The following is a 57,399-nucleotide window of genomic DNA, read 5'->3' on the forward strand; positions in this document are numbered from 1 at the left end:
TCTCGGGCGAGCGCAATCTGCTGGGCGTGGAAGATCTGTCGTCGAACATGGAGCGGCTGCGCAAGCTGTTCGACGTGTTCGAGTCCAAGACCGGCCTGTTGCAATTGCTCGACGTGTCGAGCCGGGCGTCCGGCGTGCAGATCTTCATCGGCGGCGAGTCGAGCCTCGTGCCCATCGAGGAAATGACGGTCGTCACCGCGCCCTACGAAGTCGACGGTCAGGTCGTGGGTACGCTCGGCGTGATCGGACCGACGCGCATGGCCTATGAACGCGTGATCCCCATCGTCGACATCACCGCCAAGCTGCTCTCGAACGCACTGAGCCAGCACTGATTCGGTTACAACCCCGTAGCATTCCTTTACACGCTGTCACACGCCGTGGGCTTACGCTCAAGGTGTCCCTCGTGGTGCGCCGGTGAGCCGACGGTCCGATGCCCGCCCGAGGATTCGGACAGAACCACACGGTGGCGAACCGACCTGATGACCGGCGATGTGACCGATGTCATGGCGAACGCCACATACGGTGTGCCTATCGAAAAGAGCCCGGAGTGTTTATGAAATCCCTGATTTCCTGGCGAACGATGGTTCGCTCTCTCGGCGTCGGGCTGGCGCTGGGTGTGCTGGGGGCGGCGGGGTTGCCTGCGCTCGCACAGGCGCAGAGCGCCGATCCTCCCGGGCGGGTGGCCCGCCTGAGCGAGTTCGACGGCACCGTCACCTACGCGCCTTATTCGGCTTCCGGCAATAGCGAGTGGCGCTACGCCGACCGCAACCGGCCGCTCACCACGGGCGACGCCGTCTGGGTCGACCGCAACAGTCGTGCGGAGATGCACGTGGGCGGCACGGCGGTGCGCATGGGCGCTTCGACGAGCGTTACGCTCTCGGCGGTGACCGACCAGAATGTGCAACTGAACGTAACGCAGGGCACGGTGGGCGTGCGACTGCGCAACCTCGATCCGAATCAGCCGTACGAGATCGATACGCCGAATCTGGCGTTCGTGCCCTCGCAGGTGGGCGAATACCGCGTCGACGTCGATCCGAATGGCGTGACGACGGTGAGTGTCTGGCGTGGCGCGGGGACTGCGTACGGGCAGGGCGCGTCGGTACCGCTGCAACAAGGGCAGCGTGTGGCATTCGTGGGCCAGAACCTGACGCAGCAACAGACCGGCCCGCTCGTGGCCGACGTCTTCGATCAGTGGATGCGCGATCGCGATGCCCGTGAGGACGCCTCGGTGTCTGCGCGCTACGTGCCGCGTGACATGACCGGCTTCGAGAGCCTCGACGACTACGGCTCGTGGCAGGAGACGGCGAGTTACGGCTCGGTGTGGGTGCCGTCGAACGTGCCGTCTGGCTGGGCGCCGTATCGCACGGGCCATTGGGTCTGGGTCGATCCGTGGGGCTGGACCTGGGTGGACGAGGCGCCGTGGGGCTTCGCGCCGTATCACTACGGGCGCTGGGCTTACGTCGATGCGCGCTGGTGCTGGGTGCCGGGGCCGGTGGCGGTGCGTCCGGTCTATGCGCCGGCGCTGGTCGGCTGGGTCGGCGGCAACAGTGGCGGCAACCCGTGGGGCGTATCGTTTGCGGCCGGTGGTGTCGGGCTCGCATGGTTCGCGCTCGGGCCGCACGACCCGTACCGTCCGGCGTACCACGCTAGTTCGTCGTACGTCACGAACATCAATCGATCGACGATCGTGCGCACGACGAATGTCACCAACAACATCACCAATATCAATAACGTCTACGTGAACCGGAACGTGCGCGGCGCCGTGTCGACCATGCCTGCACAGGCGTTCGTGCAGGGACGCGCCGTCGGCGCCCCTGCGGCGCTGGCGGCCCCGCCGCGCGGCACGCAGACGTGGCGTGTGGGCAATACGCCGGGCGTGGCGCCGGTGCAGCAAAGCGTGTTCGGCAACAGTCGTCCGGCAGCAGGCGCACCGCCGGCGGGCGTGTTCAACCGGCAGGTGCTGGCGACGCGTGCGCCGGTCGTGCGCGGCGCCCCGTCGCGCGAGCTGACGAGCAATCTGCATGCGGTACCGAACGCTGGCGGTGCGCCGCTGGTGTTCGGCCAGAACGGTCAGCAGGTCCGCAATCCCGGTGCGGGACGGCCGAACGGGCCAGCGCCAGTGGCGCCGCGAGTCACGGTTGTCAGTACGCGTGGACCCGTCGGTGCGCCGATCGGGACAAATGGGGCGCTCCCTGCGCAGCCAGCCTTGGGGCCGACCGGCGCGTTGGGCGCGACGCCCGCGCACGGCGCACTTCCGGCGACGGGGGCTGTCCCGCCGATGCATGGCGCGCCGGGCGTACCCGGCCAGCCAGGGGTGCCGGGCGCGCCCGGTCACGCCGGGGTTCCGGGGCAGCCCGGTGTGCCGGGGACGCCGGGAGTTCCGGGAGTTCCGGGAGTTCCGGGGGCACCGAATGAGCCGGGCTATCCCGCCTATCCGGGGCACGGTAATTATCAGAATCATCCGGGACAGCCGACGGTGCAGGCCCAACCGAATGACCGCAATGACCGCAATGACCGCAATGACCGCAATGGGCGGACAGGGCAGGCGGCGCCATCCGGCGTACCTCATCCGCCGGGCGTGAGCGTCCAAGGTCAGCCGGGGACACGTGTCGAAGCGCCGCAGGCCGTTCCTCAACCGGGACACGAGGCCGCGCAGCGCGACATGCAGACCCGCCGCCAGTCGCCGCCACCGGCCGTGGCGCAACCCGAAGCGCGTGGCGCGCAGCCTGCGCCACAGCAGCAGCGCGTGCAGCCTGAAGCCGCCGAGCCGGCGCGCCGTCCCCAGCAGTGGCAGACGCAACCGCGCGCGGAACCGCAGCCGCTTCAGCAGCGTGCACAACCGCAACCGCCGGTCGAGCGCGTGCAGCCGCGTCCCGAGCCGCAACGCGCGCCGCCGCAGGAACGTGCCCAGCCGCGCCCCGAGCCGCAGGTCGAGCGGGCGGCACCGGCGCCGAGGCCCCAGGCGCAACCGGAGCGTCCGCAGGCTCAGCCGCATTCGCAACCGCAGGAGCGTCCGCAACCAACGCCCCGGGAGAACCGGCCGGAGGGCTCGCACGGGGCGGTTCATCATGACGAACACCCCAACGCGGACCATCGTCCCGCCCGTGACGACGCGCCGCGGCATGGCTGATGCATCGCGAATCGCGGTGATTCGCCGCGATCCGCCGCGATCCGCCGCGATCCGCGACATCTGCCTGATATCCGTCATATGGGCCAAGGGCCGGATGTTGGCCGTCCCCTGGCCCATGCTGGCGGTCATTTCGCGTATCTCACCCACCGGATTTGCGCCGTGTTTGCGGTAAAGTACGCTCCATGCGCTTCGATCCCGAACCCATTTCGCATGGCCAGTCCGGCAAGACTGCCGTACTGCTGATTAACCTCGGCACGCCCGACGAGCCGCGTCCTGCGGCCGTGCGCCGATACCTGCGCGAGTTCCTCTCGGACCCGCGTGTCGTAGAAATCCCGCCGTGGGTGTGGCAACCGCTGCTGCGGCTGGTGATTCTGCCGTTCCGTTCGCGTTCGTCTGCCCAGAAGTACGCCACGGTCTGGACCCGCGACGGCTCGCCCCTCAAAGTCAACACCGAACATCAGACGAACGCCCTGCGCGCCTTGCTGCATGCGAACGACTACGACGTCGTGGTCGATTACGCCATGCGTTATGGCAATCCGTCGATTCCCGAGCGCATCCGCGCCCTGCGCCAGAACGGCGTCGAGCGAATTCTCGTCCTGCCGCTCTACCCGCAGTATTCGAGCAGCACGACGGCGACCGCCAGCGACGCCGTATTTCGCGTGCTCGGGCGTTTGCGGAACCAGCCGGACGTGCGCACCGTGCGGGACTATCATGATCACCCGGCGTACATCGAGGCGCTGCGTCAGCAGGTCGAAGGCTACTGGCAGCAACACGGACGGCCGGATTTCGCGGCGGGTGAGCGTCTGCTGCTGAGCTTCCACGGCGTGCCGCGCCGCACGCTCGACCTCGGCGATCCGTATCACGATCAGTGCGTGAAGACGGCGCGTCTGCTCGCGGCGGCGCTCGGTCTGGACGAGACGACCTGCCGCCTCACGTTCCAGTCACGCTTTGGCAAGGCCGAATGGCTTCAGCCTTACACCGCGCCGACGCTCGAAGAACTGGGCCGTGGCGGTACGCCGCGTGTGGACGTCTTCTGCCCGGGCTTCACGTCCGACTGCCTCGAGACGCTCGAAGAAATCAACATGGAAGGCCGCCATGCGTACCTGACGGCGGGCGGCAAGTCGTTCCACTTCATCCCATGTCTGAACGGCGCGAGCGCATGGATCACGGCGCTGGGTGAGATCGCGGCACGCCATCTGCAAGGCTGGCCGGTGCTTTCGCCGCAGGGTGAGGCCGAGGCGTCGGCCGCAGCGGTGGCGTCGACCCGTCAGCGCCAGGTCGCCGCCGTGGCGGCGTTCGAGGAAGCCAGTGCGGCCGCGGCGGCCGCGGCGCAGGAACAGATGCAGAGTCAGGGTGAGCAAGGAGCACGCACGTGACGGTCAAGGTCGACGATTCTCCGCACGCAGCCACGCGGATCGACAAATGGTTGTGGGCGGCGCGCTTCTTCAAGACGCGCTCGCTCGCCACACAGGCCGTCGACCGGGGCCGTGTGCTGTGCAACGAAGCGCGGGTCAAACCGGCGCGTGACGTGCGTCCGGGCGACGTGGTGTCCGTGGACAACGGCAGCACGCGCTGGGAAGTCCGGGTAAAGGCCATCGCGGAGGTTCGCGGCTCGGCGCCGGTGGCGCAGTCGCTGTACGAAGAGACGGAAGCGAGTGTTCAGGCCCGTGCCGACGAGCATGAGCGCCGGCGTCTGTATCAGGAGCCCGCCGCGCAGATGCATGGGCGTCCGACGAAGCGGGACCGGCGGCGTCTCGGCGGCGTGGGCGAGTAGGCCGAAGCACCGTCTCGCGTCGGTCTCACGCCGGTCGTCGTCGCCCTCAACGGGGGGGTGAGCGCCGCAACGATCGCCGAAACGTGCGCCTGAATGAACGCCGCCGCTGGCGAAACGCGCAGCGGCGGGCGGGGGAGGGAGCGAAAATCAGTGGTTCCGCGTTGAGCGGAACCGCCCGGGGAACGGCACCGCGCACGACCGCAAGGGTCATGCCCCCCGGAGGCGATCAACGCGTTGGGATTCCGGAATTCGAACTCGACGAGTGTCCCGGCATGCCCGGCATTTCCACAAAGTGATGCAGCACGGCCCGCACGCCACCGTACTCGGTGTCGCGCCGGGTCACTGCGCCGGACAGGCAGATCGTGATCGTTACCGTCGTCACCAACGCAAGGATGAAGACAACAGCCAGTGGCAGCTTCATGATGCGCTCCTTAAGAACACTTCACCGGACGCGAGGTTGCCCGGTGAGCGGCCGGGCCCGGAGATCGAGTGAGTCAATGGCGTCAACGATGTCATCGACCAGGGCAAGCGACAAATCCAACCAGGGCACTTCCATCAACCGGACCGTTATTCATGTTAGGTCGCAGCAACGGCCGATACAATAGAGGACTCGTAACGCGTGTAACCGGATATTTGCCGGCACGCCGCGCGCACCGACATGGCGCACAGAATGCCCGCCAGCTCTTGAAATCGGTGTGAACGCCCCTACTATCCAAAGGGATTTGAACCGGCGGCGCATCGTCGTGGTGCGCTGCAAGAACCTTTTGACGACTCAAGCTCATGACTGAACAGCAAAACACCCCCGATCAGCCGATTCCGTCCCAGGCCGAAGCGGCCCCGACCGACGCTGCGGGCGCGAACGACGCGCTGCCCTCGGTCGAGGCGCAGCTCCAGGCGGCTCAGGCTGAAGCGGCGGGACTGCGCGACGAAGCGCTGCGCGCCCGCGCCGAGATGGAAAACATCCGCCGCCGTGCGGAAGAGGAAGTGTCCAAGGCCCGTAAATTCGCGGTCGAGAGCTTTGCCGAGAACCTCCTGCCGGTCATCGACAGCCTGGAAGCCGCTGCCGCCGACAAGAGCGGCGACGTGGCCAAGCTGCAGGAGGGCGTCGCCCTGACCCTGCGCCAACTGGTCTCGGCACTGGAGCGCAGCAAGGTCTCGGTCATCGACCCAGCCGGCGCGAAGTTCGATCCGCATCAACATCAGGCCATCTCGATGGTGCCGGCCGATCAGGAGCCGAATACCGTGGTGGCCGTGCTGCAAAAGGGGTATCTGATTGCCGACCGCGTGCTGCGTCCGGCACTCGTGACCGTCGCGGCAGGCAAGTAAGCACGACGCTGTCCGGCCGTCCGGTCCGGCCAATCGGCATCGGACGCCGGGGGTTCATGTCATGACATCATGGCAAGCTTCGGACTCCCGGGAATGGCCGGGAATGACCGGGGCAGGCTGGAACAAGGCGGGACGGCAGGCACGGGCGGCCGGGCTCAACCCCGACGCGGCGGCCGGAGCCGACGGGCAGACGGACATTCGAGACTTACCATCATGGCAGGCGATCTTCCGGGCATGAAAGGTGTGGACGGCACGGCATTCGAGGCGTTTTCGATGCGCGAGCTGACCGCCGGGACGTTCGACGACGGGCTGCGCGAGGCGGGGGATGACCTCGCCGTCGTGTTTTTCTGGGGCGTCGACTGTTTCAACTGCGAGGTCGCCAAGAAGACCATGCTGGCGCAACGCGAAGCCATCGAAGCGCTGGGGCTGCGTTGGTTTCACGCCAACGTGTACGCCGACATGGCCCTCGGACGCCGCTTCGCCCTGCATGGGGTGCCCACGTTTTTCTTCTTCCATGCAGGGAAGAAGCTCGGCCGGGCGACCGGCTGGCAGGGCCTGCCCCAGTTCCGGCTGGCGGTGGCCGCGGCGCGCGACAGGATCGCGGCAGCGGGGGGCAAAACCGGGCTGCAAGAAGGGTCTTGAAATGTTCCTGGCTGCACCCATATCTCGTGCAGATCAATGAATTGAATGGGCAACACGCCCAACGGAAAGACGCAAAGGACGCTAGGAGAAATTAATATGGGCAAAATCATCGGTATCGACTTGGGCACCACGAACTCGTGCGTGGCCGTCATGGAAGGCAATCAGGTCAAGATCATCGAAAACGCGGAAGGTGCTCGCACCACGCCGTCGATCATCGCCTACATGGACGACGGTGAAATCCTCGTCGGTGCACCGGCCAAACGTCAGGCCGTGACCAATCCGAAGAACACGCTGTACGCAGTCAAGCGCCTGATCGGCCGCCGCTTCGAAGAAAAGGAAGTGCAGAAGGACATCTCGCTGATGCCCTACAAGATCGTCAAGGCCGACAACGGCGACGCCTGGGTGGAAGCGCGCGACCAGAAGCTGGCCCCGCCGCAGATTTCCGCTGAAGTGCTGCGCAAGATGAAGAAGACCGCCGAGGACTACCTGGGCGAGCCGGTCACGGAAGCCGTGATCACGGTGCCGGCCTACTTCAACGACAGCCAGCGTCAGGCCACGAAGGACGCCGGCCGTATCGCCGGTCTGGAAGTCAAGCGCATCATCAACGAGCCGACGGCTGCCGCACTGGCATTCGGTCTGGACAAGAAGGAAGGCGGCGACCGCAAGATCGCGGTGTATGACCTGGGTGGCGGCACGTTCGACATCTCGATCATCGAAATCGCGGATGTGGACGGCGAACACCAGTTCGAAGTGCTGTCGACCAACGGCGACACGTTCCTGGGCGGTGAAGACTTCGACCAGCGCATCATCGACTACATCATCGGCGAGTTCAAGAAGGAACAAGGCGTCGATCTGTCGAAGGACGTGCTGGCGCTGCAACGCCTGAAGGAAGCTGCCGAAAAGGCCAAGATCGAACTGTCGTCGAGCCAGCAGACCGAAATCAACCTGCCGTACATCACGGCAGATGCCTCGGGTCCGAAGCACTTGAACCTGAAGATCACGCGCGCCAAGCTCGAAGCGCTGGTCGAAGATCTGATCTCGCGCACGATCGAACCGTGCCGCACCGCCATCAAGGATGCCGGCGTGAAGGTCAGCGACATCGACGACGTGATTCTGGTCGGCGGTATGACCCGTATGCCGAAGGTGCAGGAGAAGGTGAAGGAGTTCTTCGGCAAGGATCCGCGCAAGGACGTGAACCCGGATGAAGCCGTGGCCGCAGGTGCCTCGATTCAGGGCTCGGTCCTCTCGGGCGACCGTAAGGACGTGCTGCTGCTCGACGTGACCCCGCTCTCGCTCGGTATCGAGACGCTGGGCGGCGTGATGACGAAGATGATCACGAAGAACACCACGATCCCGACGAAGCACTCGCAAGTGTTCTCGACGGCGGACGACAACCAGCCGGCCGTGACGATCAAGGTGTATCAGGGTGAGCGCGAGATGGCCGCCGGCAACAAGTCGCTGGGCGAGTTCAACCTCGAGGGCATTCCGCCCGCCCCACGTGGCACGCCGCAGATCGAAGTGACCTTCGACATCGACGCGAACGGCATTCTGCACGTTGGCGCGAAGGACAAGGCAACCGGCAAGGAAAACAAGATCGTCATCAAGGCGAACTCGGGCCTGTCGGACGCTGAAATCGAGCAAATGGTGAAGGACGCCGAGCTGAACGCCGAAGAAGACAAGAAGGCGCGCGAGCTGGCCGATTCCCGCAACCAGGGCGACGCGCTGGTGCACAGCACCCGCAAGGCGCTGACCGAGTACGGCGACAAGATCGAAGCTTCGGAGAAGGAAGCCATCGAATCGGCCATCACGGCACTGGAAGACGCCCTGCGCGGTTCGGACAAGGCGGATATCGACGCCAAGGTCGAAGCGCTGGGCACCGCCAGCCAGAAGCTCGGCGAGAAGATGTATGCCGACATGCAGGCGCAAGCCGGTGCTGCGGGTGCCGCAGGCGCCGAGCAAGGCAAGCCGCATGACGATAACGTCGTCGACGCCGAAGTGAAGGAAGTCAACGACAAGAAGTAAAGCGTGCATGGCGCGCGGGGCCCCGCCGGGGCTTCGCGTGTGGGCCGGGTATCGAGGTTCTCCGCAAGGGGAATGTCGACCCGGCTTTTTGCCTGATGGCGACATGCGCCAACATTGGAAAGAGTTATGGCCAAACGTGATTACTACGAAGTCCTTGGCGTCGCCAAGAACGCCTCGGACGACGAGATCAAGAAGGCGTATCGCAAGCTGGCGATGAAGTATCACCCGGACCGCAATCCGGACAGCAAAGACGCCGAAGACAAGTTCAAAGAGGTCAAAGAGGCCTACGAAATGCTCTCCGAGCCGGAGAAGCGTGCCGCGTACGACCAGTACGGTCATGCGGGCGTGGACCCGAGCATGGGCGGCTTCGGCGGTGCCGGCGGTCAGGGCTTCGGCGGCTTCGCCGATGCGTTCGGCGACATCTTCGGCGACATCTTCGGTCAGGGCGGCCCCGGTGGTCGTGGCGGCCGCGGTGGTCCGCAGGTGTATCGCGGTGCGGATCTGCGTTACAACATGGAGATCACGCTCGAGCAGGCGGCGAACGGCTTCGACACGCAGATTCGCGTGCCGAGCTGGGAAGAGTGCGAAGTCTGTCACGGCAACGGCGCGAAGCCGGGCACCAAGCCCGAGACCTGCCCGACCTGTAACGGTGCGGGTTCGGTGCGCATGTCGCAGGGCTTCTTCAGCGTTCAGCAGACCTGCCCGAAGTGCCACGGCACCGGCTCGTACATTCCTGAGCCCTGCACGAACTGCCACGGCTCGGGCAAGATCAAGAAGACCAAGACGCTGGAGATCAAGATCCCGGCGGGTATCGAAGACGGCATGCGTATCCGTTCGTCCGGCAACGGCGAACCGGGTGTGAACGGCGGTCCGGCGGGCGACCTGTATGTGGAAATCCACATCAAGGCGCACAACGTGTTCGAGCGCGACGGCGACGATCTGCACTGCCAGATGCCGATTTCGTTTGCCACGGCGGCGCTGGGCGGCGATATCGACGCACCGACGCTGCACGGCAAGGCGACCTTCGAAGTGCCGGAAGGCACGCAGACGGGCAAGACGTTCCGCCTGCGCGGCAAGGGCATCAAGGGGCTGCGCGCGAGCTACCCGGGCGATCTGTACGTTCACGTGCAGGTGGAAACGCCGGTCAAGCTCAACGACGCCCAGAAGCAAATGCTGCGTGACTTCGATGCATCCCTGAAGGAAGGCGGTGCGCGTCACAGCCCGCAGTCGAAGGGCTGGTTCGACCGCGTGAAGCAGTTCTTCGAGTAATTCCATGCAAACCGAAGCGCCTATGGCCGCGTTCGCGCTGTTGGACGACAGCGCGGACCCGGCCGGTGGGGCGCGTCTGTATACCGGGCTCGTACGCGAGGTAACTTGCGACGAGCCCGGTGTGCTTTCCGACGCGCTTCGCGAAGTGGAAGACGCCACGCGTCACGGCTTGCATGCCGTGCTGCTGGTCGATTACGAATTCGGTGTGCGCGCGAACGGCGTGCACACGGTGGCGACGCGTCGCGCGCCGGGGCAGTTGCGTGCGCTGTTGTTCGCAGATTTGCAGCGGCTCGACGCGATGCAGACGCAGGCGTGGCTGGCGCGTCACGAAGCGATGCCTGCGGGCGACGATGGCAGTGTGGAATCGCCGTCAGTGACCGGTACGTCGGGAGCGTTGAGCACGGCGAATCCAACGCTCACGCAGAACACGCAGAACACGCAGAACACGCCGAACACATCGAACGTGTCGAGCATGTCGAACACTGCGGCGCTCGCATCACCGGGTGTCGCCGGGATTGGCGCTTTGCGGGCAGACGTCAGCGACGCGGCATTCGACGACGCCATCTCGCGCATCCACGAATGGCTCTCGCAAGGCGAGTGCTATCAGATCAATTACACCTATCGCCTGAACTTCGACACGTTCGGCTCACCCATTGCGTTGTACCGCCGCTTGCGCGCGCGCCAGCCGGTGCCGTATGGCGCGCTGGTGATGTTGCCGGGCGCACGGGGTTTGTCGGGACGCGCGTTCCTCTCGCTGTCGCCCGAGTTGTTCCTCCGTCATTCGCGCGGACAGGTCGAAGCGCGTCCGATGAAGGGGACGGCGCCGGCATGCGGCGACGCCGCCATCGATGCGCAACGCAGCGCCGATCTCGCGGCGGACGACAAGAACCGCGCCGAGAATCTGATGATCGTCGACCTGCTGCGCAACGATCTCGGCCGTCTCGCCGTCTCAGGTTCGGTCAAGGTGCCGAAGCTGTTCGAGGTGACGCGCTTCGCAAGCGTTCTGCAAATGACGTCGACGGTCACGGCTTCACTGCCGAACACCACAACCTTCGCCGACGTGCTGCGCGCGCTCTTCCCCTGCGGTTCGATCACCGGTGCCCCGAAGCATCGCACGATGCAGTTGATCGGCCAGCTCGAAGCGTCGCCGCGCGGCCTTTACACGGGCGCGATCGGCTGGCTAGACGCTCGCACCGACGACCTGCAGGCGCTGGGCGACTTCTGCCTGTCGGTGGCCATTCGCACGCTCGAACTCGACGCACCCGACGTGCGCGGCATGCGTCGCGGTCGTCTGGGTGTGGGCGCGGGCATCGTGCTCGACAGCCAGGCGGCGGAAGAGCGCGAGGAGTGCAAACTCAAGGCGCGTTTCCTGAGTGCGCTCGATCCGGGCTTCGAGATCTTCGAGACGATGCAGGCGATGCAGGCGTCCGGTGTGGCGCATCTCGCGCGGCATCTGGCACGTTTGCAGGCGTCGGCACACTACTTCGGTTTCCGGTTCGACGAGGCTGCGCTGCGTGCGCAACTCGACGCGGTTGTCGCGACGCTGAATGAGGACGAGATGCATCGGGTGCGTCTCGCGTTGTCGCACGATGGCACGGCGTCGATCACGCACGGTGTACTCAACCCGCTTCCGGGCAACGGCGTGGCCGTGTTGCTGGCCGATGCCGCGAGCCCCACACGGGCGGACGATCTGTTCCTGCGCCACAAGACCACGGTGCGCGCACGGTACGACGCCGCATGGAGAGCTGCCGAAGCACAAGGCGCGTTCGACGTGCTGTTCTTCAACGACCGGGGCGAGTTGACCGAAGGCGGACGCAGCTCCGTCTTCGTCAAGCGTCAGGGCATCTGGACGACGCCACCGTTGTCATCGGGTGTGCTGCCCGGCGTGATGCGCAGCGTCATGCTGCACGATCCGGCGTGGGCTGCGGTGGAAGCCGTGATCACGCGCGAGGATCTGCTCTCGGCGCAGGCCATTGTCGTCTGCAATGCCCTGCGCGGTGCCTTGCCCGCCACCCTCTCGGGGACGGTTGCGGCTTGACGACATCGGGGTCGGTGGCGGCGTCCCGACACCCTCGGGAGACCGCTTATCCGCCTCAGCCAGCTTCTCAGCCGACCTCAGTCGTCAACCAGCCCCAGCCAGCCCCAACCAACGCCACCAGCCTAAACGCGCCTCAGCTCCCCTGACGCGCCGCCATTTGCGGCACGAACAGGTCGCTCCATTTCGTCGGGCGCGTCTTGATCGTACCCGCGCGTCCCATGAACTCCACGTACTGCATCAGGCCGTTCGGCGTGGTCGTGAATTGCAGTCCCGGGTCGGCCAGCATCTGCTCGATCTCGGCTTGCGGCAGGTTCATCTTCGACACGCGCAGGAATGTTTGCGCAGCGCCCACGTGATCCTTCGCGATGTAAGCCGCAGCTTCCTCTTGAGCGGCCAGAATCGCCTGCACCAGCTTCGGATTCTGCACCGTGAACTGCTTCGGCGCGAACACGACGTCGATCGTGATGTTGCCGAGCACGTCCGTTGAATTCAGCACACGCTTGATGCGCGGGTCCTTCACCTCCTGATACGAGAACGGCGGCGAGGTGAAGTGCGCGGTGATCTCCGTCTTGCCCGAGAGCAGTGCGCTCACCGCTTCGGGGTGACTCAGGCTGACCGTCTGCGGATCGAGCTTCGCGTAGTTCTCGATGCCGAAGGTCTTCGCCACGGCCATTTGCAGCAGCACGGCGGAGAGCGACGTCTTGATGCCCGGAATCGCGATCTTGTCCTTCGGCGTGAAGTCCTTGAGCGACTTGATGTTCGGATTGTTCGTGTTGAGCCAGAGCGGTCCGGTCGACAGGGCCGACAAGCCGATCACCTCCGAGCGCGGAATGCCGTGCGCCTTCGACCACAGCGTGACGAAGCCCGGCGCACCGGTGCCCGCGACATCGAGGTTGCCGGCGAGCATCGCGTCGTTGATGACATTTCCACCATCGAGAATCGTCCAGGTGGTCTTCACGTCGCCGAGCCCCAGCGCCTTGGCGTGTTTCTCGACGAGATGCTGGTCGCGCATGACCATCAGCGGCAGATAAAGGATGCCGTAGCCGTGCGACAGGCGCACGGTGCTGGCTTCGGCATGCGCGACGTTGCCGAGCGTGGAGAGTGCGGTCGTGGCGGCGAGCGTGAGGGCGCTGGCCCAACGGGCGAAGTTGCGTCGATTCATGGTGAGGGTGTCTCCGGTCTTCTTTGACTCAGGTTGGAATTATTCATCAAGCGGCTAAGGGGGCGTCAATCGGACGAAGCCGAAAAATCGGCCTCATCCGGGTGTCAGTGCTGCATCCCCCAGCGATGCAACGTGCGTTTTTCGATGCGTGCGAACAGCAGGTTCTCGACCGCGAGTCCGATCAGAATCACGAAGAACAGTCCGGCGAAGACGTTGGCCGTCTCCAGCGAGTTACGGTTCTCGAAGATGTACCAGCCCAGACCGCCGGAGCCCGACGACACGCCGAACACGAGTTCGGCCGCGATGAGCGTGCGCCACGCGAAGGCCCAGCCCACTTTCAGGCCGGTGAGAATGCTCGGGAACGCGGCCGGAATCAGCACGTGCTGCACGAGCGCAAAGCGCTTGAGTCCGTAGTTCTGCCCGACCATGTGCAATGTCTTCGACACGCCACGGAAGCCGCTGTGCGTGTTGAGCGCGACCGCCCACAGCACCGAGTGCACCAACACGAAGATCACGCTGCCGTTGCCCAGGCCGAACCAGATGAGCGCGAGCGGCAGCAGCGCAATCGCGGGCAACGGGTTGAACATCGCGGTAAGCGTCTCCAGCAGGTCGTTGCCGATCTTCGAGCTGATGGCGACCGTCGTGAGCACCGCGGCGAGCGCAATCCCGATGCCGTACCCGATGAGCAACGTCTTGAGCGAGACCGCCGCGCGCAGCAGCAGCACGCCGCTCGTCAGCCCGCTCGCGAAGGCGGCAACGGTGTCGGTGAAGCTCGGGAAGAGCAAGGCGTTATCGAGCCAGCGGCCGTAGATTTCCCAGATGATGGCGAGCACGCAGAGAATGACCGTCTTGCGCAGCCAGCTCAGGCGGTAGAGCGTCTCGAACGTGGAGAGCGGGCGTTGAATCGACGACAGTTCGGCCTGCACCGGCTCCAGCACGAACTCCGGGCGGTAGACCGGCTCGATGCGGGCATTCGACGCCGTGGGGGCGCTGGCGGCGTTGGACGACGACGCGTGTTGCGAAGGATGCGAAGGAATAGCGTTCATGGCCGTCATCCTCAGTGAGTGGCGAACAGGAGTTGGTCGATGCGTGCTTCAAGCTCGCTTTGCTGCGCTGTGCCGAGGTGTTCGGGGGCGATGCTGTTGAGCTCGGCCTTGACCTGTCCGGGGTGCGGCGAGAGCAGCAAGATGCGCGTGCCGATGCGAATCGCTTCGTCGATACCATGCGTGACGAACAGCACCGTGAAGCGCGTGTCGTCCCACAGGCGCAGCAGTTCGTCCTGCATCTTGCGGCGGGTGAGGGCGTCGAGTGCGGCGAACGGTTCGTCCATGAGCAGGACGTCCGGCTCCATCGCCATGCCGCGTGCGATGGAAACGCGCTGCTTCATGCCGCCCGACAGCGTGTGCGGATAGCTGTCGATGAACTTCGCTAGGCCGACTTTCTCGATGTAGTGCGCGGCGCGCTCGGCGGCTTCGCGTCCCTTCAGACGACCGCTGGCGATGAGCGCGAATTCCACGTTCTGACGCACCGTTTTCCACGGCAGCAACTGGTCGAATTCCTGAAAGACCATCATGCGGTCCGGGCCGGGTTCGCTGATCGCGCGACCCTTCAATCGGATCTCGCCGTGAACCGGCGGCAGGTACCCGCCGATCGCCTTGAGCAACGTCGACTTGCCGCAGCCCGACGGGCCGAGCAGCACGAACCGGTCGCCCGGATAGACGTTGAAGCTCACTTGCTGGGCGGCGGTGACGAGATAGTCGTCGGTCTTGTATTGCAGCGTGACGCCGTCGATTTCGAGCAATGGCGGCACGGCGCACGACATCGTCCCGGCAGCGCCCGCGCGGGGGCCTGCATCATGTGCATGAGGCATTGCGTGTCTCCTGAAAGGTGCTTTTATAATCGGCTCGATACTAAGTACCGAACCTGTAGCCAACCTGACATCCCGCGCGCGGAGCGCCTGAATTCAGGGGAAACACTGAGGAAGGCGCGGGCGAATTGCTAGAGAATGCCGGGGACGACCCCCGCGGTGCGGTTGCGCTCGACGGATGCCGGATGGCGCAACGCATGCGCGGCGAGAAAGGGCGAAAACGGCACACAAGCCGAGCCGAAGGAAGGAGACAGATACCCCATGCGCATCATGCTGGTGGAAGACACCGCCGATGTCGCCGAAGCCATTGCTACCCAGTTGCGCAAGCTTGGCCATGCCCTCGATTGCGAGACGGATGGTGCGGTAGCCGCCACGCGCATCGGCGACGATTACGATTTGCTGATCCTCGACGTCATGCTGCCGCACGTCGACGGCTTCGAACTGCTCAAGCGCGTGCGCGAGCGCGGCTTGTCCACGCGCGTGCTGATGCTCACCGCGTGTGCGGAGATCGAGGAACGTGTGCGGGCGCTCGATCTCGGCGCAGACGATTACCTCACCAAGCCCTTCGATTTTCGCGAACTGGAAGCGCGCGTGCGGGCGCTCATGCGTCGCACGGGGCAGGACGCCACCAACCGTCTGACCTGTGCCAATCTCACGCTCGATCGCAAGAGTCGCGGGGTCGAAGTGGACGGACAGCCGATCGAGCTGACGCGTCGTGAAGTGACGCTGCTGGAAATTCTTGCGGGGCGTCCGGGCCGCATCTTCGGCAAGGACGAACTGATGGACCGTCTGTATGGCGATGAGCCTGCGCCGAACGCCAACGCCATCGAGCAATACGTCGCCCGGCTTCGCAAGAAGCTGGCGACGGCGCAATTCCAGATACGCACGCTGCGCGGTCTGGGTTACCAACTCGTGCTGTCATGATCGTTCCGGGCCGTTCCCTCTACCTGCGTCTGGTCATCCGCATGGGTGCGGTGCTGGCCTTTGCCGTGATCGCGGTGCTGCTGGGGATCTGGTTCTCCACGCGCTCGGCCGTCGACCGTGCTTACGATCGCTGGCTGCTCGGCAGCGCGTTGCAGGTCGCGGAAAACACGTGGTACCAGAACGGCGAAGTGAATGTCGACGTGCCGCTCGCCGCGTTCTCCGCGCTCGCGCCCGGCGATCAGATCTTCTACACCGTGCTCGATCCGAATGGCCGCTCGGTGGCGGGGGACTCGGAGTTCCGTCCGCCGATTCCGTGGGACAAGCTCGCGGACGGCCCGATCGTGTTCGACGGCACCTATCAGGAGATGCCGATCCGCATCGCCATCGTGGGGCGTCGCATGCCGGTGACCGCCGCGCACCCGTGGGCGGTCGTCGCACTCGCGCACACGCAGAACGCCCGCGTGCGTTTCACACGCGGGCTGGCCGACAACACGCTGCTCATCACCATCGCGACCGGGGTGCTGACGATGCTCGCCGCGTTGTGGACGTTGCGTCAGGCGCTCGCACCGCTCAAGCAGATCGAAGCGGCCATCCGCGAACGCGATTCCAACGATCTCGTACCGCTTGCCGTCACCGTGCCGGCAGAGACGCTTGCCCTCGTGAGCGCGATCAACGACTTCATGCGCCGGCTGGCAACGTCGCGCGCGTTGATGCGTCGCGTCATCGGCGATGCTGCGCATCAATTGCGTACGCCCGTGACGGCGCTCACGGCGCAGGCCGAAATGCTGAGCCAGACGCAGGACGAAGCGGCGCGTCAGACGCACATCGCACGCATCCAGAAGCAGGCGCGCGGGCTGGGCGGTCTCATCCACCAGTTGATCAATCACGCGATGGTCCAGCATCGGGCCGAGAGTGTCGCGCCGGTGCCGGTCGATCTGAACGAGCTGTTGCAGACAGCGATGCGCGAGACGCTGTCGTACGCCACGCGCGATATCGATGTGGCGCTCAATGCACCCGACGAACCGTGCATGATCGTCGGCGACGCGCTGAGCCTGCGCGAAGCGATCAAGAACGTGTTGATGAATGCGCTGGCGTACGGCGCACCGCATCGACTGCACGTGGACGTGATGCGTGTAGACGACCAGTGGCGTTTGCGCTTCTTCGACGACGGCCCGGGCATTCCGGAATCCGAATGGCAGCGCGTGCGAACCCCGTTCTCGTCGCGCGCCGATGGACGCGAAGGCGCCAGCCTCGGTCTGGCAATGGTCGCCGAAGTGATCCACGCGCATGGCGGGCAGATGACGTTCGAGCATGTGTCCGGTGAAGGGTTCGCTGTCGTGCTGACGCTACCGGTCGGCTACGCGGTCGAGCGTTAACAAAAAAGCGGCGCATCGATGCGCCGCTTTCGTCTTGCTTTGCCGCTGCGTGCGACGTATCCCGCTGCCTCAGAAGCTATGCTCCAGCGTCGGGAACGTGCCGTGCTTCACGGCCTGCACATAGGCTTCGATGGCCGCAGCGATGCTGGGCTGGCCGTCCATGAAGTTCTTCGAGAACTTCGGCGACTTGCCGGGGAACACGCCGAGCATGTCTTGCAGCACGAGCACCTGACCGTCGCAATCGACACCGGCGCCAATGCCGATGGTCGGCATCGTCGGGACTTCCGGCGTCACGCGCGCGGCGAGGGCTGCCGGAATCGCTTCGAGCACGACCAGTTGCGCACCGGCCGCTTGCAGCGCACGGCAGTCGTCGAGCAACTGCGCCTGTGCGGCATCTTCACGCGCCTGCACCTTGAAGCCGCCGAAGGCATGCACGGACTGCGGCGTGAGGCCTACGTGCGAGCACACCGGAATGCTGCGCTCGACGAGGAAACGCACCGTTTCCGCCAGCCATGCGCCACCTTCGATCTTCACCATCTGTGCGCCGGCCTGCATGACGGCAACGGCGCTTTGATACGCCTGCTCCTTCGTGCCATAGGTGCCAAACGGCAGATCGGCCAGCACCAGCGCCTTCTCCACGCTGCGTGCCACACATTCCGTGTGATAGCAGATGTCGCGCAGCGTGACGGGCAACGTCGTGCGCTGGCCTTGAATCACGTTGCCTAGCGAGTCGCCGATCAGAATGGCGTCGACGCCCACACGATCGAGCAGTGCAGCGAAACTCGCGTCGTAAGCGGTGAGCATGGCGATCTTCTCGCCGCGCTCGCGCATCTGGGCAAGACCGGGAACGGTCACGGCCTTGCGGTTGGATTCTTGCAGATAACTCATGTCAGCCTCGGTTCAGGAGGGGTTGCCGGCAGGGCACTCACGCCGCGCATTGCCTCGCATGGATCACTCGACAAATCGGCACATCGATGTCGGTGCAGGCGGGCAGAAGCGTGTCGGCGGTCAGAGGCGAGCGCCCTTGACGAAGACTTCCTTGCGCCCGCGCATCTGGTCGATGCGTTCGACCAGCAGGGCGAAGTCGCTGTCGTTGTGCGCCGGATCGAATTGTTCTGTGTCGACTGTCAACACCGGCGCAGCCGCGTAATGATAGAAGAATTCGCCATAGATGTCGCACAGCGCGCGCAGATAGGTGTCGGGAATCTGCTGTTCCATCGGAATGGCGCGTTTCTGGATGCGTGAGAACAGCGTCTCGGGACTCGCTTGCAGATGAATCACGAGGTCCGGCGCGCGATGCGCCCGCTCGATGTGCGCGACGAGCCGACGGTATAGCGTCAATTCGTCGGCAGACAGCGTCAGGCGCGCGAACAGGCCGTCTTTTTCTGGCAGGAAGTCGGTAAAGATCGGCTTGCCGTCGATTTCACGCCGCGCGATTTCCGTCGCCTCATCCACCCGTTGCAGACAGAACGACAACTGCGCGGGCAACGCGTAACGCGCGCTGTCGCGATAGAAACGTTCGAGAAAGGGATTGAGTGCGGGCTGCTCCAGCATCACGTCGGCGCCGGCGGCGTCAGCCAGCCGCTGCGTGAGGGTGGTCTTGCCGACCCCGATGGGGCCTTCGACGGCGACATAACGGAATCGCCCGAGCACGGACGATCTCATGATGTGCAGACCCGCTTCGTCATGCAGCAGCCGTGCGCGAGGCGCTCGATGCGCTGATCGGCAACGCCGGGCAGCAGGGCGCTCACGCGTCCCACGCCGGGAATGTCGAGTTCGGGGGCAATGTCTGCGAGCGGGTGCAGCACGAACGCGCGCAACGCCATACGCGGATGCGGCACGATCAGATCGGGTTCGGCAATGCGCTCGTCGCCGTACAGCAGGAGGTCGAGATCGAGCGTGCGCGGCGCGTTCTTGTACGGCCGCTCACGTCCGAAATGCAGCTCGATCTTCAGGCACAGCGTGAGTAACTGGCGGGCAGTCAGGCTCGTCTCGACGGCCACTGCGCAGTTGAGATAGTCGTCACCGCTCGACTCGATGGGAGCGGTGCGATACAGATCGGACTTGGCCGTGATGGTGACGCCGATTTGCTGCGCCAGACAGACGATGGCGTCCTTAATCGCTTGGCGGGCGTCGCCGAGATTCGCGCCGAGCCCGATATAGGCAACAGTCATTAAGCACCTTCGGAACCATGCTGTCGCGATGATACCCGCTTGCCATGATTCTCGCTGGTAGCGTTCTCACGTCCGCCACCACCCTCGCCACCGGTGCTTTCGCCGCTGCCACCACCGCCTTCACCACCCTCACCGCCTCGTCCGCCGGACGGTTTGCGACGGCGACGGCGGCGCTTCGCGGCGGGCGTCGAACCCGACGAACCGCTGCCTTGCGAGAGCAATTCATCACGTCTGACCGAGTCGCCTTCGAGGAAGTCCGTCCACCATTGCCCCACGTCGGCCGGCACTTCGCCCGACTCGCAACGCAACAGCAGGAAGTCGTAACCGGCGCGCAGACGCGGATGCTCCAGCAAACGCAGCGGCGTGCGGCCGACGCGCTTGTCCAGGCGCACCTGCAAGCCCCAGATTTCCTTCATGTCGGCGACAAAGCGACGCTGGATCGCCAGCTTGCCGGTCTGGGCGTCGAGCACGTCGTCCATGGCCAGATGCAGTGCCGGAATCGGATACTCGCCGGCGCTCTGATAGGCCTGCCACTTTTCCAGTACGAGATGCCAGAGCAGCGCCGCGAACAGGAAGCCCGGCGATACCGGCTTGCCTGCGCGAATGCGCGCGTCGGTGTTGGCGAGTGCGAGCGTGACGAATTTCTCGCCCAGCGGTTGCTCCAGCACGACGTCGAGCAACGGCAGCAATCCGTGATGCAGACCCTGCGAGCGCAGTTGCTGCACGCACGCCCAGGCATGACCGGAGAGCAGCAGCTTGAGCATCTCGTCGAACAGGCGTGCGGCAGGCACGTTGTCGATGAGCGGCGCGAGTTGCGGAATCGGCGCGGCGGTCGCTTCGTCGATCTTGAAACCGAGCTTCGCAGCGAATCGCACCACGCGAAGCATGCGCACCGGGTCTTCGCGATAACGCGTCGCCGGGTCGCCGATCATGCGCAGCACGCGCTTCTGGATATCTTCCCAGCCGCGATGGTAGTCGTGCACCGTCTGCGAGGCCGGGTCGTAATACATCGCGTTGACGGTGAAGTCGCGTCGCGCGGCGTCTTCGTCCTGCTCGCCCCAGACGTTGTCGCGCAACACGCGGCCCGATTCGTCGGTCACGTGCGTCTTGCGGTCGAGTTCGCCCTTTTTCGGACGGCGCGCGCCGATCTGCTCGCTATCGACGGCATCGACCAACGCGCGGAACGTAGAGGTCTCGATGATCTCCTGGCCGAACTGCACGTGAACGATCTGGAAGCGGCGACCGATGATGCGCGCGCGGCGGAACAGGCGCTGGACCTGTTCGGGCGTGGCGCTGGTCGCGACGTCGAAGTCCTTGGGGGCGATGCCGAGCAGCAGGTCGCGCACGGCGCCGCCGACGATGAACGCCTTGAAGCCGGCTTGCTGCAACGTATCGGTTACGCGTACGGCGTTCTTCGAGAGCAGGCTCGGATCGATGCCGTGAACGGATACCGGAATGACGACCGGCGTGCCGGGCGGCGGACTGTTGGCGCCGCCTTCGGACTGGGCATCTTTGCCGAGCAGCTTCTTGATGAGTTTGCGGATCACTGGAACAACTCGAGAATGGGCCAGCGACGCGCGAGTGCGATTTCGCGCAGCGCCTCATCGGGGTTCGTTGCCACCGGATGGTTCACCTTCTCCATCAGGGGGACGTCGTTGGCGGAATCGCTATAGAAGAAAGCGTGGTTGAAGTCGCCCCAGGTCTTGCCCAGGCTGGCGAGCCACGCTTCGGTGCGGGTGATCTTGCCTTCGCGGAAGCTCGGCGTGCCGACGTATTCGCCGGTGAATCGTGCGTTCGGGTCATCTCCCGCCGTGGCCGGTTCGGTGCCGATCAGGTGATCGATGCCGAACGCGCGGGCGATCGGGCGCGTGACGAACGTGTTGGTCGCCGTCACGATGGCGCACAGGTCACCGGCCTTGCGGTGCATGTCGAGCAGTTCCAGCGCTTCGGGACGCACGTGCGGCAGGATCGACTCCTGCATGTACTGCGCGTGCCAGGCGTCGAGCTGATCGCGCGGATAGCGGGCGAGCGGCGCGAGGCAGAAACGCAGATAGGCCGGCATGTCGAGCCGGCCTGCACGGTAGTCCTGATAGAAGGCCTCGTTGGCCTGCGCGTACGAGTCACGCTCGACCGCGCCCTGGCGCACGAGGAAACGGCCCCACTCTTTGTCGCTGTCGGTCGGCAGCAGGGTGTGGTCGAGATCGAAGAGAGCTAAATTGGTCATTGCGCGAATTTTACCTGAAGCGAGGGGCCGTCTTATGGGGTTCGGTAATTTAGGGGCATCGGAGGCGCGGGTCGACTCGCGTAGCGCGGGCCGATCGGTCTCCGGTCATGGTTTCCCGTCCGGCGCGGCCGGGTCGGCCAGATCGGCATGAATGAGCATCTGGCGCAGCAACGGCAGCGTCACCGCGCGTTTCTGTTCCATCGAGAACCGGTCCAGCCGGTCGAGCAACGCCATCAGACTCGACATGTCGCGCTCGAAATGGGTGAGCAGATAGGCGGGCACGTCCGCCGCCAGTTGCAGGCCGCGCTCACGCGCCGCACTTTGCAGCGCCTGTTTCTTGCCGTCGTCGTCCAATCCCACGATGTGAAATACGAGACCCCAGCCGAGGCGGGTGCGCAGGTCTTCGCGCAGCGGCATGTCCACCGGCGGCTGCGAGCCGGCGGCCACGAAGGCGCAGTGCGGACGGGCGCGGGTTTCGTTGAACAGATTGAAGGCGGCGATTTGCTGGGTGGGCGAAAGATTGTCGCAGTCGTCCACGCAATAGACGGTGCTTGCGTCGTCGAACGTGAAGGCGGCCAGCGGGCTGTTCGGGCGCAAATACCGGGCGCTCGGCCCGGTGGCGTGGCACAGCGCCTCCATCAAATGGGTACGGCCGGACCCGGCAGCTCCCCAGAGGTAGATGCCGCGATCGCGCGCCGTGCCCGCTGAGAGTTCGGCTGGCAGGTCGGCAAGCGTCTGCGCCGCCTCGCGATTGGGCCCGACAATGAAATTGTCGAACGTGGCGGGCGGCGGCGTGCCGAGGTCGAGATACAGTTGCTGAATCACGAACGAAGAAAGCCGGCGGAAGGCCGGCGGAGTACGGTTTACAGGGCACGCCGACCATTGTCGGCGTCCGATATCCGGATTGCGTTCCGAAAGGACACGCGCATCGGGTAAAATCGCATTTTACCGAACCTTGATGCATTCCCGTCATGTCACACCCTAACGAAACTTCCGGCCTTTCCTATCGCGACGCTGGCGTCGACATCGAAGCGGGCGACGCACTGGTCGAAGCGATCAAGCCGTTTGCCAAGAAAACCCTGCGCGACGGCGTGCTGGGCGGCATCGGCGGCTTCGGCGCGCTGTTCGAAGTGCCCAAGCGCTACAAGGAGCCGGTGCTCGTTTCGGGGACCGACGGCGTGGGCACCAAGCTCAAGCTGGCCTTCACGCTGAACAAGCACGACACGGTGGGCCAGGATCTGGTCGCCATGAGCGTGAACGACATTCTGGTGCAGGGCGCCGAGCCGCTGTTCTTCCTCGACTACTTTGCTTGCGGCAAGCTGGACGTGGCCACGGCGGCGACCGTCGTCAAGGGGATTGCCGAAGGTTGCGAGCTGTCCGGTTGCGCGCTGATCGGCGGTGAGACGGCTGAAATGCCGAGCATGTACCCGGACGGCGAGTACGATCTGGCGGGTTTCGCAGTCGGTGCCGTCGAAAAGAGCAAGATCATCGACGGCAAGTCGATCGTGCCGGGCGACGTGGTGCTGGGTCTGGCCTCGTCGGGTGCGCATTCGAACGGCTACTCGCTGGTGCGCAAGATCATCGAAGTCGCGAAGCCGGATCTGGATGCCGACTTCCACGGCAAGCCGCTGCGCGACGTGCTGATGGCGCCCACGCGCATCTACGTCAAGCCGCTGCTCGCGCTGATGCAGACGCTGACCGTCAAGGGCATGGCCCACATCACCGGCGGCGGCATCGTGGAAAACATTCCGCGCGTGCTGCAAGACCATCTGACGGCCGACATCAAGCAGGACGCCTGGACGCTGCCCCCGCTGTTCCAGTGGTTGCAGGAACACGGCAAGGTGGCCGACGCTGAAATGCACCGCGTCTTCAACTGCGGTATCGGCATGGCCGTGATCGTGTCGGCAGCGGACGCCGACGCCGCCGTGAAGCACCTCGAAGCGTCGGGCGAGACGGTCTACCGTCTGGGCACGATCCGCGAGCGCAAGGAAGGCGAAGCACAGACGATCGTTTCGTAAGACGCTGACGTCAGACCCTCGCTTCAACGCAAGCGAAAAGAAAGCCCGTTCGGCATGGCCGGCGGGCTTTTTTCATGGCTGCCGATGGCGCCTCACCCATGGCGTCCAACCCATGACGTCTAACGTTTGAACAGCGTTTCCGCCATGAAGTCGATGAACACCCGCAGCTTCGGCGCGAGATGTTTGCTCGACGGCCAGAGTAGCCGAAACGTGCCCTGATGCTCGATGTCGGCATCGAGAACCGGGGCGAGATCACCGCGCGCGATGGCCTCTCGCACCATGAAGTCCGGCAGGCACGCAATGCCGAGTCCTTCCAGCGCCACATCCAGCAGCGCGGCTGAGGTGCTGCATACCATACGCGTCGAGAGCACCGCCTCCGGCTCACCTTCTCTGCGTCGCAGCGGCCACGGCTCGAATTTCCCGTTGGTCGGAAAGCGATGTTGCAGGCAGGCGTGATGCGCGAGGTCGGCAGGCTTGGCGGGCGTGCCGCGCGCCGCGAGATAGCCGGGGGACGCGACCAGTTGCAGCCGGAAGGTGCCTATCGGGCGCGACATGAGGCGCGAATCGGCCAGTTCGCCCGCCCGGATCACCACGTCGAAACCTTCGTCGATGACGTCCACCAGCCGATCGGTGAAATCGACTTCGAGCTCGATGTCCGGATACTTGCGCATGAAGGCCGCCAGCGCCGGTGTGACCAGCATGCCCGCCACGGGCAGGCTCACGCGCAGGCGCCCTTGCGGGGCGCGACGTGTCTCCGACAGCTCCAGTTCCGCCGCCTCGGCTTCGCAGAGAATGCGTCGGCAGCGTTCCAGAAACTGCGCGCCTTCCGCCGTCAGCGTGATGCTGCGTGTGCTGCGGTGGAGCAGCCGCACGCCCAGGCGCGCCTCCAGCCGCGCCACGCTCTTGCCCACGGCCGACGACGACACACCGAGCACACGTCCCGCCTCGGAAAAGCTGCGTGTCTCGGCGGCCTGTACGAAGAAGGCGATGCCGCTCAGCGAGTCCATGTCGTCCCTATTTGAGAATATTTGTCCGATATGTCGCGAACATTAGCCTGATTGTCCTGTATAGGCAATCCGTCGCACGATGGGGCCACTGTTTTCTTCAGGCAAATTTTCATGACGACCTCCTCGACAACCACACCGACATGCCATGCCACCGCCGAGGCATCCAGCACGTCCACCCCTCGTGCGAGTCACGCGATACCGGCAACGCAAACGCCACCTACGATTGCACCATCGCCATCGCCATCGCCATCGCCATCGCCATCGCCCCGCGCCGTGACGCCGCCGGAGACGGCGAAGACTGTAGACACTGGTCGCTTTCCCATCGCCGCCTTGCTGGCACTCGCGCTGGCAGGTTTCGTGACGATCCTCACCGAGGCCTTGCCCGCCGGGCTACTGCCGCAGATCAGCGCGGGTCTCGGGGTGTCGGAGTCGCTGGCGGGGCAACTGGTGACGCTCTACGCCATCGGCTCGCTGGTCGCGGCGATTCCACTCACCGCCGCCACGCAGGGGGTGCGTCGCCGTGCGTTGCTGCTGGCGGCCATTGGCGGCTTCGTCGTCGCCAACACGGTGACCACGATCTCCGGCAGTTATGTGTTGACGATGGTGGCGCGTTTGCTGGCGGGCATCTCCGCCGGTTTGCTGTGGGCGCTGCTCGCGGGTTACGCCGCGCGCATGGTGCCGGACCATCAGAAGGGACGCGCGATTGCCATCGCCATGGTCGGTGCGCCGCTCGCGCTGTCGCTGGGCGTCCCGGCGGGCACGTTCCTCGGTCACTGGCTCGACTGGCGCATCTGCTTCGGCATCATGAGTCTGCTGGCGCTCGCGCTCATGGTCTGGGTGCGCATTCAGGTGCCTGACTTCGCGGGGCAGACGTCGGGAAAACGCCGTTCGCTTGCCAGCGTGCTTGCGCATGCAGGCGTGAGGCCGGTGTTGTTCGTGGTGCTCGCGTACGTACTGGCGCACAACATTCTCTACACGTACATCGCGCCGTTTCTCGCGAGAGCGGGGCTTTCGGCGCAGACCGACCGCGTGCTGCTGGTGTTCGGTCTTTCCTCCATCGCCGGTATCTGGGTGGTCGGCGTGCTGATCGACCGTCACTTGCGCTGGCTGACGATCGCGAGTGTGACGATGTTCGGACTGTCGGCGCTTGCGCTGGGCGCGGCGAGCGATCAGCCGGCGGTCGTGTATGGCGCGATGAGCGTCTGGGGTTTCGCGTACGGCGGCGCGGGAACGCTGTTCCAGACCGCCATCGCGAAGACCGCAGGCGAAGCCGCCGATGTCGCGCAGTCGATGCTCGTCACCGCGTGGAACGTGGCCATTGCGGGCGGCGGCATCATTGGCGGCGTGCTGCTCGATCGCCTCGGCGTTGCGGTGTTCTTCCCCGCGCTCACCATGCTGCTCGTTGCGACGCTCGTCGTGGTGAGCGCCGCGCGACGTCACGGGTTCGCACCGTCCGCACCGTCGGCACCTTCCAGTAACGCTCGTTGAACGTTGCGGCCACTGCGGCAAGGTTGCCGCAGCGGGCATTTGACGACAGCACGGCAGAAAGCGAAAGACGTCAGATCGCGACGCACGGTTCATCCGGGGCGACATGCGACGTACGGGGCGGCTTTCCGAGGCAGAAGAGCACGACGGCGGCGCACAGCAGCGTTACCCCGGCGAGGCGGTCGAGCAACGTGGCGAACGCCTGTTCGTAAGCCGCTCGCAGCGCCGCTTCGCCCCATGCCGGCACACTCGCCACCGCGCCATGCAGGTCGCCCGCCACCAGCCGGTTCACGGCGTCGCGTGCGACGTCGTCGGGCACCGCCCCGTGAACCTCCGGCAGATGCGTGCCGATCAGCGAAATCAGCACGCCACCCACGAGCGCGAGCGCCAGCCCTTCACTCGCCACGCGTGTCGTGTTGAAAATGCCCATCGCCATGCCTGCACGCTCCGTGGGCACCACGCTCACCGACAGGCCATCCATCAGGCCCCAGGGCATCGCACTCCCTGTGCCGATCACGAGCATCGGCCAGAGCGACGCCCCCAGCATGCCGGTGTCCGGGGCGTTCAACGTGCGGGCGAGCCACACCAGCCCGGCCGCCGCGATCACCAGCCCTGCGCTGCATAACACCCCGGCGGCAATGCGTCGCGCCAGTTGCGTGGCGACGAACGGCACCACGAGCATCGGCAGCGACAAGGCCATCATCTTGAGGCCCGCAACGACTTCGCTGTCGCCGTGCACGCCGATGAAACGCAGCGGCAGCAACACGAGCAGCACGATGTAGCAAAGGCACGTGGCGATCGGCAGCATCTGCACGCCGATAAAGCGCACGTAGCGAAACAGCGTCAGGTCCAGCATCGGATGTGCCACACGTCGCTCGACGATGACGAACGCGACTGCCAGCACTAGCGCAAGCGCGAGTGCGCCGACGACTTCCGGTGCCCGCGTACCGAGCGCCGGGGCCTGAATCACGCCGTAGGTGAAGCACGACAGCGCGCCCGTGAACGTGAGCGTGCCGGGCCAGTCGAGGCCTGTCGCCGCAGGATCACGTGACTCGCGCATGCAGCGCGCGCCGACGATCAGCGCCAGCGCGGCGACGACGGCCGTTGCGCCGAACACGCCTTGCCACCCGAAGCGGGCGATCAGCACGCCGGCGAGCAACGGACCGAACGCGAGCCCGACGCCGAACGTCGTGCCGAGCAGGCCGTACGCCCGGGCGCGCGCGTGGCCGTCGAAGTCCTGCGCAAGCGACGCGCCGCCCCCCGCGAGCGTTGCGGCAGCGGCGACGCCTTGCAGTGCGCGCAACCCATCGACGACCAGTGTTGAACGTGACAGCGCTAGCGCCAGCGACGTCAGCAACAAGGCCCCCACGCCGAGTAGAAAAACGCGCTTGCGCCCGAAGGCGTCGGCACAAGCGCCTGCCGCCATCAGACAGCCGCCGAACGCGAGCATGAACGCGCTCGTGATCCAGCGCATTTCGAGCGCCGTGCCGTGCAGCGCCGCACCGATGGCGGGCGTGGCGACCGCGCCGCCGGAGAAGCTCATCGGCAGCAGCAACGCCGCGATGCACACGGAGAACAAGCCCAGCAACCGGCGGCGCAACGACGCGTGCGCTCGCGGTGCGGGCCGGGAAGTCATGATCGACATGGAGAAATTCCTGAGGGAAGGCGCGCGCAGGGCGCGCTGGAAACGACGAGCGGAACGTCGGTCGACGTCACGTCATACATGCTAAAAAATCGTCAATCGACGATAAACAGGCGTAGAGTTCGCAGATTGAGGAGAAAAATTCCGTAATCTGCCAACGGATGATCGAGCCGCCACTTTCGATGACTGGGAGCGGGCAAGCGAACAGGTCGATGGGCGAACGGGGCGCAGGTGGCCGGTGGGCACGTCCACACACAGCGTGAGCGAAAGCACATCGGCCGCACTTCAGGATTTGATGACGATGGACAATCTGGCGGAAATCACGGCCTTCGTAAGGGCGGCGGAAACGTTGAGTTTCGTGGCGGCGGGGCGGGCGACGGGCGTGTCGGCATCGGCCGTCGGCAAGCAGATCGCCCGGCTCGAGACGACACTCGGCGTGCGCCTCTTTCAGCGCAGCACACGACGCGTCAATCTCACCGAAGCCGGTCAGATGTACTACGAGCGTTGCCGGCGCGTGCTCGACGAACTCGCGGATGCCCGCGCGATGCTCTCGCAGGTGTCGCAAACGCCACGCGGCAAGCTGCGCGTCGGATTACCGGTGACCGCCTATCGGTTCCTGATGCCGCTGCTGCCGGCCTTTGCGCAGCAATATCCGGACATCGAACTCGATCTGGACTTCGACGACCGCATCGTCGATCTCATCGACAATGGGCTGGACGTGGTCATTCGCAGCGGCGATCTGCCCGACTCCACGCTCATGTCACGGCGCGCGGGGCCGTTTCGCTTCGTGTTGTGCGCGTCGCCGGGCTATCTCGCAACGCACGGCACGCCGCAGACGCCGCAAGCCCTCGAAGCGCATCGGTGCATCCGCTTTCGCTTTCCGACGTCGGGCAAGTTGCAGCCGTGGGCGTTCGTGGCCGATGTCGCTCACGAGCCGAAGCTGTCCACGAGCCTGACCTGCAACAACATGGAAGCGCTACTGAGTGCGACCACGCACGGCCTGGGCATTGCCTACATGCCGGACTTCCTCGCGCGCGATGCGCTGGCCGACGGACACCTGCAAACGTTCCTCGGCGACTATCTCGTGAATCCCGGTCAGTTCTGGATGCTCTGGCCGTCGAGCCGTCATCTGTCGCCGAAACTTCGGGTGTTCGTGGACTTCATGTGCAACCGCATGCTGTAAGCGTCGTGCCGTGTCGTGCCTTGGCGCACGTTCGCATATCCATGCATCAGCGCTTCATGCGGGCTTCCACGGCGTGCATCACGTCGTCGAGCGTGGTTTCCATCACGCGCACGAGGTCATCGATCTGTGCAGTGGGCGCCGCGCCGCGCGGGGTGATGCGAAGGGTGTGAAACGGCATTGACGGCTCGAAGCGGCGCAGCACGAGATCGGAGTCGAGGAAGTCGTAAGCGGCAACGGGGTGCAGCAGACCGATGCCGACGTTCTCCTTGACCATCGTCGCGATGTTCACCGAATAGCGCGCGGTGGCGACGACCTGCTCATGCAGTTGTCCGTCGATGAACAACTGATCCATGCCCCAGCGCACCATATCCGTGGGCTCGTACGAGAGAATCGGTTGCCCCTTCAGATCGGCCAGACGCACGACCTTCTTGCGCGCGAGCGCATGCCCGGCGGGCAACGCGCAGATCGCATCGAGTTTCGCGAACGACACGGCATCGGTGGCAGCCACGTCGCGCGTATCGGTCAGCAGGCCGAGTGCGAGCTGACGCGTGACGACCTGATCGCGAATCAGATCCGAGGCACCGGTAATGAGCGCGAGTTGCACGCTCGGATGCACCGCACGATAACCGGCCATGACGCGCGCGAAATACCCCAGCCCGAACGACACCACCGAACCCACGCGAATGAGCGCCTTGTCGGGATTGCGCAGATTCAGCGCAAATTCGCGGATGTTCTCCAGCCCGGCGTAGCGCCGCTCGACTTCCTCGAACAACGCAAGCGCCTCCACCGTGGGTTCGAGGCGGCCACGGGCGCGGTCGAACAGCGTGAGGCGCGTCGAGCGTTCGAGATCGGCGACGAGACGGCTCACCGCAGACTGCGACGTGCCGAGCACCTGTGCCGCTTTGGTGGTCGTGCGCGTGAGCATCAGCGCACGAAAGGCGTCGATGTGCCGGAAATCCATCGATTCTCCACGGAAGGGTTGGCGTGAGAGTGCGTGCCGGGAAGGGCGTACCGGTGCCGTCGCACCGGCGCGCCCAACTGCTGCGCGCCGTGGCCTGTGCATCGTCTTGCCCGTCGTCCTGACGTCCGGGTGTCCAGTGTGTCCAGTGTGTCCGGACGCCGTTGCGGCACGCGCCTTACAGCGCGAAAGCGTGGATTTTACCGCCCTTCATCACCATCGGAATCCGCTCGCCTTGTCCGAGCAAGCAGTCGAGCGAGGCGAGGGGATTGCCGTCGACGATCAGCACATCGGCGTGCGCGCCGGGCACGATCTCGCCCAATTGTCCCGACTGGCCGAGCACCTCGGCGCCGACCACCGTCGCACTGCGCAGAATCTCCGCCGGCGAGAGCACCTCGGCGCGCAGACGGAATTCGTCGCTTTGCAGACGCTGCGACTCGCCGAGCAGGTCCGAGCCGTAGCCCATCTTCACACCCGCCTCACGGAAAATCTCCAGCGAGCGCAGGCCGGCGGCGTGCACGTCGGCGATCTTCGCGACGCTGTCGTCCGGCAGACCGAGCGACTTGCCTTCGTTCGCGAGCGCGTCGTAGGTCACGAGTGTCGGCACCACATAAGCGCCTTGTTCGGCCATGTAACGCGCCGTGGGGGCATCGACGAGATTGCCGTGTTCGATGGTGCGAACGCCGCACCGTACCGCGCGCTCGATGGCCTGCGCCGTGTAGGCATGGGCGAGTACGTAGGTGCCGCGTGCACGCGCCTCGGCGACGATGGCGCGAATCTCGTCCTCGGAGTAGCCCCAGGCGCCTACGGGATCGGTGGGCGACGCCACACCGCCTGACGCCATGATCTTGATCTGGTCCGCGCCCATTTGCAGCTCTTCGCGCACGGCGCGGCGCACTTCGTCCACGCCGTCTGCTACGCGCGACAACGCGCCGACACGCACGCAGCACGGGCACGGTCCATCGGTGCCGATGTAGTCGGTGCGCGGGCGTCCGTCGCCGTGCCCGCCGGTCTGGCTGATGGCGCGCCCCGACACGAACAGTCGCGGCCCCTCCGCCAGACCGCTCTCCACCGCGTGCTTGATGGCGTGCCCGGCGCCGCCGGCATCTCGCACGGTGGTGAAGCCGCGCCGCAGCATGCCTTGCAGAATCGGCACGGACTTGAGCGTGACGAGCACGTTCGGCAGATGCGCCTGTGCCGACAGATTCAGTTGTGTGGCATGCACATGCACGTGCAGATCGATGAGACCCGGCATGACGGTACGCCCGCGGGCATCGATCTCGCGGGCAGACGTCGCCCGGATCGGTTTGTCGGACACTTCCTTGATGCGGCCGTCTTCGATCAGCACCGCATGGTCTTCGCGAAGCTCGCCCTTGACCGGGTCCAGCAACGCACAGTTCGACAGCAGAATCGACTCCATGACCTCTCCTCCGGGACCGTAGGGTCTCGCTCGTTCTTGTGGGTACGGGGCAGTACGACTTAAGCGATGGTGGCGTGCGCGAGCGTGCGCGGCGTGTTCGTGAGCATCACCGGCGTATCGCCCGTAACGACCGAATCGTCGAGACGGAAGCCACCCAGGCCGTACACGTAGATGCCCGGCTCCGCCGAATAGACTTCGTTCGCCAGCAGCGGACGATGGTTGAACGCCATGTCGTCGGGATACTCGTGACCGATGATGCCCATGCCGTGGCCCGTGCGATGGCGGATGTACTCGCCGCATCCCGCCTTCTCGATGACGGCCTGTGCGGCGGCGTCGATGCCCGACACCGGTTTGCCGGTCACGGCGGCGTTCACCGCAGCGTCGTTGGCGGCCCGCGCCACTTCGAAGAAGCGCGCCTGATCGCTCGACGGTTTGCCGCAGAACCACGTGCGCTCGTTCTCGATGACGAGGCCATTCAGGCGCGGGATCACGATGTTGACCATGCCGTCGCCCTCGCTGATTTGCGCGCCGCACGATGCGCCGTCGCCATGGGGCGATGCGGATGCTGGGCCGGAGAGCGTCCAGCAACGCATGACTTCGAGGTTCTCGCCGGGAAAGCGCTTCGCCCCTTCGGTGACCATCAGCGCGGCCATCGAGTAATCGAGTTCCTGCACGAGACGCCCGGGGCGGATGTTCTCGCGATACCGGTCCTGCACCCAGTCGGCCAGCTCGGCGGCAGCGCGCATGATGGCGATCTCCTCCGCGTGCTTGACCCAGCGCAGGCCGCGCATGTCGGCGAGCATCGGCACGAGCTTCGCGTCCGGCAGCATCGCGCCTGCGCGGGCCAGTGGGCCGCCGGCGGCGTCGACACCGATGCGCGATCCGCCGAGACCCGCCGCACGCAACGTGTCGGCAATGAGTGCAGGGACCTCGGCCAGCAGCGGTTGACGTTGCGTCACGCGCGGATGCTCGGCGTACAGCGTGACGCGATCCAGATCGAGCCACAGGTGGTGACGCTCGCGCGCCATCATCAGGTGATGCGTGGAGAGTTCGTTCATCACGGCGAACGGCTCGCCGTTACGCGGCACGCAAACCGCGATGGGGCGCTCCCACGTCTGCACGTCGACGTGAAAGTTGGTGGCCCATTGAAAGAAGTCGGCAGCGGTGAACACGAGCGCATCGACGCGCGTGCGGTCCATCAGATCATTCATCAGCGCGCGACGATACTGACGTGTGGCATCGGAGAGAGTCGGCATGGCGAAGTCCTTGATTCCTTGATGTCGAATGGGGACAAACGGGGCAGTGTGCGTGGTGTCAGGTCATCATCGTCTTCGCATAACGGCGTTGGATGACCCAGTGCGAGGCGATGGCCAGGGCGAACGTCACGACCATCGACACGATGGAGAGCACCGCGCCGAACGGCCAGTTGTTGGCTTTGGCGATCTGGTCGTAGATCGAGGGCGTCATCATCGTGATGCCGGTACCGCCGAGCAGCACGGGCGTGGCATAGGCGTTCATGCACAGAATGAACACGAGCATGGTGCCCGCCGCGATGCCCGGCGCGGCCATCGGCAGGATCACGCGGGTGAGCGTCTGGCGGAAGGTCGCCCCGAGATTGCGCGCGGCTTCCTCGACCGAGAAGTCCATGCCTTCGAGCACGCTTTGCAACGTGAGGATCATGTACGGCAACACCACGGCCGTGGTGCCGATGACGACCGCGAACGGCGTGTACAGCAGACGCACCGGCTGCGACACGACGCCCAGCGACACGAGCAGCGAATTGACGAAGCCCGCGTTGCCGAGCATCACCATCCAGCCCGCCGCCCGCACCACGTTGCCCACGAGCAGCGGGAAAACCAGCAGCATGACGAGCAGACTCTTGAAGCGGCTCTGCGTACGCGCGAGCACGTACGCCACCGGAAAGCCGAATACGAGCGCGAGCCCGGTGCACAGCGAGGCGATCTTGATCGTCGTCCACAGCACCGACAGGTAGTACGGGTCGGTGAAGAACTTGACGTAGTTCGCGCCGGTGAGCGCGGCCTGCATCATGTCGACGGGATCGAACCGGTTGAAGCTGTAGCGCACCAGTTGCAATCCCGGCAACACGATCACCAGCAGCACGACGAGCGTGGCGGGCGCGGCAAGCGACCCGCCGGTGAACGCGCCCCGGAGGGCGCGCCGTGCACGCGCGGTGTCGGCCCTATCGGCGGAGGCGGCTTCGTTAAGACGCGAAGTCATCGCGGGTTCCGGTGACGATGGGGTGTCGGCAACGCTCACAGCCCCACCTTGAATTCCTTGTTCCAGAAGTCGAGCAACGCGGGCTTGTCGGCGGTGAAGCGTGCGTAATCGAGCTTGACCATGCGGTCGAGTTCGGCGTTCGTGAAGCCCACCGTCTGCGCCAGCGCCGGGGGCAGATTCGCATTCTTTACCGTCGGGGCGTAACCCATCGTCTCCGCGAAACCGATCTGCGCGCGCGGATCGAGCATGGCGTTCAGATAGTTGAAACCGCACGGTTTGGACTGGGAGTTCTTCGGTACGGCGGCCTCGAACGTCACCGGCACCGCGCCTTCCTTCGGCACCACGTAATCGATGGGCACGCCCGCCTTCTTCCATTGCAGTGCACGCGCTTTCCACATGCACGTGAACCAGATGTCACCGCTCTTGAGCGCCGATGCCACGGCTTCGTTCGACGGATAGACCTTGGGCTGCTGCGTCTTGCGCAACTCGCGCAGGAACTGCACGCCGCCGGCCATGTCGCCGTCTTTGTGACCTGCCGCGAGCGAGCTGCTCACCACGTTGAAGTTGTAGAGGATGTCGGAGAAGCCGACTTTGCCCTTGAGCTTCGGATCGAGCGCTGCCGTGAACGAGTCGGGCTTCGTGCCGAGCTTCTCCGGGTTGTAGACGATCACCATCGCGCTGAAGATGTGCGGGATCGAGTACGGGCGGCGCAGGGCTTCGAGCGTGTTCGCCAGATTCGGCACGAGCTTGGCGTCGACTGTCTCCAGAATGCCCGAGCGGTTGATGTCGTACATGTCGAGGTCGGCCAGACAGGCGACGTCGAGCGAGCCGCGACGCGACGCCTTCTCCGCGCGCAGCTTGGTCATGCGCCCGACCTGATCGGCCGAGTCGTACGTGACCTTGCCGCCGGCGGCTTCGATGATCGGCTTGCCGATGTTCTGTTCGAGCAGGTTCAGATAGTCGCCGCCCCAGGTGCCGACGACCACGTTCGGACACGCGTCGGCCGCGTAGGCCGAGAGGGCGTCCAGCCCGAGCGTGGGGGCGATCACCAGACCGGAGGCGGTCTTGAGGAACGTGCGGCGGTTCAGGGCGTGCGTCATGTCGTCATCCTTCTAAACGTTGGCCGTCGGGGCCAAGGCATGGGTCGAAGCGTGAGTGCAGCGGGTTTGAAGCGTGAATTCAGCGTGAGTGCAGCGAATGCGGTACCGGCGACGTCAGGCATTGAAAAACAGGCAGTCGCTGCTCGCGAAGCAGGCCTTGAGTGCGCTGCCGGGGGCGTAGCGTCGGGCGTCGTCGCGCGCGGTGTTCTGTACGTGAGCGACGAGCGTTTCGCCTTGCGCGCTCTTGAGCCGAAGCTCCAGCGTCGAGCCGAGATAGATCGTCTGGTCGACGGTGACGGGCAGGGCGGTGTCCGTGGGCGCAGGCGCATCGGTGAGCCGCAGACGTTCGGGCCGGATGCCCAGCGACGTCGGCTTTGCACCGTCCGCCGTGGTGCCCGCCAGCGCCAGACGTTCTCCCTTCGCGGTCACGAAATGCCCGTCCTGCATCTGCCCGGCGAGGAAATTCATCTTGCCGAGGAAGTTGGCGACGAACGGATTGGCGGGGCGCTCGTAGAGGGCGTCGGCGGTGCCGATCTGCTGCACGCAGCCGTCGTGCATGACGGCCAGACGGTCGGCAATCGCGAGCGCTTCTTCCTGATCGTGCGTGACGAAGATCGTTGTGAGGCCCAGACGTCTTTGCAGCGCGCGGATTTCTTCGCGGACTTCGGTGCGCAGCTTCGCATCGAGATTGGAGAGCGGTTCGTCGAGCAGAAACACATCGGGACGAATCGCGAGCGCGCGCGCGATGGCCACGCGCTGCTGCTGACCGCCGGAGAGCTGGCGCGGATAGCGATCGGCCAGTGTGCTGAGTCGCACCATGTCGAGTGCTTCACGAATGCGCGTGGCGCGATCGGCGCTGGACACGCGTCGCATTTCCAGCCCGAAGGCGACGTTTTCCGCTACGGTCATGTGCGGAAACAGCGCGTAACGCTGGAACACCATGCCGGTGTTGCGACGATGCGGCGGCAGGCGCGAGACCTCCTTGCCGCCGATCCAGATCTCACCGGCCGTCGGTTCGACGAAGCCCGCGACCATGCGCAACGTGGTGGTCTTGCCGCAGCCGCTGGGGCCGAGGAACGCGACGAGTTCGCCTTCGTCGATATCCAGCGAGAAGTCCGCAACGGCAGCGGCGTTGCCGTATTGCTTGCGCAGCGAGCGAAGCGAGACGTTGGCCATGTCAGATCACCTGGCTGAGTTTGACGAAGCGATCGGTGATCAGCATGACGATGCCGAGCAACACGATCTGCGCGGCGGACACCGCCGCAATCGTCGGGTCGAGATTGAATTCGAGGTACTGCATGATCGCGATGGGCAGCGTCGTCTTGCCCGGGCCCACGAGCGGCAGGGTGAGTTCGAGGTTCTCGAACGACACGATGAAACTGAACAACACGGCCGCGACGATGGCCGGGCGCAGCATCGGCAGTGTCACGCGCCACAGCGTGCGCCACGGCCCTGCGCCGAGGTTGCGCGCGGCCTCTTCGATGGTGCCGTCGATCTGCGCGAGGCTGGCGCCGACAAGCCGCATCGTCCAGGGAATGGTCAGGCAGATGTGTGCGATCACGAGGCCGCCGAACGTACCCACGATGTCCATGTCGAGCGCGTTCTCGGCGCGCAGATAGAACAGATAGGTGGCGATGCCCGCCACGATGCCGGGCACGACGAGCGGCAGCAGCAATACGTTGCCGAGCGTGCGGCGTCCCGGGAAACGGTAGCGCGCGAGAGCGAGCGACGCGGCAACGCCGAGGATCACGCCGCCGATGGCCGCGCAGGCGGCGAGTTGCAGCGAGAGCAGGAAGCCGTTGGCGAACGCAGCATTGCGCCATGCGTTGACGTACCAGGACAGCGTGTAGCCGCTCGGCGGGAAGGTGATGATCGCGTCTTTGAAGAAGCTCAACCAGACGACGAAGATCAGTGGGCTGAGCATGAACAGGTAGATCAGCGCGATGCCTGCACGCACCGCCCATTTCGCAAGCGGCACGCGCCGGGGGCCGCCTGCCGGCAACCTCGGCACATCACTCGCCACCCCACTCGGCTCCATCGAAGTCTGCATCATCGGCACCCTTCCCGGTATCGTGGATTCGATGCAATTTTGCATTGATCGAAACGTTGATATGCAAATTAGCATATCAAAATCGACATGCAAACCGGAAAGCTGTCAGGGTTTCAACGGATGCGCGCACGCGCATCGGCGCGGGCTGACGATGAGGTTTCGACGCGTGCGGCGGGCCGGGCAGCCATGATGGAGGCTGGCGTGTTGCGGCGCTCGGAGGCGGGCGGGAAAGGAACGGGAAAGAGGCGGGAAAGAGGCGGGAAAGGAACGGGAAAGAGGCGGGAAAGGAGGCGGGAAGGAGCGGGGCGGGAGGCTTCACCGCCGGGGCGGTGAAGCGTGCGACATCCGTTGACCTTGCCGACGATCAGTCTTGCCAGAGTGCGCGGACGGTGGCGAGCGCGCGCTGTGGCGCGTCGGCGGCCGTGCAGTTGACGATGTGACGCTCGGGCATGGAGCGCAACCAGGTGAGTTGACGTTTGCACAACTGGCGCGTGGCGAAGACGCCTTTGTCGCGCATCGTGTCGTAGTCGGTTTCGCCGTCGAGGTATTCCCACACCTGACGGTAGCCCACGCAGCGCATCGACGGCAGGCCGGGATCGAGATCGCCGCGTGCGCGCAGGCGCTCGACTTCGTCGATGAAACCGGCGGCGAGCATCAGGCGAAACCGCTCGGCAATGCGTGCGTGCAGCACCGAACGGTCGGACGGTTCGAGGGCGACGGGCACGAACGCGTGCGGTGACGACGTCGGTGGCGTCTGGGCCTGTTCGGCGAGCCATTGGGACATCGGCTTGCCGGACAATTCGTAGATTTCCAGCGCACGTTGAATGCGCTGCGAATCGTTCGGTGCGAGGCGCGCGGCCGTCACCGGATCGACACTCGCCAGCCGTGCATGCATCGCGGGCCAGCCGTCGCGCGCGGCGTCTTCGTCGAGCCGGGCACGCACCTCGGCATCGGCCGACGGCAGCGGCGAGAGGCCTTGCGTGAGCGCCTTGTAGTAGAGCATCGTGCCGCCGACGAGCAACGGGCGACGTCCGCGTGCGGCGATGTCGTCGACGAGCCGCAGCGTGTCTTCGCGAAACTGTGCGGCAGAGTAGGCGTCGCGCGGATCGATGATGTCGATCAGATGATGCGGCACGGCTGCCAGCTCGGCGGCGCTGGGTTTCGCGGTGCCGATATCCATCTCGCGATAGACGAGTGCGGAGTCGACGCTGATGATTTCGATGGGCGTGTCCTGCGCCAGCGCGAGGGCGGCGGCGGTCTTGCCGGAAGCCGTCGGGCCCAGCAGACAGACGATCGGGGAATTGGCCTTCATGAACCGCTCAACGTCCGCGCATGAACAATTTGTCGAGGTCGCCGAGCGTGAGCTGGTACCAGGTCGGACGTCCGTGATTGCACTGATCGGCACGCTCCGTCGCTTCCATCTGACGCAGCAGCGCATTCATCTCTTCGTGCGTGAGACGCCGGTTCGCGCGCACCGCCGTATGGCAGGCGAGCGTGCCGAGCAACTCGTGCTGACGCTCGGTGAGCACGCGCGAGCCGCCGTACTGACGCAGGTCGGCGAGCACGGCGCGGGCGAGTGCCTGAGCGTCGGCGCCGTCGAGCAGCGCCGGAATGGCGCGCACGGCGAGCGTGGTCGGAGACATGGCGGCGAGATCGAAGCCGAGCGCCGTGAGCGTCTCCTGATGTTCCTCCGTCGTGCCGATTTCCACCGGATCGGCGAAGAACGTCACTGGGATGAGCAACGGCTGGACGGGGACGCTGCGCTCCACGAGGGCCTGCTTGAAGCGCTCGTAGAGAATGCGTTCGTGTGCGGCGTGCATGTCGACGAGCACAAGGCCATAGGCGTTTTGCGCGAGGATGTAGATGCCGTGCAACTGGCCGAGAGCGAAGCCCAGCGGTTGTTCCAACTGCATGGCGTCGGTGCCACTGGCGCCACCGACCCCATTCGCCCCGAAGGCCTCGGCGAGGCCGCCGGCGAACGTCGCGCTGTCCTGTGCGGCGCCCGTGTTGCCATAGGCGGGCGAGGGCGCATCCGTCACGCCCGGCTGACCGTAGGGGCGCGCGGCTGGCGGCGCCGTGCGTCCGAACAGGTTGTCGTAGACCGACAGCGGCTGTGCCACGGGCAATGCGCCCTGCTGCGCACGCGCGTTCCAGCTACTGCCGCCCGGGGTGCCGAAGCCGCCGGACGGGCGTGCGCCGGAAAACCCGCCGCCTGATCCACCGAAGCCACCCAGGCCGCCGAGCGCCCCACCCGCAGCCCCCGGCCCGGCCGCGAGGCCGCCGCCTTCCGTCAGATGAGCGGCGTGTGTCGCACCGCCGCTGCCTGCGGCACGTGCGAGGGCACGCTGCACGGCGTGGAACACGAACTGGTGAACGCTGCGGGCATCGCGGAAGCGGACTTCGATCTTCGACGGGTGCACGTTCACGTCGACCAACTGCGGCGGCAGCTCGAAATACAGCACGTACGCCGGATAACGGTCGCCGTGGAGCACGTCTTCATAGGCGGCGCGCACGGCGTGCGTGAGCAACTTGTCGCGCACGAAACGGCCGTTCACGAAGAAGAATTGCTGGTCGGCACGGCCGCGACTGGCCGTCGGCAGGCCGACGAAGCCCGACAGGCGCAATTCGGCCGCGCCTTCGTCGAGCGCCAGATGGGCGTCGGCAAAGTCGTTGCCCAGCACGCGCGAGACCCGCGTTGCGGCGTCGGAGGCATTCCAGTGCTCCACCGCGCGGTTGTTGTGCAGGATGGAGAAGCCGACATCCGGGCGGGCGAGCGCGCTGCGACGGATGACGTCCATGCAATGACCGAACTCGGTCTGCTCGGTCTTCAGGAATTTGCGGCGCGCGGGCGTGTTGAAGTACAGATCGCGCACGTCGACCGTCGTGCCGACCGGACCGGCCGCCGGGGTGAGGGCGCCGGTATTGCCGTCGATGGCGGTGGCATGCGGCGCGTCGATCTGGCGGCTCGAAAGCGTGAGCTGGGCCACCGAGGCGATGGAGGCCAGCGCTTCCCCCCGGAAACCGAGCGTCAGCACCGATTCGAGCTCGTCCAGTGTGCGGATCTTGCTCGTGGCATGGCGGGTGAGCGCCAGCGGCAGCTGGTCGGCGGACATGCCGCCCCCGTCGTCGGTGATCGCAATGCGCCGCACGCCGCCTTCCTCCAGCTTGATCTGGAGCGCCCGGGCGCCCGCGTCGAGCGCGTTTTCGAGCAACTCCTTGACCACGGAGGCAGGACGCTCGACCACCTCGCCGGCGGCGATCTGGCTGATCAACTGATCGGGAAGGACTCGAATGGCACGTGCGGGCGCGAGGCCCGCCGGCATTGGGCCGGGGCGGCGCTCGGCGGCGTCGGACGGCGCATCGCCGGACATGAGGGCCGGGTCTTGCGCTTCGGGAGCGGGGGTCGGGGTGGCGGACATGGGAATCATTATAAAGGTTGCCCTCAAAGACATAGGTTCAGCGCGGTTTCGGTGTTCAATACCCGTTTAATTCGATGCAATCGCCTTTAATTGGCAACTAATTCCGTTATGAGATCTTATTGGGACGAAAACGGTGAAAGTGCCGAATGCGGGCGCGAAGCGCATCGACCGGCGCGTGCCTGAAGGTGAAACGGCAAAACGTGACGATTTGGGATGCACCGCAACTGCCATGACGCAGGGTGTTACCGTCACGCAGACTTAACGACGCACGACGGCCGCACTGGTATGATGCGACTCGTCGCGCGCCCGCAGGGACGGGCCGGCGTCCTTTATCTTGAGGAATCGACTTGGATACTTTGGTGCAATTGCTGGAGATGGTGCTCCACATCGATAAACATCTGGGGGTGTTTATCGATCAGTATGGAAACTGGGTATATCTGTTCCTGTTCATGATCGTATTCGTCGAAACAGGACTGGTGTTGTTCCCGTTCCTTCCGGGCGATTCCCTGCTGTTCATCGGCGGCGCATTCGCTGCCACCGGCGCCATGGATCCGTGGCTGCTGGGCGTACTTCTGTTTATCGCGGCGGTGACGGGCAACACGCTGAACTACTGGATCGGCTCCCAGATCGGGCCGCGCGTGTACGAGAAGAACTGGCGCTTCCTCGATCGAGACGCGTTGCGCAAGACGCACGACTTCTACGAGCACCACGGCGGCAAGACCATCGTGATGGCGCGTTTCGTGCCGGTCGTGCGCACGTTCGCTCCGTTCGTGGCCGGGGTGTCCGCCATGCCGTGGGCGCGCTTCCAGCTCTATAACGTGCTGGGCGCGCTGATCTGGGTGGTGCTGCTCGTGGGCGGCGGCTACCTGTTCGGCAATCTGCCGCTGGTGAAGCAGTACCTGAACGTCATCGTGCTGGTCGGGATCTCGGCCGCTGTGGTGCCCATCGCGCTCGGCGCGCTGTGGAAGCTCTTCTCGCGCGGTCGTCGTCGTGGCGAGCCGCAAGAGCAGGGCAAGTAACGAAACAAGGGGATGTGGCGGCATGTGCCGCCCCGTCTGCCGACGAAAAAATGGCGCGTCCGGGATCGGGCGCGCCATTTTTCGTTGGTGGCTTTTGTTTTTTCGTTTGTGACGGCGATGGGTCCCGGCGAGAACGCCGCGATCAGGCCGTGCGGTTCTTCGCGATGGGCGGATTCTTGGCGAAGTAGGCCTTGATACCCTTGAGCAGCGCATCGGCCAGCCGGTCCTGATAAGCGGGATCGATGAGATTGCGCTCTTCGTTCGGGTTGCTGATGAAGGCGGTCTCGACGAGCACCGACGGAATGTCCGGCGCCTTGAGTACGGCGAACGAGGCCTGCTCGACGTTCGGGCTATGCAGACGCGGTGCGACCGTGCCGATCTGCGCGAGGAGCGCGGAGCCGAACACCTTACTGTCGCGAATCTGCGCCGTGGTGGACATGTCGAGCAGCGCGTGCGCGACCGTCCGGTCGTTGGTCTTGATGTTGACGCCACCGATCAGGTCGGATGCGTTCTGCGTCTTTTCGAGCAGACGTGCCGTCGCACTCGTGGCGCCGCGTTCGGACAATGCGAAGACCGATGCGCCGTTTGCCGAGGGCGAGGTGAAGGCGTCGGCGTGGATCGACATGAACAGGTCGGCTTCCACGCGACGCGCCTTCTGCACGCGCACCCCGAGCGGGACGAAGAAGTCGGCGTCGCGCGTCATCATCACGCGCATGTTCGGCTCGTTTTCGATCTTCTGACGCAGGCGCTTGGCAATCTGCAACACCACGACTTTCTCGTAGGTGCCGGCGCCACCGATCGCCCCCGGATCTTCCCCGCCGTGGCCGGGATCGAGCGCGATGGTCAGCAGGCGCGCCGTCTTCGGGCCGCGCGGGGGCGACACATAGGTGTCGTCATCATCGTCCTTGCGCTGGGCGAGCGGCGGTGTTTTATCAGGTGTTGCAGGTGCGGACGGCGTGGCCGGTGACGGTCGCGACGGACGCTGTCCCGGTTCGCGTTGCGCATAGCGCTGGAAGAACGCTTCGCTTTCCTCTGTGCTCGGTGTGCCGGCGCCCGACGAGGGTTGCGACGTATGCGGCGGTTGCGAGTTCTGCGCCAGGGCCTGCGCCTTGTTCGCCGTTTGCGCGAGCAGCTCCATGAGCGGATCGGGCTCGACGGCCGGGTACAGGTCGAAGACCGTGCGGTATTTGTAGCCCGCGACCGGCGGCAGCGTGAACGACTGCGGCTTCACGCCCGCCTTCAGGTCGAACACCATGCGCACGACGCCGGGCTTGAACTGCCCCACGCGCACCTGGGCGATCTGCGGATCGTTCGGCTGGATCTTGGCAACGAGATCGCGCAGCGCAGGATTCAGATCCACTTCGTCGAGATCGATGACGAAGCGGTTCGGACTTTCCATCAGTTGCTGCTGGAATTTGACCGGGTTGTCGGTCTCGAGCGTAACGCGTGTGTAGTCCCTGGCCGGCCAGACACGCACTGCGACGATGGCGTTGGCAAAGGCGAGACGCGGGCCCGTGAGGGCGAGGATCAGTGTCGATGCGCCGGCGCGCAAGGCGCGGCGGCGGCCGGCATTGAGCGATGAGGCGTCGTCGGTACGGGCGAAGCGTTTGATCAGCATGAGTTCAGGCAAGCAAGACCGGCCGGCGTGTAGGCACTCGTCGTGAGACGGCGGCTATCGCCGACAGGTTCCAGCCAAAGGCGTAAATCGGGGGTGCCCAGCAGCCCTTCGGCTTTTTCCGGCCACTCGACCAGGCAGAGGGCGTCGCCCGCAAAATGCTCGCGAAAGCCCGTGTCGTGCCATTCGGCCGGATCGGCAAAGCGGTACAGATCGAAATGATAGACCGGCAACACGCCTTGTGGTGTGTCGATGTTGTATGGTTCACACAGCGCGTAGGTAGGGCTTTTGACGCGTCCCGTGTGGCCCAGCGCGCGCAGCAACGCGCGCACGAAGGTGGTTTTGCCCGCGCCGAGGTCGCCCGAGAGCTGCACGTGCAGTCCCGCGTGTGCGGCGTCGGTATGTGCCATGCGCTCGACGATGACGCGTGCGAACGCCGCAGCGAAGGCCTCGGTGGCGGCTTCGTCAGGTAGCGCGAAGATGCGTTCGCCCAACAGGGGCGGCGCCGATGGATCGGGCGTGACGGGCATTGCGTAAAATGGAGTCGATGAAAGCTTCCGTGATTTTCCCCGCTACCGCCGCACAAGTCGAGCCATCGACGCCTCCGAACGCTTCGGAAGTGTCGTCCTCGCGCGACAAAGCGTCCGGCGTGACGCCCTCCGGCCTCGATCCGGCAGGACTGGCGGCGCTCGCGGTGCAGATCCGTGCGTGGGCTAGCGAACTCGGTTTTGGCGACGTCGGCATCACGGATACGGATCTCTCGCATGCCGAAGCGGGCTTGCAGAAGTGGCTCGACGACGGCTGTCACGGCGACATGGACTACATGGCGGCCCATGGCATGAAGCGCGCACGGCCCGCCGAAGTGGTGCCCGGCACGGTGCGCGTGATCAGCGCGCGCATGAACTATCTCCCCAGCGATGTCGATCCGGCGCGTTGGCGCGAGCGCGAAATGGCGCGCTCGGCCATGCCGTCCGAGGCCGTGGTATCGGTCTACGCGCGCGGACGCGACTATCACAAGGTCATGCGCAACCGCTTGCAGCAACTGTCCGATCGCATTACGCAGGCCATTGGTCCGTTCGGCTATCGCGTATTCACCGATTCGGCGCCGGTGCTAGAAGTCGAACTCGCCCAGAAGGCAGGGCTCGGCTGGCGAGGCAAGCACACGCTGTTGCTCTCGCGTGAGGCGGGGTCGCTCTTTTTCCTCGGTGAGATTTTCGTCGACGTGCCACTGCCGACGGACAGCGAAAGTGCGGCGCGTTTGGGCAGCATCGCGCCGTCAGGCACGCCCGATGACGATCAACCCCACGCGCACGGCAGCCCGCTCATGGACCGGGGCGAGCACTGTGGCCAGTGCCGCCGCTGCCTCGACGTCTGCCCGACCGGCGCGATCACCGAGCCGTTTCGTGTCGACGCACGGCTGTGCGTGTCGTATCTGACCATCGAACACAAAGGCGCGATTCCTGAAGCGCTGCGCGCGAAGATGGGCAACCGCATCTATGGTTGCGACGATTGCCAGCTCTACTGCCCGTGGAACAAGTTCGCGCAACCGTCGCCGTTGACGGATTTCGCGCCGCGCAACCGGCTCGACAGCGCATCGCTCGTCGAACTCTTTGCATGGAGCGAAACGGATTTCATGACGCGGCTCGAGGGCAGCCCGATTCGCCGGATCGGCCATGAGCGCTGGCTGCGCAATCTGGCCGTAGGCCTGGGCAATGCACTACGCGAAACGACGCAGGCCGAAGCTCGCACGCCGCTGCGCGACGCCTTGCTCGCGCGTCGCGATCATCCCTCTGCGCTCGTGCGCGAACATGTCGAATGGGCGCTCGCCCAGGAAGGAGTGAAGGTTTGAGCCGTTCCGCCGATCGCAGTACCACGCTCATCGACCAGTTCTGCGACACGATCTGGCTCGAAGACGGTCTCTCACGCAACACGCTCGACGCCTATCGTCGAGACCTGCGTCTGTTCGCCGAATGGCTGACCGACAAGCATGAGATGGCGCTCGATGCCGTCGACGAAGCGGCGCTCTCCGAGTATCTGGCATGGCGTCGCGAGAGTCTGGCCAGCAGCGTGAACCGGCGGTTGTCCGTCTTCAAACGCTTCTACCAGTGGGCCTTGCGCGAACACATCGTGCAGCAGGACCCCTGCCTGCGCATCGCCTCGGCGAAGCGCGCACAACGTCTGCCTTCGACCTTGTCGGAAGCTCAGGTCGAGGCGCTGCTCGCGGCCCCGGACCTGACGCAGCCGCTCGGATTGCGCGACCGGGCCATGCTCGAACTGATGTACGCGAGCGGCCTGCGCGTGTCGGAGCTGGTCGCGCTCAAGACCATCGAGGTGGGCCTGAACGAGGGGGTGCTGCGGATTTTCGGCAAGGGGGCGAAGGAACGGCTCGTGCCGTTCGGCGAGGAAGCCAATGGCTGGCTCGCGCGCTATCTCGACGAGAGCCGTCGCGTGCTGCTCAACGGCCGCGCGTGCGACACGCTCTTCGTCACGCAGCGCGGCGAGGGCATGACGCGCCAGGCGTTCTGGTATCTGATCAAGCGCTACGCGTTGCTGGCCGACATTCGTGCGCCGCTCTCACCGCACACGCTGCGCCACGCGTTTGCCACCCATCTGATCAATCACGGCGCCGATCTGCGGGTGGTGCAGTTGCTGCTCGGGCATGCCGACATCTCGACCACCCAGATCTATACGCACGTCGCGCGCGAGCGTCTCAAGTCGCTGCACGCGCAGCATCACCCGCGCGGATAAGCTGTTCAGACCACCCGCGCGCGTACGGGGCGCGCGGCCAGACTCAGAGCAACGCTTTGAGCTTGTGCTTGAGCACCTTGCCCGTCGACGCGGCGGGCAGGGCATTCATCACGCGAATCTCACCGGGACGCTTGTACGGCGCCAGACGCCCGGCCGCCCATGCGGCAAGTGCATCGACGTCGATCGCATGTCCGGGACGCGCTTCCACGAAGGCGATCACTTGCTCGTTGCCGTCCAAGGGGCGTCCGAGCACGGCCGCCTGAAGCACGTCGGGATGGCTGGTGAGCGCCTGTTCGACTTCGATCGGATAGACGTTGAATCCGGAGTGGATGATGAGTTCTTTGGCGCGCCCGGCGAGGAACAGCGCCCCGTCTGCCGCGCGCCGCGCCAGGTCGCCGGTGCGCAGCCAGCCATCTGCCGTGATCGTGGCGGCCGTCAGGTCCGGCGCCCGGTAGTAGCCGAGCATCACGTTCGGGCCGCGCACGCAGAGTTCGCCCACGTCGCCCTCGGGCACGTCGTTGCCGTCGCTTCCCACGATTCGGACCGCCACGCCCGGAATGGCCGGGCCGACGGAGCAGTCGTCGCGTGGCGCATCGAGCAGGGTCTGGGAGACGGTCGGGCTGCTCTCGGTCAGTCCGTAGCCGTTGTGGATCGGCATGCCGTAGAACGCTTCGACGCGCGCCTTCAATGCGGCGTCGAGCGGTGAGCCGCCGGAATAGACGAAGCGCAGACGCGGTGCGACAAGCGATGTGCCTTGCGTTGCCACATATGCCATCAGGCGTGCGTGCATCGCCGGCACGCCTTGCAGAATGGTCAGGCCGTCGTGGGCGAGCGAGTCCAGCACGGCGTCGGGCGTGAAGCGTGCCGCCAGTCGCAGCGTGCCACCCGCGTATAAGGTGCCCAGACAGACCGACGTCAGCCCGTAGACGTGCGAAATCGGCAGCACGCCGTATGCGACATCATCGGCGCCCACGCGCCGCAGTGTGCTCGACACGGCTGCGATGAACATCAGGTTGCGATGCGAGAGACGCACCCCCTTGGGCGCGCCCGTCGTACCCGTCGTGTAGATCAGCGCTGCGCACTGCGTCGCCGGGTCGCCCGTGACCGGCTCGGCCGCGCTATCGGCGGCCGCATCGGAGGCGGCGATCGCGCCGAGCGCAAGTTCCGTCCAGACGATCCTGGCGGCGTCCGTGCGGGCGTGCGCTGCCGCATCGGGCGACGCATCGATCGTATAGATCGCGCAGCGCGGATTCGCGTGCTCGCGAATCACGTGCAACTCGGCCGGCGACAGGCGGGCGTTGCAGAGCAGGGGCCAGGCGTCCAGCGATGCGACGGCGAGCAGCAGCACCACGTAAGCGATGCCATTCTCACCGACGATCATGACGCGGTCGCCGCCTCGCACGCCATGCGCACGCAGACGCTCGGCGCTGGCCGCAACCGCATTCGCCAGTTCGCCGTAGGTCAAACGACCGAAGTCGTCGATGAGCGCCACGCGGTGCGGTGTGAGGGCGGCAATGCGCGCCGGCAACGTGTCGATGCGTGCCGGCAGGCCAGCGAGGAAGGTCGCTACGCCGGCGTCGGTCGACAACGAAGGTAAGTCAGGGTTTGAGGCAGACATGGCGGCATTGTAATGCGCGATGAAGCGATTGCTTACAATCCGTATTTTACGGAAGCTATGGCTGAGTCACCGCCGAGCCGTCGCGAACCCTGGGCGAGCGCCGGGCCTGCCGCCTGCCTTCGCCGCCTTCACTGCACTCTGACGATATGAAATCCAAGGCCACTGCCGAAACACCCGCGACCAAACAGCTCCGCGAAGCCAGGGTTGCGTTCCAGAATCATTTCTACGACTACCAGGAGCACGGCGGCACACGTGTGTCGTCCGAGGCGTTGCAGGTGCCGGAACACAGCGTGATCAAGACGCTGGTGATGGAGGATGAAGACGCCAATCCGCTGATCGTGCTCATGCACGGCGACTGTCAGGTGTCCACCAAGTCGCTGGCGCGTCAGGCCGGACGCAAACGCATCGAGACGTGCAAGCCCGAAGTCGCCAACCGTCACTCCGGCTTCCTCGTCGGTGGCACGAGCCCGTTCGGCACACGCAAGCGCATGCCGATCTACATGGAAGCGTCGATTCTCGAACTCCCGGAGATCTACATCAACGGCGGACGTCGCGGCTACCTCGTGTCGATGGCGCCCTCCGAAATCGTGCGCGTGCTCAAACCCACGCTCGTCAACGTCGCACTCGTCGACTGAGCGCCGCGCTCACTGCCCTTAACCATCGCCCCGCCCGGGGTGGCATCCGCGACTTGCCATTCGGTCTCGCGGACGTCTTCAAGAAAATACCCATTGCCACACTGTTGAGCGAAATCTGACTTGTCAGATTTCGCTCGTCTGTCGTCGTCTCTACGATGTTCCCAAGGATTCAGGCACCGGTGATCCATGCAGACGGATTCGCCGTGTTGGCCGGCAAGGACAACGGGAGAAGTGGAGATGCGGGAGACGAGAGGAGACAGCCAGAGCGAACGGTCGGGAAGACACGACCGCGGGCAAAGCCGGGGGCGCCGCAGGGGAGGCGAGAGGAGACTTCACGCAGCAGGCGGATGCGATCTCGACAGGCATCGACGGTGGCGGCTGACGACGGCCATGTTCGTGGCAGCGCTGGCATCGATGTCGGCGCCGGCCATGGCCAACGTCACCATCTCGCCGATTGCGAGCGTGATTGCCGGCGAGCGGTCGACCTCGGGTGTCATTCGTGTCACCTCACAGTCGCCGCAGACGCAGTATGTCGAGGTCACCGTCAAGCGAATCGTCGCCCCAGCAACGGAGGGCGAGCACGAAGTGCCGGTGAGTCTTTCCGAGGGCGACGGCCTTGTCGTCTCTCCGGCGAAATTCGTACTCGCGGGCGGTGCGACCCGTCAGATACGTGTCGTCCCGCTCGGGCGGCCCGACATCGAAACCGCCTATCGCGTTTATTTCCGGCCAGCCGCAACGCCGGACCCCGTGCAGGACGCCCCGGGACCGACCGACTTCGATCCCGACGTGCAAGTGAGTTTCGTCTGGGGCGCGCTCGTCCGGGTCGCCCCGCAAAGACCTTCACCGCGGCTCGCGCGAAGCCGTGACAACGGCCTCATCGAAAACACGGGCAACGTCCGGGCGCACGTGAGCGCCGTGGGCCGATGTACCGGCGAGGCCGATACGACCTGCACCTGGGAGGACATCGGCCGCAGCGTGTATCCCGGTCAGACACAAGCGCTTCCCGGCACCCTGCGCGACGCAACGGTGCGCATCCGATATCTGGTCGACGGCACAACGCAGGCGCAGGTCCTGAATCTGCCTGTCGTGCCTTAGCCAGATCCGATGAGACCTGAGAGTCTCACGTGCCTCCGCTGTCCCGGAGTCATTTCCCTTCCAACCAGATAAGGAAACCAACGATATGAAGACGTTCAAACAATTGGCCGCAGTTGCCGCACTGGCACTCCCCATGGCCGCGGCCAATGCCGCGGAAGTCGTGATCGATCTGAGCGCGAACATCGATCCCACGCTGTCGGTCCTTCAGGCGAACGGCAGTCCGATGCCGCAGAACCTCGAACTGGCCTACAACGCGGCGACGCGCGACGTGGTCGCGCCAACGATCCATACGCGGTTGTACACCAACGACATCACGCAAAACGTGGGCGTCCGTCTTGGCTCGGTGCCGTCGCTGATCCATACGACGAACAGCGCGACGCCCCCGATTGCGCTCACCGTTCAACTCGATGGCGTGAACATCGTGGCGACGGACACCACATTTAACGCGGCGGATATCTGGACCGGCGTGCAGACCGGTGAATCGAAGACGTTGCCGCTGGTCGTGTCGGGCCGGGCGCCGGGCGCGGGGTTGCCCACTGCCGGCCGGTATGCCGGACGCCTCGAATTGTTGATCGTGGCTTCGGCCTCCACCAACTAAGTCCCGGCAACGTTCTCGACAGCTAGACGTCTGCGAGCGGCGAAGGGGCGCCCTGCGGTGCGCCTTCGTCGATCGCACTCGCGCCATGTCCAAGATCCGTCGTACCTATCTCGTCTGCCTGTGCTCGCTACCGGTCTGGGGGCATTGGGAGGCGGCCAGCGCCACGGCCCAGGTGCCGCCGGGATTCGAAGACATTGCGCTCGGTCAGGTGGAGCACCTCGAAGTCAGGCTGCTCGGGCAGTCGCTCGGCTTGTTCCCGGTATTTGTCGATCCGCAGATCGTGCGTCTTGAAACACCCGAATCGGTGGCACGGGCCATCGAGGCGGTGGTGGATGTGCCGCCGGGGGACCGTCAGGCCATGCGACTGGTCGAAGCTCTCGCCAGACCCATGCCACGCAATGGGCATCTCGCATGCGCGGGCGGCGCGCAGTCCTCCGGCTGCCGATATCTCGAAACCGGGTCGGCCGATGTGATCTTCGACGAGGGGCAGGGTGTCCTCGACCTCTTTCTCGCCAAGGACTGGTTGCCCGCGCGAGACCCCGCAGGTCCGGCTTATCACATGAACGTCGCGGGCAGCGAAAATGCGCTGGTGCATTCGCAGATCGTGAACGCCTCCGCGCGCGACCGGGATCGCAATCTCACGATGTTGGGGCAAGGGGCGCTAGGTGTTTCGCCCGCGAGCTACGCCGGGTTCACGTGGTCGCTCGTGCACGCGAGCCGGCGCGCGGATGTCTACGATACCTCTGCCCGATCGGGCGGTACGCGCGCAAACATCGACAGTCTCTATTACCGGCACGATCTCGGTGCGACGCACTACGTTCAGGCCGGACGCATGGATCAGCGCAATCTCTCCAGCGCGCAGGGCGGGAGCTTCGGCTTCTCGCTGCTGCCTGTGGAACGCTTCGACGGCGCACGCATCGGCACGTCTCAGGCGTATCGCAACGAAGCGAGTGCCGCGCAGGGATCGCCGCTGACGGTCCTGTTGACCCGGGATGCGCGCGTCGACGCCTACCGGGGCAGTGAACTGCTGGGCAGCGCCTATCTGTCCGCAGGTGTCCAGCAGTTCGACACGCGTTACTTCCCCGAAGGGAGTTATCTCGTCACGTTGAGAATCTTCGAAGGCGATGCGCTGATCCGGTCGGAGATCGAGCCGTTCACCAAAGTGGGTGGCGGCACCCACGGACGGGGCACGCAGTGGTTTGCTCAGGCGGGACGTACGGTGAACCGGCGTCGATTCGACGACACCCGCCAGCGCGAGCGATTCACGGTGCAGACGGGCGTGCGCACTGCGGTCGGACCGGGCGTGACGCTGACCTCGGGGTTGGTGGCGTTACCCGCGCAATGGTTCAACGAGACACAGATCGGTTGGCAGCACACGTTCGCTTTCGGACGTCTCACGACGACCGCTGCGTTGCTCACCGGGACTGGCGGCGCACGCGGCAACACGCAGGCGATGTCGTTTTCTAACCGGCTGGGCGTCAGTCTCTACCGATATCAGATGCGCCAGGCGAATTGCCGTGGCGGCGCATTCGCGTCAGACGTCAACGCCTTCCAGCTCGGCTGCTATGACTCGCTCAATGCCAGCGTGGCGCTGCCACTGGGCAAATGGCAGGCGTCTGCCGGCTACAGCGAAAGCCGTACCTATGGCCGCCGCGCGTCGGCCGTTGACCCGTTGCAGGACGAGTTCTGGCAGGGCAGCGAACCGCGCGACGGCGTATCGCGGACTTTGCAGGCGGCGCTGAGCCGGTCGTTCCGTTGGCAACGGTATGCCGTCAATGCCCGCGTGGGGGGATTTCATCGGCATCACGTCGACATGGGCCGACCCGACCGGGGGGTGTTCGTCAACGTGTCGCTGACGCGGCATCGACCCGCGTTGCCGGGCACGCCTCTGTCGAGGTTCTCGAGCGCGGGCGTTGAAGTGCGTGGTGGTCTCGGCAACGGTCGCGAGGGGGAGCGTGGCGTGCGGGCGGACTATCACGCGTCGCATACGTGGACGTGGGACGACACGTCGCGTCGCGAAATTGCGCTCGCCGTGACAGGCACCGAGTCGGGCGGCGGCACTGCGAATGTGCGCGGGGCCGTGGACGGCCGATACGGTGACGCTCAGGCGATCTACTCGCGGAGCTTCGGTCACCTGGGCGACGGCCGTGCGAATGGCGCGTTTGCCGGCAGCTATGCATCGAGTTTCGCCGTGATGCGCGGCCGGGTCGTGATCGGTCCGGCCATGCTCGCCGGGGAACCGCCTGCCGGTGTCGCGCTCGTGGTGGGCGATGCGCAGGCGGATCGCGTCGCAGACGGTGAGGCAGACGACGAAAGTGCGAGCGCGTCGGGTGGCGCTGCGGCGACCTTGCAGGTCGGGGGACGTTCCGTGACCGTCAATTTCGGCGCAGCGGCCATGGTGCCCATCGGCGGGTATCGCGTTCAGCAGGGCGAGGTGGCCGAGGCCTGGCAAGGGCTTGGCGACTACAGCATCGGGTTGCTGCGCGGTGCCGGTGTGCAGGATTACTTCCTGACGCCGGGCCGCATGAAGGTCCACCGCGTGACGGCCAAACGCAGCTACACCTACGTAGGAAGGGCTGTCGGCGTCGATGGTCTCTCGCTCGACAACGCGCGGGTGCTGAGCGTGGCCGCCGCGCCGCTCGACGCACGCGGGGAGTTCATGATCGAGTCGCCGCAGCCGCTCTCCGCGCTCTATCTGCTGGATCGCGGACAGCCGGTGCGCTGCGAAATTCGCAGCGTCGAACGGCGCGATGTGATTCGGCTGACCGGCACCATGCAATGCGAGATCGTGGCGCAGCACACGCTGCCGGCATCGTTGCGATCCCAGACGCGGGCTCAGCGGTTACTCAGCGATGCACAGGCGTCGTCGGATCGTCGCGCGGGATTGGCGATGGAGGATCAAATGAAATGAGAGAGGAGGCCAGACGGAATATGACAGGCGAGTGCGTAAGTGTTGCCCGACGTATGACTGCGATGCTTCGGTCCGTGTGCGGAATGTGCGGCGTGTGTGCGGTGCGCCTCTGCCTGAGCCTCGGCGCGCTGTGCCTGCCGTTCTCCGTCGCCGCACAGTCGGTGCCGTCGGACCGGCACGAGAGCGTTTCGTTGACGTTCGACCGGGCGTCGGTGCCACAAGGCTGGGAGTTTCGCCGACAGATTGCCGCGCATTACACGCCGGGCCGTATCGAAGGTTCGCGAACCTGGTTCGCCTGCCGCTCGACCACCGACACAACGCTCGGGGCCTGCTCGAGAACGCCGTCCAACGCGAGCCACCCGTCATCGACGGACGTCGCGTTACGCTTTACCGAAAACCGATCCCAGCTCACTGTCGATCTTCGTATCCGGGCAACCAAGGTGGTTACCGTGGCCAGCAGCACCTGCATCCACCGGCGTGTCGCGCTCAACTCCACGAGAAGCTTCGGTCAGTGCACGGGGCGGTTCTACGACGTTTCCCGATACATGCTGACCATCGAGCGTACCGAATTGCAAAAGATTCCCATTGGCGGCATCTGGCGGGGGCGGTTCGAATTCGATGTCAGGGAATATCAGAGTCAGGGGCCGAGCGCCGTGCATAGCTACGATATCGAACTCAATGTCACGGACCGTCAAAACGCGCAGATCTACTTCCCGACGCTCTCCAATACGGCGCCGCGCGTCGCGTTCGACCTGAAAACGCGGCCCGGTCCGGGCTTTCAACCGGTGGTCTACGGGGGAAGGGCGGTGGACGTGTGCTTCTACGATGGCTTCGGTTCGAATTCCGCCGGCGCGCTGAGAGTGCGTGCTGCCGATGTGCGCGGCGATATTCCGGGCAGACCGCCCGGGCAGGCGTCACTGGTGCTGCGTAACGCCAACGGCCTCCTGCCGTCGCAACGGATCGATTATCGGGTGGGATACACATACGCCGGTGCGCATCGCTGGCTGACGGTCGGGGGACCGGCCGAAAGTTTCACGCCGGTCGCGCAGTCGGCGATTCGCATCGTCCGGTTACCCGGCATGCCCGTGGCCGTCGCGTGCTCCCCGGCGCTGCTCACGTTCGAGGTGTCGCCGTTTCTTCAGTCGTCGAAGTTCGCGGGAGGTTACGAAGGTCGGTTAAGGATCGAGATGTTTGTCGACGCGGCACTGTTTTGACGTTGTAAGGCGTCGGACAGGCCGGTTTGCAGGGCGAAGCGGTGCAGTTCGGCGTCGGAGCCGATGCCGAGTTTGCGCATGGCGTTGCGTCGTTGTGCGCTCACGGTCTGCTTCGTCCGATGGATTTTTGCCGCGATGGCGCTGATCGACATGCCGGTCACGTACAGGTGCAGCACCATGACCTCGCGCTGACTCAATAGTGTCGAACCGATTTCGCTCGCCTCTTGCACCCTTATCGGGGGGTGTTGCAGATGAACTCTGCCGTGGTGCAACGCGTGGATGGCAGTCACGACATCGTCGATATCGCTCGACTTACAGAGTGTGGACGCGACACCAAGCTCGTAGATCTGCCGGGCAATGGCGGGGTTCGGGGCCGCGGTGAGTACCAGTATCCGGACGTCGGGAAACATGCGTCGAATCTGGGCAAGCAGCGATAGCCCCTCGCCGTAAGCGCCACCCGGCACGGTGCAGCCGGTCACCAGCACGTCACACCGCGTGTGGCGCAACAGGTCGACGATCTGCGTGGCGGTGCGTGCGGTGCCGATGACCGCAAGCGATGTCCGGTTGCCTAATTCGTGGGTCAGTCCGGCGACGACGACAGGATGCGGGTCGGCGATGGCGACGCGGATTTTCTTCATGTTCCAGGGGCTCCTCCCGAGTGCGCGCGTTTGTGATGGACGTTGCGCGCTTGGGGCAAAGACCCCTATGCCCTGGACGCGGTTCCGCAATCTGCGTTGTTGTGGCCGACTTGGAGCCATTTCCCAACGCAGACCGTGCGTCTTGGATGGGAAGTCGAGCCAATCGGGAGCACGTTCGGGCGAGTCGTGGGCCGGTCCGGCGTGCAACCCCGTGTTTGCCAGAATGGGGCGGCGCGGCGTCTCAAGTAGAATGGCGGCCATTACAAATTCTCCACTCGCTCGAAGTTCATGGCCACACTGGTGTTTATCGTTCTTGCGTATCTGATCGGGTCGGTGCCGTTTGCGGTGATCGTCAGTCGCGCGATGGGGCTCGCGGATCCGCGCAGCTATGGCTCAGGCAACCCGGGGGCGACGAACGTGCTGCGCTCCGGCAGCAAGAAGGCCGCCGTGCTCACGCTGCTCGGCGATGCCCTCAAGGGCTGGCTGGCGGTTTATCTCGCGGAACGCTTCGCCGACGCCTGGGGCGTGGGCGACTTCGGTCTGGCAGCGGTAGCGCTGGCGGTTTTCCTCGGCCATCTGTACCCGATCTTCCTGCGCTTCGCGGGTGGCAAGGGCGTGGCCACAGCCGCCGGCGTGCTGTTCGCCATCAACCCGATCCTGGGGCTTGCCGTGATGGCCACGTGGCTCATCATCGCGATCTTCTTCCGCTACTCGTCGCTGGCGGCGCTGGTCGCAGCGGTGTTCGCGCCGCTGTACTACGTCTTCATGTTCGGCTTCGGGCCGTACTCGCCGGCCGTGATCGTCATGGCGATGTTGCTGATCTATCGCCATCGCGCGAACATCGGCAAGCTCATCGCCGGCAAGGAAAGCCGCATCGGCCAGAAGAAGTAAGCGAACCCCGGATCGGCCAATAAAAAACCCGCAGCGAGTCTGCGGGTTTTTTTCTGTCCGCCCGCCTTGCAGGGAAGTGCGGCGAGGCAGGCGGGCGCGGCGGCGATGTGAGCGGGGGACTCAGTCGCGGAAGTTGTTGAAGTCGAGCGGCGTGTCGGTCACGTCCTTGCGCAGCAGTGCCATCGCGCTTTGCAGATCGTCGCGCTTGGCGCCGGCCACGCGCACGCTGTCGCCCTGAATGCTCGCCTGCACCTTCATCTTGCTGTCCTTGATGATGCGCACGATCTTCTTCGCGAGGTCGCCCTCGACGCCCTTCTTCACCTTCACGACCTGCTTGACCTTGTCGCCGCTGATCTTCTCGACCTTGCCGTAGTCGAGAAAACGCACGTCGACGTTGCGCTTGGCCATCTTGGCGATGAGCACCTGCGTGACCTGATCGAGCTTGAAGTTGTCGTCGGCGAACAGCGTGAGTTCCTGCTCCTTGTGCTCGACGCGCGAGTCCGATCCCTTGAAGTCGAAGCGCGTCGAGATTTCCTTGTTGGCCTGCTCGATGGCGTTCTTGACCTCGACCATGTTGGCTTCGCTAACCACGTCAAACGATGGCATCTGGTTCTCCTGAATTACTGAGGGTTCGTGAAAGGCACGCAGGGCGTGCCGTGAGGTTGGGGGGCAGTCGTCTGCCCGTGCACGCCATACGGTCCGGTTTCCTGCGACACGACGGGCGTGGCCGGGGCGGCCCGGGGGAGGAAAGCACCTGCATGGCCGGTATAATGGCGCGCATCATTCTTTCGCCCGACATTGTAATTCAGCCGTCGGTCCCGCGTCCCTTCGGGACGTCGGCGGCACCCCCGGACCCGCCTACATTTCATGCCTGAGCTGCAACGCGACGTCAGTCTGCGCGAATTCAACACCTTCGGGCTGTCCGCCAAGGCCCGCTATGTCGTGACGATCGACAGCGAAGCGGCGCTGACGGACGCCCTCGCCATGCCCGAACTGGCGGGGCTGCCGCGCCTCGTGCTGGGCGGTGGCAGCAACGTCGTGCTCACGCGAGACTTCGACGGGGTGGTGCTGCGCATGGCCATTCGCGGCCGCGACCGTCTCCCGGATGATCCCGCCGATCCGCACGCGCGCTATGTCCGTGGCGGCGCGGGCGAGGTCTGGCACGATTTCGTCGACTGGACGCTCTCGCAGGATTGCCCCGGGCTCGAGAACCTGGCATTGATTCCCGGCACGCTGGGCGCTGCGCCGATTCAGAACATCGGCGCTTACGGGCTGGAACTGGCAGAGCGTTTCGCCGAGTTGCGCGCGCTCGACACCACGACGGGCGAATTCGTCACGTTGTCCCGCGACGTCTGCGCGTTCGGCTATCGGGATTCGCTATTCAAGCGCGAGCCGGGGCGTTACATCATCGTGGCTGTCACCTTGCGGCTGCCGCAGCCTTGGCAGGCCGTGACGGGGTATGCGGACGTATCGCGCACGCTGGGCGAGGCCGGTGTCGAGCGTCCCGATGCGCGGCAGATTTTCGACGCCGTAGTCGGGATTCGACGTCGCAAGCTGCCCGATCCGGCGGTGCTCGGCAACGCGGGAAGTTTCTTCAAGAATCCCGTGGTGGATGCGCAAACCTTCAACGCGCTGCGCGCGCGTTTCCCCGAGGCGGTCGGCTATGCGCAGCCTGATGGCACGTGGAAGGTCGCCGCAGGCTGGCTGATCGATCAGTGTGGCTGGCGCGGCAAGTCGCTCGGCCACGCAGGCGTGCACGAGCGTCAGGCGCTGGTGCTGGTCAATCGCGGCGGCGCGAGCGGTGCAGACATCGTGGCGCTGGCCCGCGCAGTGCAGGCCAGCGTGAAGGAACGCTTCGGTATCTCGCTCGACCCCGAACCTCTCATGCTTTGATCACGCCTTGATCGCGGTGGCGTCGGGCAAACGCTGCAAGTAGTCGCGCTTCAGGTCGACCGTGGAGCGCACGCCC

Annotated in this window: 51 protein-coding genes (2 of these 51 running past the window's edge); 24 read left to right on the plus strand and 27 right to left on the minus strand. The window is 65.2% G+C overall.

Going from position 1 to position 57,399, the window contains the following annotated elements; all coding sequences use genetic code 11:
- The 4 genes from hrcA to C5N93_RS08615 all read left to right on the plus strand — a co-directional run.
- Positions 1–332, plus strand: partial view of a heat-inducible transcriptional repressor HrcA gene (hrcA, locus tag C5N93_RS08600; protein WP_069344380.1) — the 3' end only. Its footprint begins 697 nt before the window's first position; 332 of the gene's 1,029 nt are visible here — the last part of the coding sequence; its start codon lies beyond the left edge, outside the window; its stop codon occupies positions 330–332.
- Positions 333–553: 221 nt separating this feature from the next.
- A complete protein-coding gene (locus C5N93_RS08605) occupies positions 554–3,130 on the plus strand; it encodes a DUF6600 domain-containing protein (protein WP_242559066.1) in 2,577 nt (858 codons plus the stop codon).
- A 182-nt stretch (positions 3,131–3,312) separates the two neighbouring features.
- Positions 3,313–4,506, plus strand: coding sequence for a ferrochelatase (gene hemH, locus C5N93_RS08610; protein ID WP_069342012.1), 1,194 nt, complete (start codon positions 3,313–3,315; stop codon positions 4,504–4,506).
- A complete protein-coding gene (locus tag C5N93_RS08615; protein ID WP_069342011.1) occupies positions 4,503–4,904 on the plus strand; it encodes an RNA-binding S4 domain-containing protein in 402 nt (133 codons plus the stop codon). Before hemH ends, C5N93_RS08615 begins: the two co-directional genes overlap by 4 nt.
- 226 nt (positions 4,905–5,130) lie before the next feature.
- Here the strand turns inward: C5N93_RS08615 and C5N93_RS08620 are convergent, their stop codons facing one another.
- Positions 5,131–5,325 (minus strand): hypothetical protein, encoded by a 195-nt coding sequence (locus C5N93_RS08620; protein WP_277990256.1) that lies wholly within the window; start codon positions 5,323–5,325, stop codon positions 5,131–5,133.
- Positions 5,326–5,684: 359 nt separating this feature from the next.
- On the opposite strand from C5N93_RS08620, the gene grpE reads away from it, so the two are divergent.
- From grpE to C5N93_RS08645, 5 genes are all read left to right on the plus strand, one after another.
- On the plus strand, positions 5,685–6,230 hold the full coding sequence (grpE, locus tag C5N93_RS08625) for a nucleotide exchange factor GrpE (protein WP_069342009.1): 546 nt from the start codon (positions 5,685–5,687) through the stop codon (positions 6,228–6,230).
- A gap of 213 nt (positions 6,231–6,443) precedes the next feature.
- Positions 6,444–6,872, plus strand: coding sequence for a thioredoxin family protein (locus tag C5N93_RS08630; protein ID WP_242558953.1), 429 nt, complete (start codon positions 6,444–6,446; stop codon positions 6,870–6,872).
- Positions 6,873–6,968: 96 nt separating this feature from the next.
- Positions 6,969–8,894, plus strand: coding sequence for a molecular chaperone DnaK (gene dnaK / locus C5N93_RS08635; RefSeq protein ID WP_242558954.1), 1,926 nt, complete (start codon positions 6,969–6,971; stop codon positions 8,892–8,894).
- Between the two features lie 126 nt (positions 8,895–9,020).
- Positions 9,021–10,163 (plus strand): molecular chaperone DnaJ, encoded by a 1,143-nt coding sequence (dnaJ, locus tag C5N93_RS08640; RefSeq protein ID WP_069342006.1) that lies wholly within the window; start codon positions 9,021–9,023, stop codon positions 10,161–10,163.
- Positions 10,164–10,167: 4 nt separating this feature from the next.
- Positions 10,168–12,201, plus strand: coding sequence for a bifunctional anthranilate synthase component I family protein/class IV aminotransferase (locus C5N93_RS08645; protein WP_242558955.1), 2,034 nt, complete (start codon positions 10,168–10,170; stop codon positions 12,199–12,201).
- Between the two features lie 133 nt (positions 12,202–12,334).
- Here the strand turns inward: C5N93_RS08645 and C5N93_RS08650 are convergent, their stop codons facing one another.
- The 3 genes from C5N93_RS08650 to C5N93_RS08660 all read right to left on the minus strand — a co-directional run bounded on the left by C5N93_RS08650 (position 12,335) and on the right by C5N93_RS08660 (position 15,185).
- On the minus strand, positions 12,335–13,363 hold the full coding sequence (locus tag C5N93_RS08650; protein ID WP_069342004.1) for an ABC transporter substrate-binding protein: 1,029 nt from the start codon (positions 13,361–13,363) through the stop codon (positions 12,335–12,337).
- Between the two features lie 104 nt (positions 13,364–13,467).
- Positions 13,468–14,409 (minus strand): ABC transporter permease, encoded by a 942-nt coding sequence (locus C5N93_RS08655; RefSeq protein ID WP_242558956.1) that lies wholly within the window; start codon positions 14,407–14,409, stop codon positions 13,468–13,470.
- A gap of 11 nt (positions 14,410–14,420) precedes the next feature.
- Positions 14,421–15,185, minus strand: a complete 765-nt coding sequence (locus tag C5N93_RS08660) for an ABC transporter ATP-binding protein (RefSeq protein WP_242559056.1) — start codon at positions 15,183–15,185, stop codon at positions 14,421–14,423.
- 306 nt (positions 15,186–15,491) lie between these two features.
- On the opposite strand from C5N93_RS08660, the gene C5N93_RS08665 reads away from it, so the two are divergent.
- Both C5N93_RS08665 and C5N93_RS08670 read left to right on the plus strand, forming a co-directional pair.
- On the plus strand, positions 15,492–16,154 hold the full coding sequence (locus tag C5N93_RS08665) for a response regulator transcription factor (protein WP_242558957.1): 663 nt from the start codon (positions 15,492–15,494) through the stop codon (positions 16,152–16,154).
- Complete coding sequence (locus C5N93_RS08670) at positions 16,151–17,530, plus strand: sensor histidine kinase (RefSeq protein ID WP_242558958.1); 1,380 nt, start codon at positions 16,151–16,153, stop codon at positions 17,528–17,530. Before C5N93_RS08665 ends, C5N93_RS08670 begins: the two co-directional genes overlap by 4 nt.
- A 69-nt stretch (positions 17,531–17,599) precedes the next feature.
- Here the strand turns inward: C5N93_RS08670 and panB are convergent, their stop codons facing one another.
- The 6 genes from panB to hda form a co-directional block, all read right to left on the minus strand.
- Complete coding sequence (gene panB, locus C5N93_RS08675; protein WP_069341999.1) at positions 17,600–18,418, minus strand: 3-methyl-2-oxobutanoate hydroxymethyltransferase; 819 nt, start codon at positions 18,416–18,418, stop codon at positions 17,600–17,602.
- Positions 18,419–18,538: 120 nt separating this feature from the next.
- Positions 18,539–19,183, minus strand: coding sequence for a deoxynucleoside kinase (locus tag C5N93_RS08680; RefSeq protein WP_139133166.1), 645 nt, complete (start codon positions 19,181–19,183; stop codon positions 18,539–18,541).
- An 8-nt stretch (positions 19,184–19,191) separates the two neighbouring features.
- A complete protein-coding gene (gene folK, locus C5N93_RS08685; protein ID WP_150719655.1) occupies positions 19,192–19,704 on the minus strand; it encodes a 2-amino-4-hydroxy-6-hydroxymethyldihydropteridine diphosphokinase in 513 nt (170 codons plus the stop codon).
- Positions 19,704–21,251 (minus strand): polynucleotide adenylyltransferase PcnB, encoded by a 1,548-nt coding sequence (gene pcnB / locus C5N93_RS08690; protein ID WP_150719654.1) that lies wholly within the window; start codon positions 21,249–21,251, stop codon positions 19,704–19,706. The genes folK and pcnB overlap by 1 nt, the downstream gene beginning before the upstream one ends.
- Positions 21,248–21,928 carry an HAD family hydrolase gene (locus tag C5N93_RS08695; RefSeq protein WP_150719653.1) on the minus strand — a complete coding sequence of 227 codons (681 nt, stop codon included), beginning with the start codon at positions 21,926–21,928 and terminating at the stop codon, positions 21,248–21,250. The genes pcnB and C5N93_RS08695 overlap by 4 nt, the downstream gene beginning before the upstream one ends.
- A 105-nt stretch (positions 21,929–22,033) precedes the next feature.
- The gene (gene hda / locus C5N93_RS08700) at positions 22,034–22,753 is read right to left on the minus strand and encodes a DnaA regulatory inactivator Hda (protein WP_069341994.1); all 720 of its coding nucleotides are present in this window, start codon (positions 22,751–22,753) and stop codon (positions 22,034–22,036) included.
- Between the two features lie 146 nt (positions 22,754–22,899).
- On the opposite strand from hda, the gene purM reads away from it, so the two are divergent.
- The gene (purM, locus tag C5N93_RS08705; RefSeq protein ID WP_069341993.1) at positions 22,900–23,946 is read left to right on the plus strand and encodes a phosphoribosylformylglycinamidine cyclo-ligase; all 1,047 of its coding nucleotides are present in this window, start codon (positions 22,900–22,902) and stop codon (positions 23,944–23,946) included.
- 119 nt (positions 23,947–24,065) lie between these two features.
- Here purM and C5N93_RS08710 read toward each other — a convergent pair whose 3' ends face one another.
- Positions 24,066–24,953 carry a LysR family transcriptional regulator gene (locus C5N93_RS08710; protein WP_242558959.1) on the minus strand — a complete coding sequence of 296 codons (888 nt, stop codon included), beginning with the start codon at positions 24,951–24,953 and terminating at the stop codon, positions 24,066–24,068.
- 111 nt (positions 24,954–25,064) lie between these two features.
- Here C5N93_RS08710 and C5N93_RS08715 point away from each other — a divergent pair, with 111 nt between their 5' ends.
- Positions 25,065–26,441, plus strand: coding sequence for an MFS transporter (locus C5N93_RS08715; RefSeq protein ID WP_242558960.1), 1,377 nt, complete (start codon positions 25,065–25,067; stop codon positions 26,439–26,441).
- Between the two features lie 70 nt (positions 26,442–26,511).
- Here the strand turns inward: C5N93_RS08715 and C5N93_RS08720 are convergent, their stop codons facing one another.
- Positions 26,512–28,074 (minus strand): MFS transporter, encoded by a 1,563-nt coding sequence (locus C5N93_RS08720; protein WP_242559057.1) that lies wholly within the window; start codon positions 28,072–28,074, stop codon positions 26,512–26,514.
- Between the two features lie 307 nt (positions 28,075–28,381).
- Between C5N93_RS08720 and C5N93_RS08725 the strand changes: the two genes are divergently transcribed.
- On the plus strand, positions 28,382–29,263 hold the full coding sequence (locus C5N93_RS08725; RefSeq protein ID WP_150719989.1) for a LysR family transcriptional regulator: 882 nt from the start codon (positions 28,382–28,384) through the stop codon (positions 29,261–29,263).
- Between the two features lie 46 nt (positions 29,264–29,309).
- On the opposite strand, the gene C5N93_RS08730 is transcribed toward C5N93_RS08725, so the two are convergent.
- The 9 genes from C5N93_RS08730 to mutL form a co-directional block, all read right to left on the minus strand.
- A complete protein-coding gene (locus C5N93_RS08730; protein WP_242558961.1) occupies positions 29,310–30,224 on the minus strand; it encodes a LysR substrate-binding domain-containing protein in 915 nt (304 codons plus the stop codon).
- Between the two features lie 175 nt (positions 30,225–30,399).
- A complete protein-coding gene (locus C5N93_RS08735) occupies positions 30,400–31,641 on the minus strand; it encodes an amidohydrolase family protein (RefSeq protein WP_242558962.1) in 1,242 nt (413 codons plus the stop codon).
- A gap of 59 nt (positions 31,642–31,700) precedes the next feature.
- Complete coding sequence (locus C5N93_RS08740) at positions 31,701–32,897, minus strand: Xaa-Pro peptidase family protein (protein WP_242558963.1); 1,197 nt, start codon at positions 32,895–32,897, stop codon at positions 31,701–31,703.
- Positions 32,898–32,955: 58 nt separating this feature from the next.
- Entirely contained in the window at positions 32,956–33,879 is a 924-nt protein-coding gene (locus C5N93_RS08745) for an ABC transporter permease (protein WP_242558964.1), read from the minus strand.
- 35 nt (positions 33,880–33,914) lie between these two features.
- Positions 33,915–34,979 carry an extracellular solute-binding protein gene (locus C5N93_RS08750; RefSeq protein ID WP_069341986.1) on the minus strand — a complete coding sequence of 355 codons (1,065 nt, stop codon included), beginning with the start codon at positions 34,977–34,979 and terminating at the stop codon, positions 33,915–33,917.
- A gap of 114 nt (positions 34,980–35,093) precedes the next feature.
- Positions 35,094–36,155: an ABC transporter ATP-binding protein gene (locus C5N93_RS08755; protein WP_150719646.1), complete on the minus strand. Its 1,062-nt coding sequence runs from the start codon at positions 36,153–36,155 to the stop codon at positions 35,094–35,096.
- A 1-nt stretch (position 36,156) separates the two neighbouring features.
- Positions 36,157–37,032: an ABC transporter permease gene (locus tag C5N93_RS08760; RefSeq protein WP_242558965.1), complete on the minus strand. Its 876-nt coding sequence runs from the start codon at positions 37,030–37,032 to the stop codon at positions 36,157–36,159.
- A 361-nt stretch (positions 37,033–37,393) separates the two neighbouring features.
- Positions 37,394–38,341 (minus strand): tRNA (adenosine(37)-N6)-dimethylallyltransferase MiaA, encoded by a 948-nt coding sequence (gene miaA, locus C5N93_RS08765; RefSeq protein WP_242558966.1) that lies wholly within the window; start codon positions 38,339–38,341, stop codon positions 37,394–37,396.
- Between the two features lie 7 nt (positions 38,342–38,348).
- A complete protein-coding gene (gene mutL / locus C5N93_RS08770) occupies positions 38,349–40,352 on the minus strand; it encodes a DNA mismatch repair endonuclease MutL (protein ID WP_242559058.1) in 2,004 nt (667 codons plus the stop codon).
- Positions 40,353–40,795: 443 nt separating this feature from the next.
- On the opposite strand from mutL, the gene C5N93_RS08775 reads away from it, so the two are divergent.
- Complete coding sequence (locus C5N93_RS08775; RefSeq protein WP_242558967.1) at positions 40,796–41,467, plus strand: VTT domain-containing protein; 672 nt, start codon at positions 40,796–40,798, stop codon at positions 41,465–41,467.
- A 142-nt stretch (positions 41,468–41,609) separates the two neighbouring features.
- Here C5N93_RS08775 and C5N93_RS08780 read toward each other — a convergent pair whose 3' ends face one another.
- Positions 41,610–43,085 (minus strand): N-acetylmuramoyl-L-alanine amidase, encoded by a 1,476-nt coding sequence (locus C5N93_RS08780; RefSeq protein WP_242558968.1) that lies wholly within the window; start codon positions 43,083–43,085, stop codon positions 41,610–41,612.
- Positions 43,079–43,612 (minus strand): tRNA (adenosine(37)-N6)-threonylcarbamoyltransferase complex ATPase subunit type 1 TsaE, encoded by a 534-nt coding sequence (gene tsaE / locus C5N93_RS08785; RefSeq protein WP_069341980.1) that lies wholly within the window; start codon positions 43,610–43,612, stop codon positions 43,079–43,081. Before tsaE ends, C5N93_RS08780 begins: the two co-directional genes overlap by 7 nt.
- Before the next feature lie 8 nt (positions 43,613–43,620).
- Here tsaE and queG point away from each other — a divergent pair, with 8 nt between their 5' ends.
- Positions 43,621–44,931: a tRNA epoxyqueuosine(34) reductase QueG gene (gene queG / locus C5N93_RS08790; protein ID WP_242558969.1), complete on the plus strand. Its 1,311-nt coding sequence runs from the start codon at positions 43,621–43,623 to the stop codon at positions 44,929–44,931.
- Positions 44,898–45,830, plus strand: a complete 933-nt coding sequence (gene xerD / locus C5N93_RS08795) for a site-specific tyrosine recombinase XerD (RefSeq protein ID WP_150719641.1) — start codon at positions 44,898–44,900, stop codon at positions 45,828–45,830. The genes queG and xerD overlap by 34 nt, the downstream gene beginning before the upstream one ends.
- Before the next feature lie 43 nt (positions 45,831–45,873).
- On the opposite strand, the gene C5N93_RS08800 is transcribed toward xerD, so the two are convergent.
- Positions 45,874–47,448 (minus strand): class I adenylate-forming enzyme family protein, encoded by a 1,575-nt coding sequence (locus C5N93_RS08800; RefSeq protein WP_242558970.1) that lies wholly within the window; start codon positions 47,446–47,448, stop codon positions 45,874–45,876.
- Positions 47,449–47,594: 146 nt separating this feature from the next.
- On the opposite strand from C5N93_RS08800, the gene C5N93_RS08805 reads away from it, so the two are divergent.
- From C5N93_RS08805 to C5N93_RS08825, 5 genes are all read left to right on the plus strand, one after another.
- Entirely contained in the window at positions 47,595–48,083 is a 489-nt protein-coding gene (locus tag C5N93_RS08805; protein ID WP_242558971.1) for an aminoacyl-tRNA deacylase, read from the plus strand.
- A 390-nt stretch (positions 48,084–48,473) separates the two neighbouring features.
- Complete coding sequence (locus C5N93_RS08810; protein WP_242558972.1) at positions 48,474–49,178, plus strand: fimbrial protein; 705 nt, start codon at positions 48,474–48,476, stop codon at positions 49,176–49,178.
- 85 nt (positions 49,179–49,263) lie between these two features.
- The gene (locus C5N93_RS08815) at positions 49,264–49,776 is read left to right on the plus strand and encodes a CS1 type fimbrial major subunit (RefSeq protein WP_242558973.1); all 513 of its coding nucleotides are present in this window, start codon (positions 49,264–49,266) and stop codon (positions 49,774–49,776) included.
- A gap of 85 nt (positions 49,777–49,861) precedes the next feature.
- Positions 49,862–52,687: a TcfC E-set like domain-containing protein gene (locus tag C5N93_RS08820; RefSeq protein WP_242558974.1), complete on the plus strand. Its 2,826-nt coding sequence runs from the start codon at positions 49,862–49,864 to the stop codon at positions 52,685–52,687.
- Between the two features lie 92 nt (positions 52,688–52,779).
- Positions 52,780–53,901 carry a CfaE/CblD family pilus tip adhesin gene (locus tag C5N93_RS08825; protein WP_242558975.1) on the plus strand — a complete coding sequence of 374 codons (1,122 nt, stop codon included), beginning with the start codon at positions 52,780–52,782 and terminating at the stop codon, positions 53,899–53,901.
- Here C5N93_RS08825 and C5N93_RS08830 read toward each other — a convergent pair.
- Positions 53,850–54,800 (minus strand): response regulator transcription factor, encoded by a 951-nt coding sequence (locus C5N93_RS08830; protein WP_242558976.1) that lies wholly within the window; start codon positions 54,798–54,800, stop codon positions 53,850–53,852. The two genes, C5N93_RS08825 and C5N93_RS08830, sit on opposite strands and share 52 nt — an antisense overlap.
- Positions 54,801–54,827: 27 nt before the next feature.
- Between C5N93_RS08830 and plsY the strand changes: the two genes are divergently transcribed.
- Positions 54,828–55,430: a glycerol-3-phosphate 1-O-acyltransferase PlsY gene (plsY, locus tag C5N93_RS08835; protein WP_242558977.1), complete on the plus strand. Its 603-nt coding sequence runs from the start codon at positions 54,828–54,830 to the stop codon at positions 55,428–55,430.
- Between the two features lie 120 nt (positions 55,431–55,550).
- Here plsY and C5N93_RS08840 read toward each other — a convergent pair whose 3' ends face one another.
- Complete coding sequence (locus tag C5N93_RS08840; RefSeq protein WP_069341971.1) at positions 55,551–56,036, minus strand: YajQ family cyclic di-GMP-binding protein; 486 nt, start codon at positions 56,034–56,036, stop codon at positions 55,551–55,553.
- Between the two features lie 261 nt (positions 56,037–56,297).
- Between C5N93_RS08840 and murB the strand changes: the two genes are divergently transcribed.
- Positions 56,298–57,323, plus strand: coding sequence for a UDP-N-acetylmuramate dehydrogenase (gene murB / locus C5N93_RS08845; RefSeq protein ID WP_242558978.1), 1,026 nt, complete (start codon positions 56,298–56,300; stop codon positions 57,321–57,323).
- On the opposite strand, the gene C5N93_RS08850 is transcribed toward murB, so the two are convergent.
- On the minus strand, positions 57,324–57,399 hold the 3' portion of the coding sequence (locus C5N93_RS08850; protein ID WP_347403300.1) for a patatin-like phospholipase family protein. The gene runs 1,328 nt beyond the window's last position; only the last 76 of its 1,404 coding nucleotides appear in the window; the start codon falls outside the window, past its right edge; it ends in the stop codon at positions 57,324–57,326.

It is taken from the genome of Pandoraea sp. LA3 (assembly GCF_022696215.1).
Taxonomy (GTDB): Bacteria; Pseudomonadota; Gammaproteobacteria; order Burkholderiales; family Burkholderiaceae; genus Pandoraea; species Pandoraea capi.

Coding starts and splice junctions, on each gene's coding strand:
- C5N93_RS08630 (WP_242558953.1), top strand. CDS start 6,444: ATGGCAGGCGATCTTCCGGGCATGAAAGGTGTGGACGGCACGGCATTC.
- dnaJ (WP_069342006.1), top strand. CDS start 9,021: ATGGCCAAACGTGATTACTACGAAGTCCTTGGCGTCGCCAAGAACGCC.
- dnaK (WP_242558954.1), top strand. CDS start 6,969: ATGGGCAAAATCATCGGTATCGACTTGGGCACCACGAACTCGTGCGTG.
- grpE (WP_069342009.1), top strand. CDS start 5,685: ATGACTGAACAGCAAAACACCCCCGATCAGCCGATTCCGTCCCAGGCC.
- C5N93_RS08715 (WP_242558960.1), top strand. CDS start 25,065: ATGACGACCTCCTCGACAACCACACCGACATGCCATGCCACCGCCGAG.
- C5N93_RS08650 (WP_069342004.1), bottom strand. CDS start 13,363: ATGAATCGACGCAACTTCGCCCGTTGGGCCAGCGCCCTCACGCTCGCC.
- C5N93_RS08735 (WP_242558962.1), bottom strand. CDS start 31,641: ATGGAGTCGATTCTGCTGTCGAACTGTGCGTTGCTGGACCCGGTCAAG.
- C5N93_RS08665 (WP_242558957.1), top strand. CDS start 15,492: ATGCGCATCATGCTGGTGGAAGACACCGCCGATGTCGCCGAAGCCATT.
- C5N93_RS08720 (WP_242559057.1), bottom strand. CDS start 28,074: ATGACTTCCCGGCCCGCACCGCGAGCGCACGCGTCGTTGCGCCGCCGG.
- C5N93_RS08760 (WP_242558965.1), bottom strand. CDS start 37,032: ATGATGCAGACTTCGATGGAGCCGAGTGGGGTGGCGAGTGATGTGCCG.
- plsY (WP_242558977.1), top strand. CDS start 54,828: ATGGCCACACTGGTGTTTATCGTTCTTGCGTATCTGATCGGGTCGGTG.
- C5N93_RS08780 (WP_242558968.1), bottom strand. CDS start 43,085: ATGCTGATCAAACGCTTCGCCCGTACCGACGACGCCTCATCGCTCAAT.
- hemH (WP_069342012.1), top strand. CDS start 3,313: ATGCGCTTCGATCCCGAACCCATTTCGCATGGCCAGTCCGGCAAGACT.
- C5N93_RS08755 (WP_150719646.1), bottom strand. CDS start 36,155: ATGGCCAACGTCTCGCTTCGCTCGCTGCGCAAGCAATACGGCAACGCC.
- murB (WP_242558978.1), top strand. CDS start 56,298: ATGCCTGAGCTGCAACGCGACGTCAGTCTGCGCGAATTCAACACCTTC.
- purM (WP_069341993.1), top strand. CDS start 22,900: ATGTCACACCCTAACGAAACTTCCGGCCTTTCCTATCGCGACGCTGGC.
- C5N93_RS08815 (WP_242558973.1), top strand. CDS start 49,264: ATGAAGACGTTCAAACAATTGGCCGCAGTTGCCGCACTGGCACTCCCC.
- C5N93_RS08695 (WP_150719653.1), bottom strand. CDS start 21,928: ATGACCAATTTAGCTCTCTTCGATCTCGACCACACCCTGCTGCCGACC.
- C5N93_RS08605 (WP_242559066.1), top strand. CDS start 554: ATGAAATCCCTGATTTCCTGGCGAACGATGGTTCGCTCTCTCGGCGTC.
- tsaE (WP_069341980.1), bottom strand. CDS start 43,612: ATGCCCGTCACGCCCGATCCATCGGCGCCGCCCCTGTTGGGCGAACGC.
- panB (WP_069341999.1), bottom strand. CDS start 18,418: ATGAGTTATCTGCAAGAATCCAACCGCAAGGCCGTGACCGTTCCCGGT.
- C5N93_RS08750 (WP_069341986.1), bottom strand. CDS start 34,979: ATGACGCACGCCCTGAACCGCCGCACGTTCCTCAAGACCGCCTCCGGT.
- C5N93_RS08620 (WP_277990256.1), bottom strand. CDS start 5,325: ATGAAGCTGCCACTGGCTGTTGTCTTCATCCTTGCGTTGGTGACGACG.
- C5N93_RS08800 (WP_242558970.1), bottom strand. CDS start 47,448: ATGTCTGCCTCAAACCCTGACTTACCTTCGTTGTCGACCGACGCCGGC.
- C5N93_RS08670 (WP_242558958.1), top strand. CDS start 16,151: ATGATCGTTCCGGGCCGTTCCCTCTACCTGCGTCTGGTCATCCGCATG.
- C5N93_RS08840 (WP_069341971.1), bottom strand. CDS start 56,036: ATGCCATCGTTTGACGTGGTTAGCGAAGCCAACATGGTCGAGGTCAAG.
- C5N93_RS08810 (WP_242558972.1), top strand. CDS start 48,474: ATGTTCGTGGCAGCGCTGGCATCGATGTCGGCGCCGGCCATGGCCAAC.
- C5N93_RS08805 (WP_242558971.1), top strand. CDS start 47,595: ATGAAATCCAAGGCCACTGCCGAAACACCCGCGACCAAACAGCTCCGC.
- C5N93_RS08660 (WP_242559056.1), bottom strand. CDS start 15,185: ATGTCGTGCGCCGTGCCGCCATTGCTCGAAATCGACGGCGTCACGCTG.
- C5N93_RS08830 (WP_242558976.1), bottom strand. CDS start 54,800: ATGGCCGCCATTCTACTTGAGACGCCGCGCCGCCCCATTCTGGCAAAC.
- C5N93_RS08730 (WP_242558961.1), bottom strand. CDS start 30,224: ATGGATTTCCGGCACATCGACGCCTTTCGTGCGCTGATGCTCACGCGC.
- C5N93_RS08820 (WP_242558974.1), top strand. CDS start 49,862: ATGTCCAAGATCCGTCGTACCTATCTCGTCTGCCTGTGCTCGCTACCG.
- mutL (WP_242559058.1), bottom strand. CDS start 40,352: ATGCCGGCGGGCCTCGCGCCCGCACGTGCCATTCGAGTCCTTCCCGAT.
- C5N93_RS08655 (WP_242558956.1), bottom strand. CDS start 14,409: ATGAACGCTATTCCTTCGCATCCTTCGCAACACGCGTCGTCGTCCAAC.
- C5N93_RS08725 (WP_150719989.1), top strand. CDS start 28,382: ATGGACAATCTGGCGGAAATCACGGCCTTCGTAAGGGCGGCGGAAACG.
- miaA (WP_242558966.1), bottom strand. CDS start 38,341: ATGAAGGCCAATTCCCCGATCGTCTGTCTGCTGGGCCCGACGGCTTCC.
- C5N93_RS08645 (WP_242558955.1), top strand. CDS start 10,168: ATGCAAACCGAAGCGCCTATGGCCGCGTTCGCGCTGTTGGACGACAGC.
- xerD (WP_150719641.1), top strand. CDS start 44,898: ATGGGCGCTCGCCCAGGAAGGAGTGAAGGTTTGAGCCGTTCCGCCGAT.
- queG (WP_242558969.1), top strand. CDS start 43,621: ATGGAGTCGATGAAAGCTTCCGTGATTTTCCCCGCTACCGCCGCACAA.
- C5N93_RS08745 (WP_242558964.1), bottom strand. CDS start 33,879: ATGACTTCGCGTCTTAACGAAGCCGCCTCCGCCGATAGGGCCGACACC.
- C5N93_RS08710 (WP_242558959.1), bottom strand. CDS start 24,953: ATGGACTCGCTGAGCGGCATCGCCTTCTTCGTACAGGCCGCCGAGACA.
- C5N93_RS08740 (WP_242558963.1), bottom strand. CDS start 32,897: ATGCCGACTCTCTCCGATGCCACACGTCAGTATCGTCGCGCGCTGATG.
- folK (WP_150719655.1), bottom strand. CDS start 19,704: ATGACTGTTGCCTATATCGGGCTCGGCGCGAATCTCGGCGACGCCCGC.